Source organism: Pontibacter russatus (genome assembly GCF_009931655.1).
GTDB lineage: Bacteria > Bacteroidota > Bacteroidia > Cytophagales > Hymenobacteraceae > Pontibacter > Pontibacter russatus.
Genome location: NZ_CP047984.1, coordinates 403701 through 461371 on the forward strand (window position 1 = coordinate 403701; position 57671 = coordinate 461371).

Annotated in this window: 39 protein-coding genes (2 of these 39 cut by a window edge); 25 read left to right on the forward strand and 14 right to left on the reverse strand. The window is 50.0% G+C overall.

The window, feature by feature from the left end:
• A protein-coding gene (locus GSQ62_RS01705) for a cation-translocating P-type ATPase (protein WP_161887903.1) crosses the window boundary here: on the reverse strand, positions 1–1000 show its 5' portion. It extends 1670 nt beyond the left edge of the window; 1000 of the gene's 2670 nt are visible here — the first part of the coding sequence; its start codon is at positions 998–1000; its stop codon lies beyond the left edge, outside the window.
• 207 nt (positions 1001–1207) lie between these two features.
• Between GSQ62_RS01705 and GSQ62_RS01710 the strand changes: the two genes are divergently transcribed.
• Positions 1208–2101, forward strand: a complete 894-nt coding sequence (locus GSQ62_RS01710; protein ID WP_161887904.1) for a magnesium transporter CorA family protein — start codon at positions 1208–1210, stop codon at positions 2099–2101.
• A gap of 206 nt (positions 2102–2307) precedes the next feature.
• Entirely contained in the window at positions 2308–3471 is a 1164-nt protein-coding gene (locus tag GSQ62_RS01715; protein ID WP_161887905.1) for an alpha/beta hydrolase family protein, read from the forward strand.
• A 414-nt stretch (positions 3472–3885) separates the two neighbouring features.
• On the opposite strand, the gene GSQ62_RS01720 is transcribed toward GSQ62_RS01715, so the two are convergent.
• Positions 3886–4914, reverse strand: coding sequence for a phosphotriesterase family protein (locus GSQ62_RS01720; RefSeq protein WP_161887906.1), 1029 nt, complete (start codon positions 4912–4914; stop codon positions 3886–3888).
• A gap of 422 nt (positions 4915–5336) precedes the next feature.
• Between GSQ62_RS01720 and GSQ62_RS01725 the strand changes: the two genes are divergently transcribed.
• The 20 genes from GSQ62_RS01725 to GSQ62_RS01815 all read left to right on the forward strand — a co-directional run bounded on the left by GSQ62_RS01725 (position 5337) and on the right by GSQ62_RS01815 (position 37378).
• On the forward strand, positions 5337–5801 hold the full coding sequence (locus tag GSQ62_RS01725) for a LexA family protein (protein ID WP_161887907.1): 465 nt from the start codon (positions 5337–5339) through the stop codon (positions 5799–5801).
• The gene (locus GSQ62_RS01730; protein WP_161887908.1) at positions 5771–7072 is read left to right on the forward strand and encodes a Y-family DNA polymerase; all 1302 of its coding nucleotides are present in this window, start codon (positions 5771–5773) and stop codon (positions 7070–7072) included. The genes GSQ62_RS01725 and GSQ62_RS01730 overlap by 31 nt, the downstream gene beginning before the upstream one ends.
• Before the next feature lie 274 nt (positions 7073–7346).
• Positions 7347–7928, forward strand: coding sequence for a DUF4255 domain-containing protein (locus tag GSQ62_RS01735; protein ID WP_161887909.1), 582 nt, complete (start codon positions 7347–7349; stop codon positions 7926–7928).
• Between the two features lie 11 nt (positions 7929–7939).
• Entirely contained in the window at positions 7940–9211 is a 1272-nt protein-coding gene (locus tag GSQ62_RS01740) for a hypothetical protein (RefSeq protein ID WP_161887910.1), read from the forward strand.
• A gap of 31 nt (positions 9212–9242) precedes the next feature.
• Positions 9243–10679, forward strand: a complete 1437-nt coding sequence (locus tag GSQ62_RS01745; RefSeq protein ID WP_161887911.1) for a phage tail sheath C-terminal domain-containing protein — start codon at positions 9243–9245, stop codon at positions 10677–10679.
• Positions 10680–10705: 26 nt separating this feature from the next.
• Positions 10706–11755: a hypothetical protein gene (locus GSQ62_RS01750; RefSeq protein ID WP_161887912.1), complete on the forward strand. Its 1050-nt coding sequence runs from the start codon at positions 10706–10708 to the stop codon at positions 11753–11755.
• A 43-nt stretch (positions 11756–11798) separates the two neighbouring features.
• The gene (locus tag GSQ62_RS01755; protein WP_161887913.1) at positions 11799–12788 is read left to right on the forward strand and encodes a hypothetical protein; all 990 of its coding nucleotides are present in this window, start codon (positions 11799–11801) and stop codon (positions 12786–12788) included.
• Positions 12789–12819: 31 nt separating this feature from the next.
• Positions 12820–13281, forward strand: a complete 462-nt coding sequence (locus tag GSQ62_RS01760; RefSeq protein ID WP_161887914.1) for a phage tail protein — start codon at positions 12820–12822, stop codon at positions 13279–13281.
• Between the two features lie 12 nt (positions 13282–13293).
• Complete coding sequence (locus GSQ62_RS01765; protein ID WP_161887915.1) at positions 13294–13758, forward strand: phage tail protein; 465 nt, start codon at positions 13294–13296, stop codon at positions 13756–13758.
• A 9-nt stretch (positions 13759–13767) separates the two neighbouring features.
• Positions 13768–13938: a DUF5908 family protein gene (locus tag GSQ62_RS20595; RefSeq protein ID WP_202621820.1), complete on the forward strand. Its 171-nt coding sequence runs from the start codon at positions 13768–13770 to the stop codon at positions 13936–13938.
• Positions 13928–14638 carry a CIS tube protein gene (locus GSQ62_RS01770; RefSeq protein WP_161887916.1) on the forward strand — a complete coding sequence of 237 codons (711 nt, stop codon included), beginning with the start codon at positions 13928–13930 and terminating at the stop codon, positions 14636–14638. The genes GSQ62_RS20595 and GSQ62_RS01770 overlap by 11 nt, the downstream gene beginning before the upstream one ends.
• Positions 14638–16413 (forward strand): type VI secretion system tip protein VgrG, encoded by a 1776-nt coding sequence (gene vgrG / locus GSQ62_RS01775; RefSeq protein WP_161887917.1) that lies wholly within the window; start codon positions 14638–14640, stop codon positions 16411–16413. The genes GSQ62_RS01770 and vgrG overlap by 1 nt, the downstream gene beginning before the upstream one ends.
• A gap of 17 nt (positions 16414–16430) precedes the next feature.
• Entirely contained in the window at positions 16431–16721 is a 291-nt protein-coding gene (locus tag GSQ62_RS01780) for a PAAR domain-containing protein (RefSeq protein WP_161887918.1), read from the forward strand.
• A gap of 22 nt (positions 16722–16743) precedes the next feature.
• Positions 16744–17169: a GPW/gp25 family protein gene (locus GSQ62_RS01785; RefSeq protein ID WP_161887919.1), complete on the forward strand. Its 426-nt coding sequence runs from the start codon at positions 16744–16746 to the stop codon at positions 17167–17169.
• Positions 17170–17216: 47 nt separating this feature from the next.
• Positions 17217–21788, forward strand: a complete 4572-nt coding sequence (locus GSQ62_RS01790; protein WP_161887920.1) for a baseplate J/gp47 family protein — start codon at positions 17217–17219, stop codon at positions 21786–21788.
• A 22-nt stretch (positions 21789–21810) separates the two neighbouring features.
• A complete protein-coding gene (locus GSQ62_RS01795; RefSeq protein ID WP_161887921.1) occupies positions 21811–28350 on the forward strand; it encodes a hypothetical protein in 6540 nt (2179 codons plus the stop codon).
• Between the two features lie 4 nt (positions 28351–28354).
• The gene (locus GSQ62_RS01800; RefSeq protein ID WP_161887922.1) at positions 28355–29845 is read left to right on the forward strand and encodes a contractile injection system tape measure protein; all 1491 of its coding nucleotides are present in this window, start codon (positions 28355–28357) and stop codon (positions 29843–29845) included.
• A 281-nt stretch (positions 29846–30126) separates the two neighbouring features.
• Positions 30127–30573: a hypothetical protein gene (locus tag GSQ62_RS01805; RefSeq protein WP_161887923.1), complete on the forward strand. Its 447-nt coding sequence runs from the start codon at positions 30127–30129 to the stop codon at positions 30571–30573.
• Positions 30574–30699: 126 nt separating this feature from the next.
• Positions 30700–34083 (forward strand): eCIS core domain-containing protein, encoded by a 3384-nt coding sequence (locus tag GSQ62_RS20600; RefSeq protein WP_237586897.1) that lies wholly within the window; start codon positions 30700–30702, stop codon positions 34081–34083.
• A gap of 133 nt (positions 34084–34216) precedes the next feature.
• A complete protein-coding gene (locus GSQ62_RS01815) occupies positions 34217–37378 on the forward strand; it encodes an eCIS core domain-containing protein (protein ID WP_161887924.1) in 3162 nt (1053 codons plus the stop codon).
• Between the two features lie 320 nt (positions 37379–37698).
• Here GSQ62_RS01815 and GSQ62_RS01820 read toward each other — a convergent pair whose 3' ends face one another.
• The 5 genes from GSQ62_RS01820 to GSQ62_RS01840 all read right to left on the reverse strand — a co-directional run bounded on the left by GSQ62_RS01820 (position 37699) and on the right by GSQ62_RS01840 (position 43792).
• Positions 37699–38802 (reverse strand): ATP-binding protein, encoded by a 1104-nt coding sequence (locus GSQ62_RS01820; protein WP_237586899.1) that lies wholly within the window; start codon positions 38800–38802, stop codon positions 37699–37701.
• Positions 38803–39440: 638 nt separating this feature from the next.
• Positions 39441–40805: a GntP family permease gene (locus GSQ62_RS01825; RefSeq protein WP_237586901.1), complete on the reverse strand. Its 1365-nt coding sequence runs from the start codon at positions 40803–40805 to the stop codon at positions 39441–39443.
• A 1-nt stretch (position 40806) separates the two neighbouring features.
• The gene (gene dgoD / locus GSQ62_RS01830; protein WP_161887926.1) at positions 40807–41955 is read right to left on the reverse strand and encodes a galactonate dehydratase; all 1149 of its coding nucleotides are present in this window, start codon (positions 41953–41955) and stop codon (positions 40807–40809) included.
• A gap of 221 nt (positions 41956–42176) precedes the next feature.
• Positions 42177–42830, reverse strand: coding sequence for a bifunctional 4-hydroxy-2-oxoglutarate aldolase/2-dehydro-3-deoxy-phosphogluconate aldolase (locus GSQ62_RS01835; protein WP_161887927.1), 654 nt, complete (start codon positions 42828–42830; stop codon positions 42177–42179).
• Positions 42827–43792: a 2-dehydro-3-deoxygalactonokinase gene (locus GSQ62_RS01840; protein ID WP_161887928.1), complete on the reverse strand. Its 966-nt coding sequence runs from the start codon at positions 43790–43792 to the stop codon at positions 42827–42829. The genes GSQ62_RS01835 and GSQ62_RS01840 overlap by 4 nt, the downstream gene beginning before the upstream one ends.
• Before the next feature lie 445 nt (positions 43793–44237).
• Here GSQ62_RS01840 and GSQ62_RS01845 point away from each other — a divergent pair, with 445 nt between their 5' ends.
• Entirely contained in the window at positions 44238–44996 is a 759-nt protein-coding gene (locus GSQ62_RS01845) for an SDR family NAD(P)-dependent oxidoreductase (protein ID WP_161887929.1), read from the forward strand.
• Between the two features lie 388 nt (positions 44997–45384).
• On the opposite strand, the gene GSQ62_RS01850 is transcribed toward GSQ62_RS01845, so the two are convergent.
• The 6 genes from GSQ62_RS01850 to GSQ62_RS01870 form a co-directional block, all read right to left on the reverse strand.
• Positions 45385–45765 carry a rhodanese-like domain-containing protein gene (locus GSQ62_RS01850; protein WP_202621821.1) on the reverse strand — a complete coding sequence of 127 codons (381 nt, stop codon included), beginning with the start codon at positions 45763–45765 and terminating at the stop codon, positions 45385–45387.
• Between the two features lie 801 nt (positions 45766–46566).
• A complete protein-coding gene (locus tag GSQ62_RS01855) occupies positions 46567–47391 on the reverse strand; it encodes a hypothetical protein (protein ID WP_161887930.1) in 825 nt (274 codons plus the stop codon).
• Positions 47391–47567 (reverse strand): hypothetical protein, encoded by a 177-nt coding sequence (locus GSQ62_RS20605; RefSeq protein WP_202621822.1) that lies wholly within the window; start codon positions 47565–47567, stop codon positions 47391–47393. Before GSQ62_RS20605 ends, GSQ62_RS01855 begins: the two co-directional genes overlap by 1 nt.
• Positions 47567–48652 carry a toxic anion resistance protein gene (locus GSQ62_RS01860; RefSeq protein WP_161887931.1) on the reverse strand — a complete coding sequence of 362 codons (1086 nt, stop codon included), beginning with the start codon at positions 48650–48652 and terminating at the stop codon, positions 47567–47569. The genes GSQ62_RS20605 and GSQ62_RS01860 overlap by 1 nt, the downstream gene beginning before the upstream one ends.
• A gap of 5 nt (positions 48653–48657) precedes the next feature.
• On the reverse strand, positions 48658–49107 hold the full coding sequence (locus tag GSQ62_RS01865; RefSeq protein WP_161887932.1) for a hypothetical protein: 450 nt from the start codon (positions 49105–49107) through the stop codon (positions 48658–48660).
• 661 nt (positions 49108–49768) lie between these two features.
• Positions 49769–50155, reverse strand: coding sequence for a DUF4625 domain-containing protein (locus GSQ62_RS01870; protein ID WP_161887933.1), 387 nt, complete (start codon positions 50153–50155; stop codon positions 49769–49771).
• 698 nt (positions 50156–50853) lie between these two features.
• Between GSQ62_RS01870 and GSQ62_RS01875 the strand changes: the two genes are divergently transcribed.
• Positions 50854–55827, forward strand: a complete 4974-nt coding sequence (locus GSQ62_RS01875) for an ATP-binding protein (protein WP_161887934.1) — start codon at positions 50854–50856, stop codon at positions 55825–55827.
• Between the two features lie 185 nt (positions 55828–56012).
• Positions 56013–56909, forward strand: a complete 897-nt coding sequence (locus tag GSQ62_RS01880; protein WP_161887935.1) for a phosphorothioated DNA-binding restriction endonuclease — start codon at positions 56013–56015, stop codon at positions 56907–56909.
• Positions 56910–57021: 112 nt separating this feature from the next.
• Here GSQ62_RS01880 and GSQ62_RS01885 read toward each other — a convergent pair whose 3' ends face one another.
• A protein-coding gene (locus GSQ62_RS01885) for a serine hydrolase domain-containing protein (protein ID WP_161887936.1) crosses the window boundary here: on the reverse strand, positions 57022–57671 show its 3' portion. 646 nt of this gene lie beyond the right edge of the window; 650 of the gene's 1296 nt are visible here — the last part of the coding sequence; its start codon lies beyond the right edge, outside the window; the stop codon is at positions 57022–57024.

The window sequence follows — 57671 nt, forward strand, 5'->3', positions numbered from 1 at the left end:
TCTGCGTGAGGGTGCCCGTTTTATCGGAGCAGATAACGGTAACGGAGCCGAGTGTCTCCACGGCGGGCAGCTTCCGGATCAGGGCGTTCCGCTTCAGCATCCGTTGCCCGCCCAGCGCCAGCGTAATGGTGACCACTGCCGGAAGCCCCTCCGGAATAACCGCCACGGCCACGCTCACAGCCGTCAGAAACATGTCTGCGAGCTCCTCCCCCAGTAAAACGCCGACGCCCAGAATCAGGAGGGCGGCGGCCACGCCAAACATTGCCAGCGTCTTGCCCAGTTTGTCCAGTCTCTCCTGCAGGGGCGTTCTGCTGGTTTCCACGGTTCCCAGCATGTCCGCAATTTTCCCCAGTTCCGTTTCCATGCCGGTTGCCACCGTTACCCCCTCCGCCCGGCCGTAGGTGACCACCGTGCCCATATAGGCCATGTTTTTCCGGTCTCCGAGCGGAACGTCCTCCTGCCCAATGGGGTCAGTGCTTTTTTCCACTGGTTCGGACTCGCCCGTCAGGGCAGCCTCCTGCACCTTCAGGTTAAAGGACTTCAGTATCCGGATATCAGCAGGCACCACATTGCCCGCCTCCAGTTGCACAATGTCGCCGGGAACCAGCTTTTTCGCCGCTGTTTCTATGACAGTCCCTCCCCTGCGCACCCGCACAAGCGGAACCACCATGCGGTTTAGGGCCGCCATCGCCTTCTCTGCCCGGTACTCCTGAAAGAAACCGAGGAACCCGAACAGCAACACAATGGCCAGTATCGCCACCGCCTCGGTAGTCTTGCCGAGAAAAAAGGAAAGGACAGCCGCCGCAATCAGAATGAGCACCATGGTCTCGGTGAACTGCCGCAGCAGCATCTTCAGGGGGCTCTTACGCCTTTTCTCACGCAGCGCGTTGGGCCCGTATTGCTGTAGCCGTGCCTCGGCTTCGGCATCCGGAATGCCTTTGGCTGATGTCTTCAGTTCGGATAAGACTTCCTCCTTGGGTTTAGTGTGCCAGTTTTTCATCCTGTTGCTTTTCTGTTAGCTGTCCTGTTCTTTTTAATACGCAAATAAAAGCGGTCCCGTAACCTCGGGCGCAAATCATTAAAGCAACAACGGACAGCAAGCTGTGTTTTAACCATATAATTTTCCGGCTTAATATTTATCCCATATACCCAAATAGCGTTATATTGCCCATAGCCGTATAATGAAATTTATTACGTGAAATCGACTTTGGTAGCTTCAGAAACCGCAGGTTGGGAGTGGATTGACCTGGAACACCCCACTGTGGAGGATTTGCAGGAACTGGCTGCACAATATGGCCTGCACAGTACCTCTGTCACCGACTCTCTGCAGCCGGAGCACCTGCCCAAGTACGAGCACATCGGGGATACGGCCTTCATGATTGCCCGCGTATATGACACCAGCGCCCACCGCGACGCTGACACGATACAGGAGCTCACTAACAAGATCGCCATCTTCTTCTCCGGGAAATACATTATCACCATTCACCGCAATTCCGCCAGCCTCATCCAGGTGGTGAAAGAAAAATACATCGACACAAATCTCATCCGGACACCGGCTGACCTGCTCGTCAAGCTGATAAAGGCTGTTTTCAAAACGTATGAGGCGCCGGCGCGCACGCTGGCAGAAGACCTGGACTATTATGAGGCCAAAACCTTTCTGAACCGGCGCATGCCGCCGCTCACCAAAGGTCTTTACCACCTGAAGCGGAAAGCCTCCGTGTGCCGGCGCGTGCTCCGTCTGTCGGAAGTGATACTGAGCAACATGCACCAGTATGGGTTTCAATCGACGGAGGTGCAGGACCTGCAGGACCTGCATGTGCATGTGGAGACGCAGTTCGACGAAATCAACGACGGTACCAACAACCTGATCAATATCTATATATCGCTCTCCTCGCAGAAAACAAATGACGTGATGCGTGTGCTCACCGTCTTTTCCGCCTTTTTCCTGCCGCTTACTTTTATTGTGGGCGTCTATGGAATGAACTTTAACCATATGCCCGAGCTGGAGAAGACATATGGATACCCCGCCGTGCTCGTGCTGATGGTGCTGGTGACGCTCAGCATCTACCTGTGGTTCCGCAGGAAAGGATGGCTTCCCTGAGTCTGGTATGCAGGAAGCGGCAATCTGGCCGGGCCTTCATTGCTTCTGTTCGCTGGTTCCTATAGGATTCATCGCTGAAAGATTGCTGCAGGAGAAATAAAAAGCTAACTTAAACGAGCTGACGGTAGCGCTACATATATGGCGTCCCGCTTCGTTCATGCAACAGAAAAACATAAGGAATGCTTAGAGGGATAATGACAGCGTGCTTGGCAGCCTTCATTGGCTTTACGGGAGCGCATGCGCAGAACTACGATGAGGCCAAGGTGCCCGCCTACACCCTGCCGGAGATACTAAAGACAGCCGACGGTAAAGTTATAGATGATGTACGCTCCTGGGAGCAGAAGAGAAGGCCGGAAATTCTGACGCTTTTCGAGAACAACGTCTACGGGCAAATGCCCAAAGCCTACGACAGCCTGCGCTATATAGTAACGAATGAGGTGAAGAACGCAATGGGCGGAAAGGCGCATCTGAAGGAAGTAACCATCACGGCCTGGAAAGCAGACAAGTCTGTCGACATCCACCTGGTGCTCTTTGTACCGAACAATATAGGAAAGCCCGCACCCGCGTTCCTGCTGATCAACAACCGCGACAAGAGCAATACCGACCCGACAAGGGCAGTGAAGAGTGATTTCTGGCCGGCAGAGCTGGCGATTGAGAACGGTTATGCCATCGCGGCTTTCCAGGTAGACGATGCGGCCCCGGACAACAAAGACACGTACCAGGAGGGCGTGCTGCAGCTGTACCCCGGGCAACTGAAAGCAGGTAACGGCATGAAAGCCATCGGCGCCTGGGCCTGGGCAGCCGGCAGGGTGATGGACTACTTCCAGCAAGACAAGGACATTGATGCTGGCAAGGTGGCCATTGTTGGCCATTCGCGCGGCGGAAAGGCGGCTTTGTGGGCGGGGGCGCAGGACCAGCGCTTTGCGCTTGTGTTTTCAAACAACTCTGGCAATTCTGGGGCTGCCCTGTCCAGGAGAAGGTTCGGGGAGACGGTTAAGAAAATCAATGACTCCTTCCCTCATTGGTTTGCTGACAACTACAGGGAGTACAACGGAAACGAGGCAGCCCTGCCCGTCGACCAGCATATGCTGCTTGCCCTTATTGCCCCAAGGCCAGTGTATGTGACCAGCGCCTCCGAAGACCTCTGGGCCGACCCGAAAGGCTCCTATCTGTCGTTGCTGCATGGCCAGGAAGTCTATGACCTGTATAAAAAGCCCTCGGGCCTTACACCAGAGCCTCCGGCAATCAACAGCCCCATCATTAAGTCCTATTTAGGCTACCACAACCGCGAGGGCAAGCACAACCTGACAGCCTACGACTGGAAAAACTTCATGCGTTTCGCTGATTATCATTTCGAAAGCAAGCCATAATAGCTGCGGTTTGCAATGGTATATAGCTTCAAAAGCTGTTGGTGGCTTCAAGCCCTTTTGTAAATTGGGGATAAATGTGTGTTCCCTTATATCCGCAAGTTGTGCGTTAACAATAAAAAGCAGGATATGGCAACAGTAATTAAGACCTGGCAAATCATCGGGGGTAAACTCACATATGTAGCAATAAGCTTAGATCGTGTTTAAATTTTAGGCAGTATCTAATAAACTGTGTAAATGGAGGCTCGGGCGCAAGGTCGAACCTTTTTTCTTACCTTAAACAACCATTCACACAGCCATGTTCAATCAAGACGACATTCTCAACGGTGAGCTTTTAAAGCAGTTCAAGAACTCCAAGGACTTCTCTTGTTTTATGGAAGAACTTTATGTGCGCGGCTCCGAAGAGATAGATAACTCTCAGTCATTGGCTTTCCTGATATTCACAGCATAGGCCCTCTGGGGGTTTTTGACAAGCAGCAAATCGATGTCCTCCTGGCTGAACCCATTTTTCTTCAAAGCAGGGATCAGATACTCGAAGATGTCGGTATACCCGCGGAAGTTTCCCCCGTTTTCCTGCCCCGGGTTATACCACCCCGCGTCATGGGCTATCAACACCTTGTGAAGCACATTCTCTTTTTTCAGTTTTGTCAAAAGCGCTACACACCAATCAATCCCGCCGGGCTTGTCGTGATTGTTTCTGTTCACATTATCCAGCGAAACCCATGCGCCCTGTTTGGCGGCTTTTATATATCCTTCAAAGGTGCCGTCCTGGGCATGCGTCCACACGAAGGCTTCAGGGGAAACCCCTTCGCTTTTCAGAATTTCCAATTGCGCAAATGCCGGGCCATCGGAACCCGTGTGCGAGACAATGGTCAAGCCTGTTGCTTTGTGCGTGATTGCTGCTGCTTTCACAATTTTTGCGTGCATGGGCGATAAGGCGCCTTTCCAGTCAACTGAGATTTTTATAAAACCAGGGAATACACCAGACCCTTCGATTCCATGGTTGAATTCATCGATCCAGACTTTGGCGATTTCCCCGGGAGTTTCGCCGAAAGCGCGTTCAGGAACATACTTATTGTCTCCTGCACCATAATAGCCTGTATTTGTAACAATATGAAGCCCGGTATTTTCGGAAAGCTCTCTTAACAACAGCGGATCGCGGCCTAAATAAGCCGGAGTACATTCAAAAAACGTGTTTACACCTCTCCGTTTGGCTTCAAGCAAAAAAGGGAGCGCCCTGTCCATCACTTCCGGCTTTTCCCAGCGGTGGTAGCCGGTGCTGTCGGCTCCAATAAAATCGACCAGTATATGCTCGTGGATTAAGCTGGTTCCCATCTCTTCAACAGGAATTTCGCCTCTTACGGTTACAAGTCTCCCCTGCTGCAGCTTATGGGAGCAACCCGCCGCAAAAAAGATTGTAACCAGATAAATGATTGATTTGCTCATAATTCTGAATCCGGCACTGCGATGCATGAAAGTCAATAAATATACAACCAAATGAATGGCATGGAGAGTGTGTATGGCAACCGCTCAATGCCTTGCCTTACAACGAACTATTCCACCCTGGGTAAGACCGGGGCCCCTTCTTTATAAATCATAGCATCCCCTCAACTATACTTGAATAAATATAAGCATAGAGAAAATCAAAAATGAGATTTGTTTCTGCTGCTTACTCCATTCATTTATAATCCGTCTGTACCTCCGAGTATATCTTTCTGAGGCAAGCGCATATATACCAGCGTTTTACCCCCTCTTTGTTGCGTAGTCTGGGTGCGGAATGTGCGAAAACAACCAAATAAATTAGCTTTTTCTATATTTATTTTCGTATTTGCTAATATTATTAGCATAACAAAGCCAATGATAGCCCTATGCGCAACGCAAACCTCCTCCCTATATTACCGCAACAGCTGGAGCCGCTTTTCTTCGAGTACATAGAAACTATAGAGATTCCGCTGCTGGCCTCCTGTATCTCCGCAGGCTTCCCCTCCCCCGCTGACGACTACTTGGAAGAAAATATAAACATCGGCAGGTACCTCATCCAGAATCCCGCCTCTACCTACATGATGCGGGTGAAGGGCAATTCCATGGTAGAAGCCAACATCCATGAGGGGGATATCCTTATCATAGACAGGGCACAGGATGCGGCCGACGGCTTGCCCGTCATATGTATCCTGGAGGGAGAGTTCACGGTGAAGACTTTCAAGCGGATAAAGGACAAAGCTTTTCTGGTGCCCGCCAACCCTGCCTATAAATCCATTGAGGTAACAGAGGAGATGGACATGCGGGTGTGGGGCGTGGTGGTATGGATTCTGCACAAGCCGGTGAAGCTGTGACCAGCCTGTTCGCCCTGGCAGACTGCAACTCATTTTACTGTTCCTGCGAGCGGGTGTTCCGGCCCGAGCTTAATGAGAAACCCGTGGTGGTGCTCTCGAACAACGACGGCTGCGTAATTGCCCGGAGCAACGAGGCCAAGGAACTAGGCATACAAATGGGGGTGCCTTTCTTCGAGATCCGCCACCTGGTGGAGAATGGACACGTGCAGGCCTTCTCCTCTAACTACGCCCTATATGGTGACTTGTCAGACAAGGTGATGCAGACGCTATCGCGCTTCACACCGCATGTGGAAGTAAGCTCCATAGACGAGTGCTTCCTGGACCTGGGAGGCTTCTACAAAGTGGACCTGCATCAGTACGCCTGGGAGATAAAGCAAACGGTTCTCCAGTGGACAGGCATCCCCGTCAGCCTGGGGATAGCCCCGACAAAGGCGCTGGCAAAAGTGGCAAACAAACTGGCCAAAAAGTCGCGGAAGGCGAACGGGGTGCTGGTGCTCACGGAGCCGTATCATATACAGAAAGCCCTGGAGGCAACAAAAGTAGAAGATGTGTGGGGCATCGGCAGGCAGCATGCCCGGTTCCTGAAGAAGCGGAACATCCTGACCGCCCGTGATTTTGCGCAGCTGTCGGAGAACTGGGTGAGGCAGCACATGACGGTGGTGGGCGTGCGGCTGCTGAAGGAGCTGCGGGGAGAGTCGTGCCTGGAGTTGGAGGAGGTGGCCCCGCCGAAAAAAGGCATCTGCACTTCCCGAAGCTTCGGCAAGAGGGTGAGCAGCTTCGATGAGGTACAGGAAGCGACCGCCACCTACGCCGCCAGGTGCGCCAAAAAGCTGCGTCAGCAGGGGAGCAGCGCCAACCTCGTCACCGTATTCCTGCACACCAACCCCTTCTCCGCACAAGACAGGCAATACGCAGCCAGCAAGACCGTCTGCCTGCCCGTAGCCACCAACTCGGATATGGAGCTCATCCGCTACGCCAACATCGCGCTGAAAACTATTTTGCGTGAAGGCTACTGGTACAAGAAGTCCGGCGTGATCGTGACTGGCATCGTGCCGGAGGGCCATGTCCAGCTCGGCCTGCTGGACCCGGTAAACAGGGGAAAGCACGCCCGGCTAATGGAGGCAATGGACGGACTCACCGATAGGTTCGGCAGAGGCAAGGTGCGGGTGGCCACGCAGGGGTTTGACAACTCCTGGCAACTGCGGAGCGACTATAAATCTCCCGGCTACACAACAAATATAAACGAGCTGCCAACGGCATATGTGAGGTAGGCAAGCAGGAGTTTTCCTCAAGCTTATATAGCAGCAACAGACTGCGCCTTCTGTTTGTGTCAATTATTTAGAATAATAATCACATCCCGCAACTTTGCATTAAGAATTCAGTAATTATATATAAAGAAAAAAGATATACACCTAGCTACCTGAACTGCTCTCTCATCCCATAGAGCGTTACACCACGTTTAGTATCTTCAAAGTACTATAGAAAGAAAGAAGGTTTGCCCTTCTTTTCCTGCACATGCATGCGCTGTTCTTTCATGGCTTCTTTATGATTGATAAGGCACTGAGTTTACTCGTTACGCAGCTGAACCTGTATATTCCGGAGGACCCGCCGGAGGTCATTCTGGGCAATATTGCCTTACACGATGCCGCTGACCAGGACGCCTTGCATGAAAGAACAGTGCTCAGCCTGGTAAATGTAGAGGAAGAAGCCACCCTGAAGAACAACCGTTTCTACCACACCCTGCCCCATGCCACACAATACACCCACGCACCCGTATTCCTGAACCTCTACCTGTTGTTCGCTGCCAACTACCTGAAGTCTTACGACAAGGCTTTAACGCGCATATCGGCCGTTATCCGGTTTTTCCAGAGCAGGAAAACCTTTGACATGGGCAGTGGCAATTCACTTCCGCCCAACCCCGACCCTGATGAGCTGGCGCTCTCGCTGACGATGGAGCTTTACACGATGTCGTTTGAGCAGGTAAACCACTTATGGGGCACCCTGGGAGGCAAGCAGATGCCGTTTGTCATGTATAAAGCTCGCCTGGTAATGCTGCAGGATAGAAAAATTCTCCGTGAGGCACCCTTGATCGAGGAGATCAAAACAGATTTGCAAAGTACGCTTTAGCTCTTTTGGCGATGGAGAGTATCTACTACAAAAAATTGTTTGAGGTGCGGGTGCTACATGAATACTACCTCTCCCAGGACAGTACCTCTCCGTTTTTCGGCTTGCCTGATGCAGCACGGGAAAGCATCCTGCAGAGCAAGCTCTTCCATAACCAGTACGACATCCACCAGGACCTCGCCATTGCCCCCACAGCGGCCTGCGCAAAACTCCTGAGGCATTACCATATCCGGTTCGTGCCGCAGAAAACAGGCTTTTTCGCAGGTATCCGCGTCAATCCGGACGGTGCAGCCTATCGCCCCCATATCCCCCTGGAGCAGGAAATTGCCTTTGAATTCTCCCTCCGTATCCGGAACCCTTACTTCCGCAACTTTACGAACGGGCGGCTTCGCGCCAGTGTGCCGGCGCTGTACCTTTTCACCAACTCCGACCCCGGCGGCGCCAAAACCTTTCCGTCCCTGTCGGAGCCTGTAGCGCCTTTCAGGGCGGGTGCTTTCTATGAAATGGGCGAGCTCTCCACATCAGGCGCTGATGTAAGGGAAGCTGTCGTCAGCACGAACAACAACCAGAACGCGAACTGGCGGAAAATAGCTTCCGGAAACGTTGCCAGCGAAAGCGACCGGCTGCTGCTCCCGATGCAGTTCCGCTATGCCTTCGGCACAGCCGCCAACGTGCAACAAGCCTCGTTTACCCTGAAAAAGAACGGCAGCCTCATCAAAACCATCGAAAAATCTGGTACCGAAAACCTGGAAAGTGTACTGCTCGACTTCCGCACCGATGGCGCTGATCCGCCCCTTGAAACCGCTGCAGGCCCATATGTGCTGGAGGTGAGCGGCGACAATGGCTATTCAGACAGCCGGAACATATACCTCAGCCACGCGCTTTACGACAGCTGCACCTTCGGCGCCATCATTATATATAACAGCAGCACCGCCCCAGCCTTCAGCGTCCTCACTCCTACCGGCAACCTGAAAGTACCGCACCCTGTCTTTGAAATTCGCCTGAAAAGCAGAATCACTTATTGGCGATATAAATCAGAGACAGGAAAGACACTTGCCGCCACCCCGAAAACCAGCCCCTACCTTTCTGCGGAAAACGGCGCGCTCCGCAGCACCAGCCCCCTTCCCATGCTCTCCAACCCAATCGAGTTCAGGGACGCGAACCCTGCCACTCCGAGAGTCTTCCTGCCTAACCCACCCGACAACTCCCTCCGAATTGAAAACAACGGCCTTTTCTATTCTGATATATACCTCTCCAAAATCAAAGACCTGATAACTGAAGCGTGATGAGATACACTGATATATAAAAAGTAAAACTATGGCTGAATACAAAACCCCGGGTGTTTACATAGAGGAGATACCAAAGCTCCCTCCCTCCATCGCCTCGGTGGAAACGGCGATACCGGCATTTATTGGCTATACCCAAAAAGCCAAGCGGAAGGAGGAGAACGATCTGCGGAACAAGCCCTGGCGCATCGAGTCGATGCTGGACTACGAGCGGTATTTTGGCTTTGCCCAGCCGGAAACAGGTATCGAGGTGGTGGTGGACGCCACCCAGTCTGCCCGCACGGATGTGCGCGGAAGAGTGAATCCCGACCTGCGGTCGAACTTCCTGATGTATTACTCGCTGCAGCTGTTTTTCATAAACGGAGGCGGCCCCTGCTACATCGTTTCGGTGGGGGATTACGAAAGCTCGGGCGGGGTGATCCTGGAGGCAGACCTGAAGCCGGGGCTGGAGGAGGTGGAGAAGGTAAACGAAGTGACGCTGCTGCTCTTCCCGGATGCCATCAACATGGCGGACGGCGGCACCTACTATGCCCTCTACAAAGAAGCCATCGACCAATGCGTGAAGCTGAAGGACCGGTTTGTAGTGCTGGATGTCTACCGGAGTCCCGACAATGCCGACAACTGGCAGGCAGACATCGCCTTTCTGCGGGATACGCTGGCAGGCACAACGGAAGAACTGAAGTATGCCGCTGTTTACTTTCCCCGGATTTACTCCCGCGTGGACTTCTATTACAACGACCCGGAGACCGGAAAGCCCCTCGATGAGAACGTGAAGATCATCAGCCAGGGAGCCGGGGAGTTGGGCGCTACCCTCGCCGAGCTCAAGACAATCAACAATGCCTATTATAACCTGGCAAAAGGGGCGATCAACGACATGGAAATGCTGCAGCCTGCCTCACCGGCAGTGGTAGGCGTTTATGCGCAGGTCGATAACTCGAGGGGCGTCTGGAAAGCGCCGGCCAATGTGAACATAGATTATGTGGTGCGCCCTGAGGTGCTCATTACGCCCGCACAGCAGGAAGGGCTGAATGTTGACTCCCTTGCCGGCAAATCGGTCAATGTCATCCGCTCCTTCCCGGGCAGGGGGCCGGCCATTATCTGGGGGGCCCGCACGCTGGCTGGCAACGACAACGAGTGGCGCTACGTTTCTGTGCGGCGGTTTTTCAATATGGTGGAAGAGTCCACGAAAAATGCGACGGAGCTGTTCGTGTTCGAGCCCAACGACCGGGGCACGTGGATCAGGGTAAAATCTATGATTGAGAATTACCTGACGCAGCAGTGGAAAGCCGGCGCTTTGATGGGAACGACCACCCGCGAGGCATTTTTTGTGAAAGTGGGTCTTGGCGAAACCATGACCGAACTGGATATATGGGAAGGCCGCATGATCGTGGAAATCGGGCTGGCAGTGGTTCGACCTGCTGAGTTCATCATTCTGCGCTTCATGCATAAGATGCTGCAGGAGTCTTAGCCTTCATAGTACCTAAAACAATATATATGGCTATGAATGAATTCAGGGACAACCCGCAGCAACAGCAGCGGAACCCAGGCCCGGGAGATTGTAAAGAGAACAACTCCCCCACCCAGAAAACGATTAGCGCCGAGCGCCGGAAATATTGCGACAGGCTCTACGGGACCGCAGGAGAGGTGAGCAAATGGGAAAAATGCAAGGATGGGAAACTGAAGCTGGAAGACCTGAAAAGGTGCCTGTTCGTGTGGACAGAAGAAAACTACCGGCGCTACCGGAACACGGAGGTAAAAGTAGGAAGCCAGCTGCTGGTGTCCAATGACCTGGTGAGGGAGAACGTGGCCAGCTATATAAAGTGGGGCACCGAACTGTCCACCACGCTTAAAAACATTCAGAAAGCAGTGACGGACGCCAAATCAAAAATGAACGACCTGCGGGAGGCCGCGTGCAAACTGGAGAACTGCAAAAACGACAGCTGCAACTGCAACCAGCTGGTGCTGCTAACGGGGAAGAGCCGGGAAGACTGCCAGGATGTGCCATGTCCGCCGCCCGGGAAAAACAACACCCCTCCCCCACCCAACAGGGACAGGCCGCGCGAGTGCGACAACGCGGATGAGGTGCTTTGTGACCTGATATGCATGCCCAAGTCTCTTGGCTTCGACATCGACTCCATTTCACAGGCCTCTTCCGAGGTAATCGGCATCCAGGTTTTCTCCAACCTCGGCACCCTCGATCCGCTTCAGAAAACACTTTCGGATCGCTCCAAGGCCTTTGAGGGCCACCTGCAACTGACCATGCAAACAAGAGGGAACGACCTGAAGAAGGCGCAGGAGGAACTGGTGAAAGCCATCCAGGAAAGCACGAAAGCCACGATGGGCATGTACAGCAAGCGCAGTGATTTTGAGAGCGCCCTCAGCACAGTGGAGTATCTCTGCTGCCCCGACTGCGGCTGTGTAATAACAGACAAACACTGCGAACCAAGGCTAAAGGATTGCAAGTGCAAGATCTGCGACATCTGCGATGAGGTGAAAGAAACCTTCTGCTCTGATGATTCTAACGAACCTAGGTCAGCTTACTAAGTAAGGCTTCCAGGTTCTTCCAAGTACTTAAAACCGCCTACGCATGATTACTGACTTAAAATGCAGAAATATTAAGGAAACCTCCTGGAGAGACAAGGTGAAAGACTGTTGCGAGCAGGAAAACCCGGATGAGCCCAAAGGCTGCGACTGCTGCTACGACACCTGGAAGGAAGAGCTCCGGGAGGTGAACACGAAATACAGCGAAGCAGCGGAAGAAGCAAGAAACATATCCGAAGCACTGGCTTTCCTCACCGAGCGCCGGGACAGGCTCAAAACCTGGTACGACGAACTGACCAGAGCCAACGACCTTTCGCGGAGCATCTGTGAACAACTGGAGGTAATGCTCCACCAGATCGAAAAAATATCCCGAAACACAAAATATGCGGTGAAGGCCATTAAAATAGTTTACTGCATGGTCCGGGATTTCTATATGCAGGTGGATCTGATCAAACTGAAGTATGACCAGCTCATGAGCTGCATCAGGTGCCTGAACGAACCCGCCCTGGCGCCGGGACAGGGTATCATGAAGTGCCTGGAGGACTACGGTAAAAAGCTGGACACGCTGCTCGCAACGCGCGACGAACTGCTCAAGATGATCATGACTGCCATCTACATGGCCTACCGTATCAACAAGAACATCGCCCTCGACCACGGCCTGTACCTGATCATCAGGGAGTGGGAGAACACGTTGAACTGTGCAGAGGCTTGCCATGAGAACTCCGGTAGTTCGGAGTCTGCCAGCTATGGAGAGCAGTACAGCCGAAGGAAGGAGGAAGACAGCGGCTATGAAGCAGAACAACGCCCCCAGGAGGACAAGAAAATGTGCGAGCTTACGCCTGTGCTGGAGTTCCCCATCTGCAACGACCCGTACTACGACCGCCTGAGGAAAAAATATGAAGACGACAAAGCCGAGGCAGCCAGTCTTTCAAAAGAGCTCATCGACCTGAACAAGAAAAAAGAAACGCTGCTGGCCTGTAAGCAAAGCCTGGAGGCTGCTATTCAGGAGACAAATCCTAAGATAAGATGTCAATAAGTTGATCAACAGATACTAAACAAGAACTGATATGGCAGCAAAAGGAGATTACCCGATCCCCAAGTTTCACTTCCGGGTGCAGTGGGGAAAAGACTTCAGGATAGGCTTTACGGAGGTAAGCGGCCTTGACTTTGAAACAGAGGTGATTGAGTACCGCGAAGGCAGCAGCAAGACCTATAACAGTTCCAAGCAGCCCGGCCGGACCAAGTACAGCAATGTTACCCTGAAGCGCGGCACCTTTGAGGGCGACTACGACTTCTATATGGAGTGGCGCAAAACCTTCTACTTCCAGGAAGGCAATCAAACGGGCTCCCGGTTCCGCCGTAACGTCGAAATCATGCTGCTCAACGAAAACCACGAGCCCATTATCACCTGGACCCTGCTGAACGCTTGGCCATCAAAGGTACAGTCCACCGACCTGAAGGCTGATGCCAACGAGGTAGCCATCGAAACCATGGAACTGGTGCATGAAGGACTGACGATACTGACCTAAGAGTGCGTGGCAATGGCAAAGCGAAACCCTGAAAACCTGTACCAAACAGTCAACTTCCACTTTCGGGTAGGCTTCCGCTTAGGTACCGAAACATTCGACATGCGGTTTCAGTCGGTCACCGGCTTAGATGCTACCCTGGAAACCGAAAGTATAAGAGAGGGAGGCGAAAACAGATATGAGCACGTCGTGCCCGTCCGCCGGAAATATGGCCCGCTGGTGTTAAAGCGCGGCCTGCTCTCCCCTACCGAGTCAGGCCTCACGGCATGGTTCAAGGAGGCTTTCGATGACGAGAAAGTCACTCCCATACCGGATGTTGACATCATGCTCCTGAACGAGGAAAGCCAGCCGCTGATGTACTGGACTGTTAACAATGTCTGGCCACGGAGCTGGAAAATCGGGGAACTGAACGCCGAGCGGGGCGAGGTGCTGATTGAGACCCTCGAGCTGAACTATAACCGGTTATTGTTTCACGAATAATGATATATAATGCCTGTTGAGATAAGAGAATTAGTCATTAAAGCAACCATAACCCAGGAAGAAGGTGCAGGTTCGACATCGGCAAGAGGAGTTGCCGGCAGCGACTCCCCTGCCGAGGAAATCATCAACACCTGTGTGGAGAAAGTGCTGGAGATACTAAAGGAAAGAAATGGCAGATAAGAACAAACTCGAAAAACTGCTCATCCGGTCTTTTGCCAACAGGGACTTTAATGGCGAAGACCCGGCACGGAAGTTTTTAACGCCCATCAACCCGGAATCCTTCACTAAAAACCTGAAGGTAAACGCGGACACCCGCTCGGGGCATGGCAATGAGGGCGCGGAGGTGCGTTACAAATCCACGGCGCCAGAGGAACTGCGCCTCGAGTTTATCCTGGACGGCACCAAAACCATGGAGAGCTACGGGGGCGAGAACAGCACCTACATCCAGAAACCGGTGAAGGAGCAGTTACAGGAATTCCTGCGTTGCGTCTACGACATGGATAAGAACATACACCGCCCCCGCTTCCTGATAGTTTTCTGGGGTTCGGAGATAGACTTCCGCTGTGTGCTGTCTAACCTCGATATCAACTACACCCTTTTCGAGCCGGATGGCAATCCGCTGCGCGTCAAGATCAACGCCACCTTCCTGAAGCACAAGTCACGGGAAGAGCAACTGGCAGAAGCTAAACTCAGCTCTCCTGACCTGACGCATTACCGCAAGGTAAGCCAGGGCGACCGGCTTGACCTGATGGCATACCGCATCTACAACGACTCCAACTACTTTTTACAAGTGGCCAAAGCCAATGCGCTCAGCCATATCCGGAACATCGTCCCCGGAACAGAACTCTACTTTCCCCCTTTCGATAAAAATGAAGCCTGATGGAAGAACTGTTGATCCCCAACCCCTCCCGGCATGATGTCGTCTCGTTTACCATTCTTGTCAACGGAACGGTTATAAACCCTGCCTATGAGGTGCTGGCGCTTTCTGTCACCAAAGAAATCAACCGGGTGCCATTTGCCTCCCTTGTCATCCGGGATGGCACCGCCGCGGAACAAGACTTCGAAATCAGCAATGCGGACACTTTTGTACCGGGGAACAAACTGAAGATAAAACTTGGGCTGGACGGGGACAACACCCAGGTTTTTCAGGGCATCATCCTGAGGCACGCCGTGAAGGTGCGCGCAAACGGCAACACTGAACTCCGGATTGAGTGCCGGGACGAGGCCGTGAAAATGACGATCGGGCGACGAAACCACTACTATGAGAACCTGACTGACAGTGAGCTGTTCGATGAGTTGATCGGCCGTTACAAAGGGCTGAAGAGCGCTCCTGCTGCAACCTCCCCCACATATAAGGAAATAGTGCAGCACCACGTGACCGACTGGGATTTTATGCTGCTGCGTGCGGAAGCCAACGGCATGCTGGTGCAAGTGGAAGACGGCACCGTCAAGATAGCAAAACCCGACACCACTGTCAGCCCGGTGCTGCAGGTAACCTATGGTTCCTCCATTTTAGAATTCGAGGCAGAGATAAACGCCCAAACGCAGTTAAAATCCGTGAAGGCATCCTCCTGGGATCACAGCAATCAGCAGCTCTTCGATGCGGACACTTCAGAGGCGGCAACTTTTCAGGAGAGCGGCAACATAGAAGGAAGCGAACTGGCAAATGCCGTAAGCCCCGACTTCTTTGAACTCCACCATAGCGGTTTTCTGCAGGAGCAGGAACTCCAGAACTGGGTGGATGGCATGATGCTTCGGAGCCGCCTCTCTAAAATAAGGGGCCGGGCAAAGGTCACTGGTTTCGCAGGCATCAGACCAGGAGACATGGTAAAACTGGCCGGCGTGGGCGACCGCTTTAACGGAAAGGCTTTTGTAACAGCCGTGCGGCATGACGTAGGCAACGGCACCTGGGATACCCATATACAATTCGGGCTGGATCCGGAACGCTATGGCCGCCTGCACCCCGACACAAACGACCTGCTGAGCGCCGGACTGATGGGCGCTGTTCATGGCCTCCAGATCGGGAAAGTGGTGCAGCTGGAAAATGACCCTGCCGGAGAGGACAGAATTCTGGTGAGAGTCCCGGTGATAGATAGAAATGGCCCCGGCATCTGGACGAGAGTCGCCAGCCTGGATGCGGGGGCCAACAGAGGGGCCTTCTTCCGGCCGGAAATAAACGATGAAGTTGTGGTGGGCTTTCTCGACGATGATCCACGGCATGCAGTGGTGTTGGGCATGCTCCACAGCAGCAACAGCCCCGCACCTATCGCGGCACAGGATGTGAACCATGAGAAAGGATTTACCACCCGCAGCGGCATGCACCTCCAGTTTAACGACGATACAAAGACCATTGCCATCGATACGCCCGCCGGAAACAGTGTGAGGCTGGATGAACAGGGACGCAAGATTGAAATAGCAGATCAGAACGGGAACAAGGTAACGCTGGATACCACTGGTATCAAACTGGAAAGCCCCCTGAATATAGAACTGAAGGCTGGCGTAAACCTAACCTTATCGGCCGGAGCTTCCCTTACTATCGGGGGCACCAGCCTGTCTGTAAAGGCAGATGGGAATGTGGGAATAGAAGGCGCTTTTACAAAGCTCTCAGCCCAGGGAATAACAGAGATCAGCGGGTCTTTGGTAAAAATAAATTGAGAATCATATATAACCTTATGCCCGCAGCAGCCCGACTCAGCGATATGCATACCTGCCCTCTTTTCAGCGGACCGGTGCCACATGTGGGGGGGCCTGTAACAGGTCCATGCGTGCCTACGGTGCTGATAGGAGGTATGCCTGCGGCTGTAGTGGGAGACCTGCTGGTATGCACAGGGCCGCCGGACACCATCGTGAAAGGGTCTGCCACTGTCTTGATTGGTGGGCGCCCCGCAGCCCGGCAGGGTGACCTTACTGCACACGGTGGAGTGTTGGTGGCAGGCTTTCCCACCGTGCAGATTGGCGGCTGATAACTATATAAACAGGAAAACCATGAATCAGCAATTCAAATCATTTCTGGGTACCGGATGGGCCTTTCCACCCACCTTCAACCGGAGCACGGGCGCTGTGGAACTTGTGCGCGACGTAGAGGACATAGAACAAAGCCTCAACATTCTGCTTTCCACGAGCCTGGGCGAGCGGGTGATGCAACCGGAATATGGCTGCAACCTCGCGGACTATCTATTTGAGTCGCTGAGCAGCGGCGTGATCGGGTATATCAAAGACCGTGTTAAAAACGCCATCCTGTATTATGAGCCGCGCATCGTGGCTGAAAAGATAGACGTCACCTCAGACGCCTCTACAGACCTGCTGGAAGGCCACTTCACCATCACCATCGAATACACGATTCCCGGCACCAATTCAAGGTTCAATTATGTATATGACTACTACAAAAATGAAGCGCTCAAGCCGATATAGACAGGATATATTTCCGCTGTGATGTGATATAGTTTAATACCAGAGCCATGATAGAGGATTGCAAAGAACTGACACATCCTTTTCAGAACGACCCCGGAGTAAGCCAGCGCCAACGGATGATGGACGATCTGTTGTCGGGACCTGCACAGGTAGATGGCCGAACCCTGGCCGACCTGCTGGATTACTTCGCGCAGCTTTCCCGTCATGTCAACTTCTACGATTCCGATTTGTCGGTCAGCGACTGGCAACCGTTCTTTCAGAAGAGCATTCCTTTCTCGCTGGCAGCCATAAGTAAGTACAAGCAGGACACAGTAACCGAAAAGCTGGCGGCTTACCGAAGACTCTTCCAAAAGGCCCCTGCCCCTGCGGGCCTGCAGCTACTGGTACACTACGTTTTCCACCGCCTCCTGAACAGCATCAATACCTGGCACCAACAGGTACAGGGAAGCGGGTTGCCGGTAACCTTTGCGCTTGAGAACCTGATCAAGGACAAACTGCGCTATCCCGCCAAGGCATTCATCACCTATGCCAACGCAGCCGTCAAGTGGTACTGCATCAAACCCCTGAACTGGCAACCCTTAGCCGCGAACGAAGTGTGGGGGCTTGATGTGGCGGATTTGTATACGTCAGATGCAAGTTTCAGAAGCAGGGGAAACACCAGCAGGGAAAAGATAACGGCGCTCTATCAGTTGGTATATGAGCTTGTGCCTGCCTTCCTGGATGTCATCCGCGTGGTTGCCGGTGCCGCCGCCCTGAGTATCGAGCAAAGCCTGCTGCCCCTCAAAGAAGAGCTCCGCCAGAACCACCCGCCGCACCTGGCACTTCTATTCTCTTTCCTGAAGCTGTTCCGGTATCTGCAGGACGACCTGAACACCTTCACCAAAAAGCACCTCGACTTCTTTTACAAGCAGGTGCTGCAGCTGAAGCCGCAGGAGGCCACCCCCGATAAAGCGTTCCTGATCTTCGATATACAAAAACAACTGAATAACTACCTGCTGCAAAAAGGCTTGTTGGTAAAAGACGGGAAAGACAATAACAAGGCAGAGCTCTTCTTTGCGCTGGATGATGAGATAGTAGTGAACAAAACGCAGGTCGCTGAGAAGCTGACGCTTTTTCTCCACAACCAAACAGCCTACAAAACCACTTATTTGGAGGGGGTATATATGGCCCCCGACGCTGGCAAGGCCGACGGATTGGAAAAAGACTTTGATGACGCCGGCACCAGCAGCTTCGCTACACTGGGAGCCAAAGACAGCAAATACGTCGATCCAGAAAGCAAATACATCAAACCACATCCGAATGCCCGCCTGGGTTTCATACTGGCCTCGCCGGTTTTACTTCTGAACGAGGGGAAAAGAACCATCACCATAACACTGGCATGTGAGCTAAACCAAAACATATGCGCAGATTTAAGCATGAGCGAAGACGCCTCTTCTTCCTGCTGCGAAGATGAGCTTGTTATATCCGCTGCACCGGCGGAAGCGGAGAACAATTACCCGGCATTTGCTCCTGCACAGGACTTTTATGAGAAAGTTGCCACAACTTTTAATACCCGCTATTACTACATCAGCCAGGAACTGATTAGCAAAGCGAAGAAAAAGGGCATTGGCGCGGCCCTTACGGATAGGCTGCTTCAATTAATTTCCTTCAAAAGGAAATTATGCTACTGCGAGACGGAGGAGCTAGGATATGAACGCATTATCCCGGCCACCGGCACCACGGAAGATCCCGGCTTTGAAGATATCTTCAGCGAAGCAGAGAGAGTTATGCTTGCTGATTTTTTTAAGCCCCGGAGGGCGCTGCATGTCCTGTTCAGCGGAGAAAAAGAATGGCTGGAACCGAGCAGCCTAAGCAAGATCACCCTTTCGCCAGCAGCCCTGCCCCTCAGCCATCAATTTAAAATTACCATTGAGGCGGTGCTGGAGCCGGATAAACCTGCTGTCACGTTCTATGACAAGGACAAACTGAAAGAGGATTTTAACACCGCTTTGCCGCTCGTAAAAATCGAGCTCGACGATAAAATCAAACTGTGGCAGGAGATCTCCTCCCAACCCGCCACTTGCTGCCTTGAGAAGGAACTCCAGGAAGAAAACCTGCCGGTATCGCTTTACCACTTTTTCAGGAATGTCACCGTCAAAGACAGCGATCTGCATCAGACAAGCATTGCGGTACAGGTCTGTGAGTTCAAAAATATTGTAGTGCAGAACGACGAGAGCCTGCAGGATGTGAATGCTCCTATATACCCGTTTGGCACACGGCCTTCCATCCCCGATTTTGATGTGGTCAACCCCGTTGACCCACCCCTTGCAAACCCAAACCTTATTGGCCCCAGTTTTTATATCGGTTCAAATGAAGTGTTTTGTAAAAAATGGGGTGCCATCAGGATAAACATCAACTGGAAGGACAAGCCTTCTGACTTCCGGGACTACTACAAGGCATATGTCATTGAAGATGTAGCAGCACAGGTCTTTGGGTTAGATCAGAATGAGTTCAAGATAAGGCTCTCGGTCCTTCAAAACAAAAACTGGTCAGCAGAAGCCGCTGACCGGAAGCTTTTCGATATGACTCCCCCTGCGCCGCTGCCTCCCCTTTTTCCCGGCGGACCCGTGCTCTGTGAGTATGGCGACAAGTATGAGCAAAGTATAGTACTGGACGCAACGGCTTTTCCAGCCCAGGACTTTTGCATTAGCCCAAACCAGGGCAATGCCCTGGATGTGCAAACCCGCAATGGGTTCCTGAAGATGAACCTGCGGAACCAGGACTTTCTGCACAAGGATTATGCTTTTGTGCTGGCCAGGCAGATGATGGCCTTGGGGAGATACCCGGATGCGATACTGGAAGGTGCCGTTTACAAGAAAGAAGGTGACACGGTATTGGTCTTCAGAAGCCTGGGAAAAACAATTGTAGAGCTGAAAGACGATATTTTCAGCACAAAAGATTCAGCAGACCTGTTAAAAAGCAAAATAGATGATCTGAACACCACCTTCGATGCCGCCATCGACTTTCCCCCACCCTTGTCCACCATCAATAATGCAGAAAGGGATTCCCTTATACCCTTAGTCCATGACAGCAAGTCGCTCTCGGACGACACGCGCCAGCAAGCGGCTGACACCAAAGACAAGCTGTCGGACCTGCAGTCTGTGCTCGATATATTCGACATTTTTACTGGTGAGATTGTAAAGCCGCTAACCGTATTAATCCCTAACGAACCCTGGACGCCCGTGATCAGGGAAATATCGATCGACTATACCGCGACCGCTACGATCACTGACATCGAGCTCATCCATTTATATCCCTTTGCAGGAACCTTTATGCCTGAAGAGTTGGAGTTGCAGCCCACGCTCTTACCCACTTTCTGCGACGAGGGGACACTGTTGCTGGGCCTGCGGCACCTGGTGCCGGGCAGCAACGTGAACATTCTTTTCCAGATGGCCGAAGCCACGGCAGACTCCGAGTCGGGAAGAGAGGAAGTGGGCTGGGCCTATCTCGACAACAACCAGTGGAAGGCGCTGCGCCCCGGCTTTGAGGTGCTGGAAGACGGCACCAACGACCTCACGACCTCGGGTATCGTAAAGCTTGCGCTGCCCGCCAACATCACCAGCGACAACACCATCCTCCCCAAAGGCCTGCATTGGATAAAAGCGGCTGCTCCAAAAAACAGCCGCTCTGTCAGCGAAACTATAGGTATACACACGCAGGCCATACAAGTCACTTTCGCAAAGGAAGCGGCCAATGATCCTCTCAGGTTGGAGCAGGCGCTGCCCGCTGGATCCATTGCAAAACTGAAAGAGGCTGACGTGGCCATTAAAAAAGTGGAGCAGCCCTACAACTCCTTCGGTGGCCGCGTGCCAGAGGCAGAAGGGCACTTTTATGTCAGGGTAAGCGAGCTGCTGCGGCATAAAGGGAGGGCCATTCAGAAATTCGACTATGAACGCCTTGCACTGGAAGCGTTCCCGCAACTGTACAAGGTGAAGTGCATCAACCACAGCTTTGCCTTAGATGCCCATATATACTTCAATGATTTCCCGGTGGCGCCAGGCTACGTGTTGCTGGCGGTAATCCCGGACCTCAACCGGATCAAGGCTGCGCAAAGTTTTGAACCCCGGGTGCCCGTGAGCCTGCTGGAAAGTATCGAAGCGTACCTGCGTCAGCGCACCTCACCTTTTGTGCGCCTGCGGGTCATGAACCCGCGGTATGAGCGGGTTCATTTTTGCCTGAAGGTAAAGCTGTACCAGGGCAGAGATCAGAACTTCTACAAGGAAAAGCTGAAGCAGGATGTGCGGGAGTTTCTGGCTCCCTGGGCAATCGGACAGTATGACAAGCTCACCTTCGGACAATGCCTGTACAACTCCGACATCATCCGCTTCCTGGAAACCCGTGATTACCTGGATTATGTGCTGGAACTTCTCTACTGGCATGAATCGGAGCCGCAACCAGGTAAAAGTGCTGCGGAGTGCGTGGCCCCGCTGCTGCAGCCGGTTTGCCCCAGAACGCCGCGCTCCATCCTGATTGCCGGCGATATAGATGTTTGCATCCAACAGAAGGACTGTGATGAGTGGCAGCAGCGTGAGCCCTGTGACCATACCAAAGTGCTGCTCGCAGATTATTGCAAAAAGTAAGGCTTAATCAGAAGCAATACAAATGGCTGATGACCTGAAAAACAGTAAAGTGATCCGCAAGGATGACCCGGATTTTCCTGCCTATCTCCACTTCGACAAACTCCGAAGCGAGGGGATTGAGCACCTGGGAAATCTGGCTGGCCATATATGGACGGACCACAATGTACACGATCCGGGCATCACCATCCTGGAAGTACTTTGCTACGCCCTGCTCGACCTCGGTTACCGCACCAACTTACCCGAAACGGACCTGCTTACCCGAAACCCGGAGGACAAGGCCAAAGACAGCAATTTCTTTACCCCGGCGCAGATACTGGCGTGCAACCCGCTGACAATACTGGATTACCGCAAGCTGCTCATCGACCTGGAAGGGGTTCGCAATGCCTGGCTCGTCCCCGCAACCGACCTTGAGGATTTCTGTCGCCCCCCGCGCCACACGCCAAACGAAGACTTTATACCCGACGAGCGGTGTGCGTGCGGGGAGTTCCTGAACGGGCTCTACCATGTGTACCTCGACCTGGAGAACACGCCGGCAGGGGAAAAAGCACAGGCGTTTGAGGAAGCCACCTTAGCACGCGTTAAGAAGGCCCTGATGGCACACCGCAACCTCTGCGAGGACTTCGTGGACATCTACGTCCTTTGCAAGCTCCCGATGGGGGTATGTGCGGACATCGAGCTGGAAGAAAAGGCAGAAGCAGTCAGCGTATATATAGCCGTTGCCGAAGCGCTGCGAAATTACTTTACCCCCTCTCCCCGCTTCTATACCCTGCAGCAACTGCTGGACAAACAAAAACCCATTGAAGAAATTTTTGCTGGCCGCCCCTACAATCTCCTCCAAAGCCACGGGTTCGTGGACACAGAAGAACTCGGGCAAATACAACTGAAAAGAGAAATACACCTGTCAGATGTATATGACATCATTTTGAGTGTACCGGGCGTCAAATCAGTCCGGAACCTCGCCTTGCGCCTGTGCGAAGACGGCAGCAAACTCTCCTGCTGGAAATTCAAAATCAGGGAAAATCATATACCGGAGTTTTCTGCGGCGTGCTCGGGGTTTCGGTTTACCAGAAACGGCATGCCGCTGTCTTTTGACTCCAGGAAGCACGAGGGGGTGCTCCAGCTTACCTTCAGCCACAGCGGCAAAGTTTTATATCAATCTCCATCCCCCTACCTGGACGGGGAGATACCCAAGGGACTTTACCGTAATGACCTAGCCCACTACTATTCCATCCAGAATGATTTTCCGAGGGTATATGGGATTGAGGAAGGCGGTTTGTCCGACGATGCACCCAATCTACGCAAAGCGCAGGCCCTGCAGTTGAAAGGCTATCTGCTGTTTTTCGACCAGCTGCTGGCCAACTACCTCACCCAGCTCAGCAGCATCCGGTCACTCTTCGCGCTTTCCTCTCCGGAGGCAGAAGGCGAACAGCACACTTACTTTATGAACCAGTTGTCCACGGTGCCTGAGTTGCAGAAGCTGCTGCGCTTCCAGGCAGGGACAACGGGCAGTGCCGGTACGCTGGGAACCGAAGGAAGCACACTGGCCTTTCCGGTAGACAAACAAGCACTGCTGAAGCTCCGTGAAAAGGGCGAGCTGAATTGCCTGGATATAGCCAACATCGGCTACTGCGAAAAACCTGATGAAACCGGCAGCAGCCTGGCCATATATACCTACTCCTCCCTGTCGGAGCAGGCCACGGCAGTACACCAGTTGCAAATGGACATTTACAACGAGGCCGTTACTTGTGCATATATAGCCAAAAACGAGAACTGCTTCTTCTATTATATGACCAGCTCGTCAAGCGATATCGCGCTGCTCAGCAGGAAACACTTCAAGACCCTGGCCGAGGCAAAGCTGCAGGCCATTTCCCTAAAGTACATCGGCACCTTTGACGAAAACTACCGCTCCTTCCCGGACGGCTCCGGCAACTTCTCTTTCGACATAGAACTCAATCTCGACTCCTTCCCAAAATACCTGCAACTGCTGACTGAGGACAGGGATTTGTACCTGCAACGCCGGCAGGATTTTCTGCATCATCTGCTGGCCCGTTTTGCCGAGCAGTTCTCCGATTACGCCCTGCTGTCTTTCGGGGCATTCAGCAGCCAGCAGTCTATAAATGAGTCAAAGATCAAAGCCACCGAAAATTTTCTGACACACTACGATGACCTGAGCAGTAACCGCGGCAAAGCCTATGACTACTTCAGAGACGAGTGGAACAATGACAACATCTCCGGCTTCGAGAAAAAGGTAAAAGCGCTTTCCGGCATCGAAAACTGGAAGAGACACAGCCTCTGCAACTTCGATGTCTATCAATATGAAGAGCAGTATGAGGTGATTCTGCGAATTGCTGGTCAGGAATTCTTCACCCTGGAGGAGAAATTTGAAACACCCGCAGCGGCACAGGAAGCAGCACAGGCCCTTTTTCTGCGGTTATCCAATAAAGAAAACTACCAGGTAAAGCAACTGCCGTACGGGCGGGCGTATGGAATTTCGCTCGTGCAAGATGACCGGACGATTGCCACCTTCCGGGAAAGTTACCCATCCGGTGAGAAGGCACAAGACGTGTTGAAACGCCTGCAGCAGTTGTTTTCTGCAGGCCCGGCAACAGTACAGGACGTATATATAAGCCACTACATCTACTACCTGCAGTTACTGGACTACAAGGGAAATGTGGTGCGAAACTCGGCCGCAAATTACAACAGCCTCGAGAAAGCACGGCAGGCAGCGGAGCAATTACGTGAGCAGATAAATGACCTTGCACGCTGGCAGAATGAAAACGTGCCCGCGAAGGCCATCGGCACGCTGTACCGCGACCCGCATAAAACTGTTCCGGCACAGTTCATAGACGTTGATGCCTTTAAGCTGGATATCAACAACACCATCGTCGGAAAGCCGGATAAATTCACCTATGACCTGCTTGATGCCGGCAACCGGTTCAAATTCAACCCGGTGCCGGAGTTTGACACGGAGGAGCAGGCGAAAGCGCATGCACTGCACCTGCTGGCCTGGATGTCGAGTGCGGGGCACTATCAGATCAGGTATGAGGTCATCACCCAGCAATTCAGGCTCTACCTCACTGTGGAGGAGCAAGACCAGGGCGTTTGCGCCTCCGGCTTTGGCAGCGAAGACCAAGCCCGGCATCTGCAGAACGAAATCCTTTATATTATATATGAGCATTTATATATCCTGGCTCTTCAGGAACTGCCCAGCAAGTGGAAGTACCGGTATGAAACTGGCTTATCGGACGCGACACGCCATGTTTTTGAGAGCATAAAGGGATATAACACGCCAGAGGAAGCCGCAGATGCCGCAGTCGCTTTTAGGCTGGCCGCGCCGGGTTTAGCTTTGAACGAATACAAGGACGAGCTCCGGTTAGAGGCGGGAGCCAAAAGCAGGGAGTTCTCTTCTGTGAAGCTTGCACTTGCCGGGAAAGCAGGCGCCTCAACTGTCAAAAGCGACATCGAAGCCTGGCAACAGGTGCAGGCAGCGGTTCAGCGCCTGCAAGCGCATACTGCCCCCGAAGCCTTTGAGAGCAGTGTCACGACCGACCGGCGTAGCAAAGAGGGCCTGTATGTTTATCGGGTGATCGATAAAGACAACGTGCTGGCTTTCTACAGCGAGTCTTTTGGCAACAAGGCTTTCGCTGCCGACCACCGGAAAGAACTGGCGAAAATTAAATGCGATGATTATCACTACCTCGATATATGTCTGGGTGGCGACATGATCAGGGAGCGGAGAGACGAAAAGAATTGCCTCTGGTACCACTACCAGATCAGGAGCCGCAACCGCTTTTCGCAAGCAGGGGAAGAACTGATATTGTTTGAGAGCACGGCAGGCTACAGAAGCAGAGCAGATGCCGGGAAAGCATTCACAGAGAACTACCTCCTGATTCTGCACCAGGCTTCTGACCCCGTGAACTACGGCAAGTACATCAGCATGGAAGAGAAAAGGCTATATAGCTCCGATGCCTGCTCCCGTACCGAAAGTGTTGTTTTCATACCACAGGAAACGCTGCGCCTGGAAGAGCTGGGAGGCTATGACGAGGCTGTGGTCCGGGCTATGGTTGCCTTTGCCAACTCCTACCCCATCAGGCTGGTTGACAAGCAGTCGGATAATTTTCAAACCCTGTTTCCCTGTGAAGGGAAACAGCCTAGGAAGAATTGCCGTGAGAATGAAAAAAACTACGTTTACTACTTCCGGCTGAACGGGGTTGCCTCAGAAACTAAGGAGACTGCGCCCTCCTACTGGCAAAGCACGCGATATTACGCTACGCCAGAGGAAGCGCGGCGGCAGTTCCATTTTTTCCGGATGCTGCTTTGTTACCCCGGCAACTTCTTTGTGGACTGCGACCCTTGTGCCGATGGGACGGAGGCTTCCTACAGGATTTATCTGCGGGAAGTGCTGGCAGAAAGCACCCGCAGGTTCAGCACGGAAGCGCAAGCCTGGGGAAAAGAGGGTGTACAGCAACTGGTATGCGTTGCTCAGTCGCAGGAGGCTTTTCAGCTGTATCAGCGGAAACAGGACTGCTGCTTTACCTTTTACATCGCCTGCCCCGACACCCCCTTTTACCACCCCTGCCAGTACGATACGCCGCAGAAGCGCGACGAAGCGCTTCGCCGGCTATACCAGTACAAAGAAAACGCATGGAAGAGGGTTCAGGATGAAGAAAGTGGAGGCTATATCTTAATGGATGAACAGGGAACACCGTTTGCCCGCGTCATCAACAGAAACCAGTCGGCTGCGTGCGGGCCCTTCGTCGAGCTGCTTCAAAAAGTGGCACGGCGGCAGGTGGCCTATATACGGGAGGAGAATGGAAGCACCTATGTGCAGGACGATGATCTCGGAATAGTTGTACAGGCCCAGGAAGGATATACGCCTGAACAATGGCAAGAACAGTTAGAGGCTTTTGCCTGCTATTTCCCCGTTGTGAAAACAGCGGGGATGAAAGACGGTGCGGCTGCATATTGCATAGAAATCAAACTACCCGGCCTGAACCTTTGTGCGGAAGCAGCAGATGAGGAAATGCCCTGTGGTTGCCAGGAAAAGGATGAAAGGGAAAATCTACCCTGCTCCGTGGCCTGGAGAAGCCGCTGCTGTTTTGCTACCTGCGAGGAAGCGCTGACGGCACTGCAGGAGTTGGAACCGTTGCTCCTGCCCTACGAAAATTACCGCCCTGTATTAAGCTGCACCTGCCACGCGTTTGGGGTAAATCTGCATTATGGTTTTACAAATAGTTACCTGAAGCTGGCAAACAGGAGTTCGAGCGTGAACTTTGGCAACAGTGAGATGGTGGCTGTCAACCCACAGTGCTATGCCTGTCCGGAGCAGGCCTGTGAGGCAACGGAGCGCGCCTGGAGGCTGATACACAGCGAGGGTCTGCATGTCGTCGAGCATATCCTGTTGCGGCCCCGCTGCGAAGAAGATTGCCGATGTGATCAGTACCGCGCTTCCTGCAAGGACAAAACCCACTGTTGTTTCCCCTGGAAAGAACCGGAGACGGATCCATGTGCAGCGCAGCCGGATATTTGCCTCATCCCTGGGGCAGATCCATACTCTTTCATCGCCACCGTGGTACTGCCCGCCTGGCCAGTTCGTTTCCGGAAACCCGAAAGCCGCCAGCTAGTGGAAAGCGTACTTTACCGTGAGGCTCCTGCCCACGTACTGCTTCGGATACTTTGGCTGGCGCCGCACGATTTCTGTTGTTTCGAAAGCAAGTTCAAAAGTTGGGGCAGGTGGCTCTCCGAAAAAGAAACCTGCCTGGAGGAGTTCGCTACCTGTGACTTAATGCGGTTCCTGTTCAGCAGAAACTTTGAGTGCCTTGAGGATTGCCATATATGCCTGCCTTGTCCGGAGGAGGAGCAGCAACCCATGCCTTGCTTTGGAGAGGAGACAGCCATGCCAGACGACCCGCTAAAGTTCCAGAACCAGGTAAACGAACTCTACTGCTGGCGAAAACAATGCGAAGAAGGATATGAGTATAGCCCCTGCAACGAGACACTGCTGTATCGTGAAACGGATCATGATGCCATATCCCTTTCAGAAGAAGTAACGGCAACCCCACCCAGTGCAACAGCCCCGGTGGTGAACTTCATCCCGCCAGCACCGCGTGAACCGGCAGAACCTGGGGAAGCCAGCAATCCTGCCCCCCAGCTGCTGAAGCACCGCTATGCCACCTACCGGAAAGCTTTAAATCAATTGCCGGAAAAGCTGAGAGACCACTCTGCGGTGGCACAAGCAAAAGCTTTCCTGAAGATGGCGAAGCCGTCTCCTCACCGGGTGTCGTCTGTGTTGACGGATATCATATATGGCAAAGCGGGAAAAACGATCCCCGAAAAGCAGCGACTGGTGCTGACACAAAACGTGCTGGGCTATTACCTTGACAAGGCTTATTTCGGAAAACATGAAACGGACAACATAACCGCTATCAGCAATACACTGGAAGAAATCAGAAATGCAAAGACAGACATGATGGCTGTGTATGACTATTGGAACACAGCGGACATAAAGAGCTATATACCGGAGGCAGACCAGGAAGCAATCAAAGAAATGCTGACAGGATGAGACAATGAGAGCCAGGCAACATATAATCCGGAAGCAGACGATAGCGCTGCAGCTGAGCAAAAAGGCTGACGCTTTTGAGATGCAGCAGCTGATGCACAGCCATTACTGGCGCAGCATCGTGCCCACCCTCGAAAGGCTTTTCGATGAAGTGTGCCCGGAGGGAGAAACCTTGTGCATCGACAGCCTGGAAATTAACCTGGGTAACCTCCCGGCAAAGGAAATGCACAGCCAACAGTGGGGCGAGGCGTTGCTTTCCGGTATAGCCGCGCAGGTATATAAAAAGTTAAGCGCTGGCGCAGCCGGGCCAAAGGCTACAGTACGGCTGCAGACAAACGCCGCGAGCGCCGTCCAGCAGTGGCTATCCTATATGCGAAACGGCTACCTGCCCTGGAATGCCCTATATATAAACGATGCCTCAAAACAGCAGGTGCTGCAGGCACTTGAAAAGGATGCCGCAGGTGTAAGTCAGCTAAGAACGATGCTGCTGAAAAATGATAGGGCCGCGGACAGAGTGGCCGCGCAGCACGGGGAGGGCTTCCTGCAGCATCTCGTAGAAACCCTGACCTCAGCCCGTCACCCCAGGCTGGGCTCGCTGCTATATGAGTTGGAACTGATATGGAAGCAGTTGCGCAAATCCCATGACAGAAAATTTTTAATAAACCCGGGAAGTGGAACATCGCTTTGGAAACAGACCCTTCAGGCAGCTGCAGCCTTGCCGAATGCCGACACGAACGTGCTGAGCCAACACGTCCTGGATCGCTGTACTACTCTTTCTTCGCTAAAGACTGTGTTGCCCTCTTTAGAAGGCCTGTTACCGCACCTTTCCCCTCTGTTGGAAAAATGGGCAGCAGCCAACACTTCCTTCAAAGACGATATAACACGCCCCATCCAATTTAAACCAAAGCCAGCTGATTTTCCTGCAAACCTTCGGGAAGTACCGGACGAAGTTCTGGCAGATGAAGCGGCGGACAGCGAACGGAAACTTTTAAAAGAAGAAGGCATTTTTGTACAGCATGCCGGTCTTGTTTTGCTTCACCCCTTTCTGAGCACCTTCTTTAACCGGCTGCAACTGACGCATCAGGGCTCTTTTACAGACAGTAAAACGCAGCAAAAAGCGCTTTATCTGTTACATTACCTGGCCACCGGAGAAAAGACAGCAGAGGAATATGAGTTGGTTGTCCCCAAGGTGCTGTGCGCTTACCAACTGCAGCAGCCGGTATCAAAAAAGATAAGTTTATTGGAACATGAAACAGAGGAAGCCGATCAGCTGCTGCAGGAGGCGATACGGCAGTGGCAGGTTCTGAAAAATACTTCCCCAGCTGGCTTGCAGGAAACATTTCTGCAGCGCAGGGGCAAGCTGCTCAGCAAAAACGAAACCCTCTGCCTGCAGCTGGAGGCGGGTGCCATGGATGTGCTGCTCGATTACCTGCCCTGGAACCTGAGCATCCTGAAGCTGCCCTGGATGAAAAGTCTGCTGCATGTGGAGTGGAGATAAGCATATATAAGAATACAGAAAAGCATAGCAGAGGCCAGAGCACTGGCAGACGTAGCAGCAAAAAGTGGTACACCAGAGAAATCAGGCCGCAACATCGGAGGAAACTACTTTTCTCATTCCGCTTGCTTTTCGGAAGGACATACTACAGGCAGCTACGCATGAATTTAACACCGAAGCTTGCTGCCACCCTCGGTTATACGCTGAAAATAATGGTTAGCCAATCGGCATACGAGTAGGATGAAAGCTGATGAACAACGATTGATATCTAAAATGCAGATGCTATGGCAAAACAAGAAAATAAGGTGGAAAAAGACTTTCCCTTTCAATATGCTGCGAAATTCTTTTGTACCTCCAACATTCCGGGTACCTCTCAAACGACCGGAGCCTTCCTTCCCGGAACATATTTAACAGTGGTGAATATCCATAATCCAAACGATTATGAGGTAAAAACCCGTAAAAAGCTGGCTTCACCTGTTCAAATATCGGATTATCTATATAGCTCATTAAAAGCTGATGGAGTGGAAAGAGTTACCTGTGACCAGATAAAGGATTTTACAATCCACAGCATTCACGGGTTTGAAGGCTTCCTAATTATTGAAAGCACGCATAGCCTGGATGTGGTTGCCGTTTACACGGCCGGTCAAACAGGGGGGAATGTCGTGAGCCTGGATGTGGAAGCGATTAATGAAAGGCGGATCCTTTCTCCTCCGGATGAAACACCTTATTAATATAAAGTAACGGCAAGTCAACCACCACCGGGATATACAGACAAGTTGCAGCGGAGCCGGGATAATTTGGAAGTACTTGGATGATTAGGGGGATATATAAATGGCGTTGATTGAGTGAGCTAGGGTATGAAAACAGCCGCTGCGAAAACCGAATCAGCTACTACCGGCAGGTCAGCAGCTCCTTTCTTCCGGAAAGGAGGCAGGGACGGCCTACATGCTGCCTCCGATACGCCATTCTTCCACCACCAGCCCATACAACCCAAACTCACCATCGGCCAACCAAACGACAAGTATGAAAAAGAAGCCGATGCGATGGCCGACCAGGTGGTACGGCGGCTTACGGAAAATAATTATACTACTGAGCAAACGGTACTGAAAACTCCCCCTGCAGTACACCGCAAACCTATACTTGAGGCCATATCCTACCCGGCTATCCAGCCTATAGCAAGCCACACCGCCGTTCAGCAGAAGTGCGCTGCCTGCGAACAGGAAGATAAACTACAAAAAAAAGAAGAACCCGGGGAAGAGGAGCATTTTCAACTGAAGGCCATCGTAGGAAGCGGAATGCCTCCTAATGATGATACGGTACAGCGCGCCTGTGCCAAGTGCGGGGCCGAAGAACAGAAGCTCCACACCAAACCCGACACAAGTTCTACTCTTGGCTCCCCTGACTTGGAATCCCGCCTCCATGCGTCGAAAGGTAGCGGCTCTCCCTTGCCAGAGAGTACCCGTGCGCAAATGGAAAGTTCATTTGGAACAGACTTCTCAGGGGTCCGGGTGCATACCGACAGCGCGGCAGTACAGATGAATAAGGAGTTAAGGGCACAGGCATTTACACATGGCTCAGACATTTACTTCAATGCCGGAAAGTTTAACCCCGACCACACGAACGGTCAAAAACTCCTGGCGCATGAGTTGACACATACCGTGCAGCAAAATGGAGGAACAGGACCATCCCGACGCAAAATTCAGCTATGGCCTGATTGGGTCAGTGATGCTGCCGATTGGGTAAGCGATACGGCTTCAGATGCTGCAGGCAGCGTGGTGGAAGGTGCACAATGGGTAGGCGGTCAGGTTGAAGATGGCGCACGTTGGGTGGGCGGTAAGGTGGCAGCCGGTGCAGAATGGGCGGAGGAACAAATCAGTGCTGCCGCACGATGGATTGTTGGCCAAATCCGGCGGGCAATTGACGCTGGGAAGAACTACCTGGATGAAAAATGGGAAAGCGTTAAGGAATTTGGGCGCACTTGCTTTGATGATATAAAAAACGGATTTGGCAATTTGATCCATTTCGTCACTACCCCATTATCCAGCGTTATGTCAGCATTATCAGCGATGAATGCTGACCTCTTTGGAAGTGTGTGGGAGATGGTAAAAACAGGTGCGAATGCCTTATGGACAGGCATCAACTCTGTGATAGACGGCATAATGCAGTTCGGGAAAGGAATCTGGAATACCGTTTCGGGATTCATGAACAGCATTTTTGAGACCATAGCAGGACTTTTTGACAATGCCGCATTTGACCTGTTGCCAGATGGGATAAAAGAAGAAGTTCGTTCGGTCTTTAACACGCTGCGGTCTTTATGGAATCAGGTCTCTTCCTTCTGGACGGATCTATGGCAGCGTCTGACGAGCACTGTTACAAATATTCTGGCTGCTGTACAATCTTTTGCAGACAGGATCATCAACTTTGGTATAGGCTCCGTCATTTCGATGGTACGGAATCTAAAGGAGGTATATGACTATGTAACCAAATTCTTTGCAGACCCGCGCGCAACTATTCAGCCTTTTCTTGACACGATTGCGGAAAAACTCAACACAGAGGTTCCTCCCGGTGCAAAAGACCTCGGTGCTCGATATGCACAGGAAAATTTCACTGGTGGCTCCAACCAAACAGCTGACAATGGCAGCATCCAAAGGGCTCCCATCGATAGTGAAGATAGAACTACAGCAACCCTAACCGAAGTGGCGGAGGGAATATTGTATTACGTTGCCAGGGCATGGGCTGACCTGGATATAAAGCAGTTGCTGTGGCAAACGGTGGTCAATATGTTCTGGCCACCGGCTACAATCCGGGCTATATATGACCAGTTCAGCCAACTATGGAATGACCACTGGGCAACCACGGTTGACAGCCTTTACGCCCCACGAAATTTCTTCGATGATCCCTTAGGTTGCCTTCATGATATGTGGTCCAACTTTCTAATCTTACTGGATTTCCCCTTGGCATTATGGAGAACCTTGAACAATGTTGTGGGCCTTCTAATGGGCTATATAACCATTATCATTATACTGATAGAGGCCTTAGGTGGGGCAGCGGTTGGTGCTGCTGCAGGGGGTGTAGGAGCAATTCCGGGGTTCTTCGCAGGGGTGGCGGCAGGGCTGGCGACAGTAGCCCCTTTGGGAGAAGCGTTAATGGCTTCTTACCTCCTTGCGGAAAGTACCTCCGTTGTCGTGATCCTGGGCCGGTTGTATACAACAAGGCAAACCTGTGAGAAACGCCAGGTGGATATCTTAACTTCAGTGGCCAGCTTCATAGCAATGGCTGTTGCGTTAGCTCTTCAGCTACTAATGGCTCTTTTGGCTGAACTAGTAAGTTTGATTTCCAATTTACTAAAAGGCACACCCAAACCTGCTCCAGTTCCACAACCTCGGCCAAGTCCCCAGCCACAGCCCTTACCGCCACCGCAACCTCGGCCTGTGCCGCCACCACGGCCTGTACCACAACCTGTGCCGGTACGACCTGCACAACCTGTGCAACCCGCGCCACCCGGAGGAGGACAAGTCATACCGTTCCCACGTCGGCCAGCCACTCCTGCGAATCCGGGACGGATAGCAGCGAAATTTGAAGGGGGCCTAAATCAGACACCTCATGGGGATATAGCATCTGATGGCGAGTCAACTGCACTACCCACAATTAAACCAGATGTTAATCAAGAGCCTGCTGAAGGCATACAAACCATGCCTCTGTCTGGGGTTCATGTTTCTGAAAATGGAATTCTACAAACACAGCAAAGCTCCCGTAGGGAAAAGATTAATCCTGATGCGTGTGAACCAAAGAAAAATATATGTTATGAAAGATCAGTAACTTTTAACATTAACAGGGTCTCGATGAGCTTTATTGGCATAAACCCAACGCCTGATGATCTTCGGATTGCTGCCTGCCTCTTGAGAACAGCCACGGGCACTACGAGTCGTGCTTTTAGCTCCTTAAACGTTGCCATAGGAAAATTTTGGGTAAACAACAGCTTTGAATATATCCCTGGCGTTAATATACCAAGAGGGGATATACATTCTGAAGATATGATATTGATTGAGGCCAGAAGACGATTCGGGGAAGGCAATTACAAGCTGGCAGCACTTTTCTCAGAAAGAGTTCCCTGCCCTCGGTGTGCAGGAAATCTCAAAGGTACTCCTCTCACACCCGACTGCAAAATCTACTGTATTATTAACAATGACTATGACTGGCGGTCACTCAGAAGGAGTTATAATAAAGGCGTTTTGTTTTAATCCAATAGGCGTAACAGAGAACATATAGATAATCAGCCGCGCAGAACATCATGACACCCAATTTTATTGAAATGAATGACATAACAGCAGTCTTTTAATTTCTCACAAAACCAGAGGCATACTGTCTTGACGAATGAAACCTGTCTTTGCTAATAAGGAAGCTGCCTCCTCCACCAGGTCGTTTTCTCCTTTCTTCCGGAAAGGCAGCATGGAAAGCGTGTATGATGGTACTAACCCGCATTTTTTTAAACATCATCCGGTACAAGCCAAGTTCACTATTGGACGGCCCGGCGATAGGTATGAACAGGAGGCTGATGCCATGGCTGATAGAGTTGTGCAGAGGCTGAGTAATCCGCATACAGCACCGCCATATAGCCTTTCGGGTTCCGTACCCGGTAGCACTTCTTATGCTCAAACGAAATGTGCCGCTTGTGAAAAAGAGGAAAAACTACAGAAAAAAGAAGGGGAAGAAGATTTCCGGCGAGACAAAGGGTTGCAGCAAAAACCTTTCTTAGAAAGGATTGCTGCAGTTCCCGATGATGAAAAAAACCTCCGACGAAAGTGTGCCGCGTGCGCGCAAGCGGAGCACTTGCAAAGAAAGACGGGGCCTTCTTCCCCAGAAATCGCCTCCTCTTCTGTCGAAAGCACATTAGCAACGGCAAAAGGCGCAGGACGTCCATTGTCTGATAGCACCCGGCAGCAGATGGAGTCCTCTTTTGGCACCGGTTTCAGTGCAGTACGCATCCACACCGGCAGCACTGCTGTACAGATGAACAAGGCTCTGGGGGCACAGGCTTTTACTAATGGGAATGATATATACTTCGGTGCGGGAAAGTATGATCCCACCAGTGCTTCGGGTAAACATCTGCTGGCCCATGAACTGACCCACACCATTCAGCAGGGTAAAAATATCATACCCGCTGTTCAAAAGCAGGGTGAACCTCCCGGAAGTGCGGATCAGTCAGTGGAACAAGAGCCTGCCTGGGATCCGGAAGAGGTAATCATGAATTACCTGCAGGAATGGGAAGATGAAAAAAACGCTAAAAATGAAGAAGACAACTGGGGGCCGGTTGAGCTCTCTGATGAAGGCCCCAGTGCCTGGATAGGTTCTGGCCCGCGCGGACAAAGAAAGTACCTGTTGCTATATAGCGAATGGCAGAAATTAAGTGGTGATGAAACCTACAAAAATGGAATCGCAGCATCGTTTCTGAGAGAAGCGGAACCCGGAGAAGCATATTTAACTTCGCTAAAAGCGTCTTTGAACCAGGTTTCCACTGATGAACAAGCCACGCTGGCATATATCAATCAGCAGTTGGCATTAAGCGCTACCGCCGAAAATTTCATCGACCTGGAGCCATTCCGCTCTTTGGATGCTGCAAATGCTTTCCCAAACTTCTCCTGGCAAATAGTCATAAAGCTGATTGCCCCACCGGAAGCCCTGGATAGCCAGGTAAGCCAGGACTACACGCTGAGCAAAAAGTACTACGAATCCTATTGGGCGCAACTGGCGAATGACCTGTACACGAATGGGCTGCCGGTTTCATATATAAAATCCCTGAACCTATACAATTACAGGTTGATAAGGCCATTGTTAGTGAAGCGACTTCCTAATCTGCCCGATCAACCCTATATGCTCGAAAATTTTATAGCGCCCGGAGAAACAGGGCTATACTCCGCCATCATGAAGCATTGTGTATCCTCGTTTGCTTATTATGGCGCTTCTGCAGTAAAACTTGAGGTCCTGAATAAATGGAAAGAAGCCTCGGCTTTTCGATGGTTATCCTATGACACCAGGGCCATCAGCGATTTCCGGCAGGAGTATCCGACAGGCTTCAGTTACCTCGATCAATTTTATCGTTTTGAGCACAAAGGAGTCGCCTACTCCCTGGCGGAAATTGCCATTGCCATTCTCCTGCAGTTGGTGGGGGCTGGCGGCCAGAGTCCATATAAATTACTCGGATTTAAGAGCGCCGCGGCCCGGGATCTGGCCCCGGAATTCCTGAATCTTTTTGTTCAGCAGGCCTATCGCAATTTCGACGCCAACTTCCAACTGGCAGATGGCATGATCGCCTCGCTCTCCCCCAACGATAAGTTGCTTAAAGCGGTAAACTGGTCGCTGGAGAAAGGATTAGCCGGGCAAAGCATTAACATGCTGCTTGATAAACTCGACGAAATTCTGCTCGACATTTTAAAGGAATGGGCTAAACAAAAGGCCATTAAAAAAGGGGTTACTACCGTGCTTAATATTGTGGGGGCCTTTAACCCGCTGGGGCGGCTGGTGTCATTTGTTTATACGGCTTACGATACCTACGACGACATAGAAGACCTGACAGAAATTATCGGGCTGGTTAACTCCTTGGTGAGCATCATGGATGAGGCCAGGAATTCTAAAACAGTTATTCAGTCCCAGCGATCTGCTGCCAAACTGGCTGAAGCAACGGTCACCATCATTCCGGCAATCCTACAGATACTCGGTTCAAAGGTTCTGGACAAGATTTCTAAAGGAATAGTTAAAGACGTCGGCGGCACCTATTCCGAAGCTAAAAGGAATAAATTGTTAGATGATACCTCTCATAAAAACGACGCGACTACCCTTAAACCCGAAGAAGTGGATGCAGAAGTATTGACAGCCCTTAAATCCAAGGTTTATAAATCCAAAAACAAAGAGTATGATGCCATTATCATTCTCCCGAACGGACATCAATGGCGCCGCAACAAACAGGGAATATGGTGCCGCGCCAGTAACCGGTGTCTATTGCCTTCTACCAATTCCGAATTTATTAATGATTTAAACGGCAAAGTAGACCAATCTATCCATGAAGCAGACATCTTCGATCCGGATCAGGCTATACCGCCAGGTGTAAAACCCCGGAATGTTATGGCCGCAGACATTGGAGTAACGCTCGGTCGGGAATTTGCCATAGAAAACTTAAAATTAGAACCGATGGATTTGCCTAACCCTCTAACCAAATCAGATTTTAGTGATACCGGCTTTGATGATATTATGGCGGATGCAAATGGAAACTGGTATATTATTGAATTTAAAGGCGGCAAAAGCGAAATGGATCCCGGCACCGCCACCAGGCCGCCCCAGATGAGTTCAGGCTGGGTCCGGCATGTCATTCAAAGAATTAGAGATAAAGGGCCACAATGGAATTTTATTGCTGATCAGATCGAGGCGAAATTAAACAATGGGCAACTTTTTGGTTATGGCATATCAACCCCGCTTGATGACGCAGGCAATGTATTGCCTACAGTCATAATGCCGGACTACAACAGAATACAATTCAGATGAAACGATGACGGAGAGGCGGTAAGGCAATCTGACACAGAGACGGTTCTGCCACTTATGTCTCAAAAGGTAAGTAGTTAATAAATTTAGTCCGAAAGGCTTGCTATATTTTTCTGATCTCAGCCTTGAGATCTGCGAGTATTATATATAGCTTTGGAACATAAAAGTTGTAAGGTTGGAGGGGTATATAGCGGCGCTGAGTTAAAGCAAATATTCTCGCATCCTCGTCCTTGGAGGGCAAATAGCGCATGACATCCCTTGTTGCAATCAGAGGACTAATAAAGCGGAATAAATCAATTCTTAATATACTCTACTAACCCATATTACTTCAACACCTTTCCTTCCTTCGCATATTCATTACGGATTCCCTCCAGCAAATCAGTTTCAGTGATGGTGGACTCGCCGCGCGATATTGCCTGCAGGCAGGCATACTGCACAATGTTGGTGATATGAGCTCCAGTGAGTTCGTACTGGCTGGCAATATGGTGGAGATCCACCTGGGTGCCAGGCTTTACTTTTTCGGGGATGATGCTATGCCAAAGCCGCAGACGCTCTTCATACCTTGGTAGCGGAAAGTATATATGGGACTGGAATCGTCGGGCAAAGGAATCGTCGATGTTGCTTTTGAAATTGGTGGCCAGTATCACTAACCCTGCGTAGTTCTCTGTCCGCTGCAGTAAAAATGACACCTCCTGGTTGGCGTATTTGTCATGAGCATCGCGCACGCTGGTGCGTTTCCCGAAGAGCGCATCCGCTTCATCAAAAAACAGAATCCAGTCTTTATTCTCAGCTGTGTTGAAGAGGTGCGCGAGGTTTTTTTCTGTTTCACCTATATATTTGGAAACCACTAAAGATAAATCGATCCGGTAAACGGGCCTGCCTGTAAACTTGCCCAAAAGGGAGGCTGTGAGTGTTTTGCCGGTGCCGGGGGGGCCGTGGAAAAGTACGCGGAAGCCGGGTTTAATCTTTTTGGCCAGGCCCCAGTCCTGCAGCAGCACATCGCCATACTGCAGCCAGGTTTCCAGGTCGCGTACCTGCTGCATTGTCATTTCATTCAGCACTAAATCTTCCCAATCCTGCAGCGTCTCTAACTGTTGCGCCGGGAAGTTGATGCCAAAGCGTGGTTTAGGGCGCTGGCCTGTCAGGCACAAATCCACAAATTCCTTCGAAAGAATAATTCTCCCGCTCATGGCAGGCTCGCCCTGCGGCAGGTCTTCCAGCCACAGGACTGCTTTTCTACCGAATAAATGCTCTACACCGAAAAGCTTTTGTAATTGCACCCGCTTCTCCAGGTTACCGGCGGCGAGCAGAAAAAGGGCTGTCTCGCCGGTTGGTAAAATCCCCCTGAAGTTTTTGCCGCGCACCCCCCCTATCCTCGGAAAATCACCGGATGCGCTGAGCACCTGCTCAACGGACTGATCGATCAAATCAGGCAGTATATGAGGTGCAAGCGCTATCAATAATAAAGTAACCTCGTCCTGATTTAAGTTGTTTTCCTTTATAAAAGATGCGAGATAGGGAGAGGACTGTATCTGCTTCGGGAAGGCAGGTTCAGGCTCCGCATTATCAACTTTAAAATACCGGCCAAGCTGATACCTGATCAGTTTTTGCAAATACTGATATTCTGATGGAATATTTTTTTCCATAGGGCAAATCGACTCGCTCGGTATTTAAGACAGGTAAAATTAACCCTTATATATAGGAATCCGTTAGAAGCTGTTCTGATTGCTCCGCACGAAAGAAAATCTCAAAGGCAACAAAGGATATGTTATGACTGTGCCTTTTTGAACGGGTAGTGCTTTTAGTATTTAACGTAAAAGGAGCTACATCATCTGCATTTTTCTTCTTTCGTTTTGACTTTTATACATACTTCATCAGATAAAAATTGTTTAAGCTCGCTTGATAATCAGCGGATTGGCTCGTTCCTTATTTTATTTTCAAGCTTCATCCCGCTCATCCATATATAGTTGAGATTACTCTGGGCAGCAAGGCGAGAGAATTAACGTGCCCTCCCAAAATTATTATAGCCATTTGAGTTGGAGATTGACGTACTACAGCCCCTCTCCTATATAAATACCAGAGAAACAAGCAGTATAAAGACAAATGCCGACACCGAGATGATGGTTTCCATCACCGTCCAGGACTGCAGGGTTTCTTTCTCCGTCAGGCCCAGGTATTTTTTCACCAGCCAGAAGCCACTGTCATTTACGTGCGAGAGGATCGTGGCCCCAGCCGCGATAGCCAGGCAGATAAGGGCTTTCATGGGGTCTGATATATCCAGTTCCACAATAATGGGAGCCATCATACCGGCGGACGTAATCATCGCCACCGTGGCTGAGCCCTGTATGATCCGGATGATCACGGCCAGTATATAGGCCATGAAAAGCGGCGCTACGTTATAGGTGATGAACAGCTGCGCCAGCGCCTCCCCTGCCCCGCTGTCCACCAGTATCTGCTTGTACATGCCGCCGGCTCCCGTTATCAGGATAATAAGGCCGGCAGGCGTCAGGGCTTTATCCGAGAACTCCAGGAGCTGTTTGGCATTGTGTCCTTTCCTGATGCCCAGGAAGTAGGCGGCCACCAGCGTGGCGATGGTGAGCGCCGCAAAAGGGTGCCCTAAAAACTGAAACAGGCTGACCCAGTAATTTTCAGCAGACAACTCTCCCATGCCCACTACCATGTCGAGGGTGGTGGCAACCAGGATCAGGAAAAGCGGCAGAATGATGATGAACAGAATCATCAGGAAATCGCTCCGGCTCGACAAGACTTTCTCTTCGTTGAACTCCACGAAATCCGGCGGCCCCACCTTAATCTTTCTGCTGATGTACCTTCCGAAAACAGGTCCTGCCAAAGCTGCTGCGGGCAATCCCACCACTATTCCCAGGCCGATCATCCAGCCCAGCGGGGCATTCAGGATCTCAGCCACAGCCACGGGGCCGGGTGTCGGGGGAATGAAGGAATGCGTCACGGCCATCCCGGCCAGCAGCGGCATGGCAAAGTGCAGGAGCGAGCGGCCCGACCTCTTAGCCAGCGCATACACAATCGGGACGAGGATGATAAACCCCACATCCAGGAACACCGGTATCGAAACAATAAAGCCTGTGAGCATCAGGGCCCAGTCGGTTCTCCGTTCGCCAAAGGCGCTGATAATGTGCTGCGCCAGAATTTCGGCGCCCCCGGAAACTTCCAGCAGTTTCCCCAGAATGGCCCCCAGCCCCACCACAATCGCGATGAATCCCAGTATGTTGCCCATCCCTTCCTGTAGGCTCTCGATCAACTCCATGAAAGGCATGCCTGCCGCCAGGCCCACAAATGTACTGGCCAGCAGCAGCGCCACAAAAGCGTGTATCTTCAGGCGCATGACCAGCACCAGCAGCAGCACGATGGATGAAACGGTGATCAGTAAGAGGTAAGTGGTCTCGCTCATCATGTTACCATTCCGCTATGCTGCCGTCGGGGTGCCGCCACACCGGATTTCTCCAGTTGTGGCCGACTTTCGCCATTTCCCTGACATGCGCCTCGTTTACTTCGATGCCAAGCCCCGGGCCTTCCGGTATCTGCACGTAGCCTTCCCGGTAGGCAAAAACGTTGGGGTCTACGATATAGTCAAGCAGGTCGCTGCCCTGGTTGTAATGGATGCCCAGGCTCTGCTCCTGGATAAAGGCATTGTGGCAGGTGGCGTCTACCTGCAGGCAGGCGGCCAGGGCGATGGGCCCCAACGGACAGTGCGGCGCCACCGCCACATCAAAGGCCTCTGCCATCGAAAAGATTTTCTTGCACTCGGTGATGCCGCCGGCATGCGACAGATCGGGTTGGATGATGTCGACGTAACCCTCCTTCAGCAAGGTTTTGAACTGCCACTTCGAGAACATCCGTTCGCCGGTGGCAATCGGAATGGCCACATGGTTGGCTATCTCCCGAAGCGCCTCGTTGTTCTCCGGCAATACCGCTTCCTCAATAAACATGGGGCGGAAAGGCTCCAGCGCCTTCGCCAGTATTTTGGCCATCGGCTTGTGTACGCGGCCATGGAAATCAATGCCAATCCCGACTCCCGGCCCCACCGCCTCCCGTACGGCAGCGATGCGAGCCACGGCATGGTCAATCTTGTCATAAGAGTCCACGTACTGCAGTTCCTCAGTGGCATTCATTTTAAGGGCAGTGAAGCCTTTGGCAACCATGTCTTTCGCCGCAACGCCCACGTCTGCCGGGCGATCCCCCCCTATCCAGGAGTAGACTTTCATCGTGTCCCGGGCTTTGCCCCCGAGCAGTTGGTATATAGGCGCACCAAAGAATTTTCCTTTTATATCCCACAACGCCTGGTCTATCCCGGCAATCGCACTCATCAGAATAGGGCCGCCCCGGTAAAAGCCTGCCCTGTACATCACGTTCCAATGGTCCTCAATGTGCATGGGGTCCTTCCCCACCAGGTATTCCATCAGCTCATCCACGGCCGCTTTTACAGTAGCTGCTTTTCCCTCAATCACAGGCTCGCCCCAGCCGGTTATCCCCTCATCCGTCTCAATCTTCAAAAACAACCAGCGCGGCGGCACCTGAAACAATTCGTAGTTTACAATTCTCATCCGATAGTTTTATCTCATTAAAATATAGGCGAAATAAGCTTTGTCATGTGTTTTCACCAACAACTTACCGGTGAAAACACATGACAAAGCTTATTCATTTACTATGCTTTTTTTAAGTAAATCATATTCATATATAGAAGCACGATTTAACAGGTAATCTAAAGCTGCTCCGGATTACCGGGAAAGACGGAGTTAATTTGTGGCCTCCTATATATCCCCTGTCAATTCATCTGCTGCTTGAAGTGGCGGTATTTTTCCGCAAAGCCGGAAAGGTGGCTTTCCAGTTGCTCCCACTGCTCGTTTTCCACCAGCGCTTTCGGTATCAGGTGACTTCCCATGCCGAGCCCCTTCGCGCCAGCTTCCAGAAAATCTGTGAAGTTTTCCTGACTGATGCCGCCGGTTGGCAACAGTTTGATAGGATTGAGGGGAGCCAGCACCTCTTTTATATAGGCGGGGCCGAACTGGCCCGCCGGAAACACTTTCACCATGCTTGCCCCCAGCTCCCAAGCCCGGTAAATCTCTGTCGGGGTGAAAGCCCCCGCAAACACCGGCACCCCTCTTTCGGCGCATGCCTTGATAACCGCCTCCGCTACCACAGGCGTCACGATGAACTGTGCCCCGGCTGAAAGCGCGTCGTCTAAATCCTGCATCGTGCAGACCGTACCCGCCCCGATGTTCAGCCGACCGCCAAACATTTTCCCCAGCGTGGAGATGGTTTCTGCGGCGCCCGCCGAATTCATGGTCACTTCGATGGTAGTGAAGCCAGCATCATAGTAAACGGTAAATAGCTTTTGCATATGGCGTGGCGGCACGTTTCTTAAAATGCCCACCACCGGCATCCTGTCAAAGGCCTCCCACGAAAAAGATGAATTCATATAATATGGTTAAAATGGCTGTATATTTTTAGCTGCCCTCGCACAACGGCCTCCTCCGCCCGGACATGCGCCGCATGCTTTATCCCCAGGACCTCCAGGGCTGTCCCATAGCTGAAACTCAGGCCGGGTTCGCTGCAGACATAGACAGGCCCTTCAACTACGGACGACAGACTTTCCAATTCAGCCCCCAGCAGCAGTCCGCTCAGGTAGTGAAAATTTTCTTTTTTGGAGAGCTTCCCGAACAGTGCGTTTGTCCTGACCCGGAAAGCCGTGTGCAGTAAGTTCGCGCCCTTTGCATCCCGAACGCCTTCTATGAAGCGATCCAGGCAGCCGGGGTGGTGCAGATCCTCGTTTCTTTCTATTCCACCTTTCAGGATACTTTCCCTGCACAGCAGATCAAATATTTCGCCGGTCATATAGGTTTGGAAGTCCGTCACCTGCCGGTCCTTTACCCATATATGCTTGGAGTGCGTTCCCGGAAATATATATAGCCCAGCCGCCTCTTTGTCTAAAACAGCGCCTACAAGTTGCGTCTCCTCGCCCCGCATCACGTCATCTTCGCTCCTGACCCCTGAAATCAGCAGCACCGGGTGCGCAAAAGCGGTTCTTGCCTCAAAAAAAGCTGCTCCTATGCCCTTCCCGTCTACGCTGAAGGGAAGAGATTTATAGGGAAGCTCGGCCATGCCGATGGAGGAAGAAGCCATACCCGAAATGACAAGCGGAACACCCGCCAGGGATAGGGCATGCTCCTGCTCTATCTCATATATGGCCTCCCGGATAAGCCGCAGGTAGAAAAGCAACCGCTCCTCCGGGTCATTTTTTTCCCTTTCACTCAGGCTGTTAAAGGTGGCGGAAATTCCTTTGGAAGATTTCTTCGCGGCTATAATTTCCGCGTTTTCGGTCCGCACCAGCCGTAGCCGAAAAGACGAAGTACCCCAGTCGCAACTCAGGAAGTGAACCATAGAGAAAACTATATGCGCCTAAAATAAGAAGAATACGAACGAAATCACAACCCATTCGGTAGATACGGGACAGCCAGAGGCGCTGTGCAAAGCGCAGGTGGTAGGGTTTGGCGCGACCTGCAGATGAAACGGAAGCGGCGGGCGCAGAAAAGGGTGTTTATCTGTAAACCCTGATTCTGACAGAGGGGGCGACGAGAAAGGCCGCGGCCTGTGCTAACAAGTTTATTCTGGCCCGCCGCTTATACTTATCAAGGCAGGCTATATGAGTTACAGGAAAAAATTAACCTGCACGCTCAGCAGCAGCATTGCACGAGTTAAACCATTGACGGCTATATAGATGCGTTCAAGAAAGTCCTCTGTCTTGCTACCTTACACGGGAGACTCTTTACTTACCGTTACCTCCTGATGGAAAATTTCTTTATTTTGATTCTCAAACAGAGCATATATGAAGTTTAAAGATAAAGTAGCTATCGTAACGGGCGCCGGTCAGGGAATCGGGCTGCAGATATGCCGGCAGCTGGCGGGTGCCGGGGCAAGCGTGGTCCTGAACGACCTGGATGCGGATCTGGCGGAAAGCGCCGCAAGGCAGATAGAAACAGAAGGCGGCACCTGCATCGCCCTCCCGGGCGACTCCAGCGACGTGGCGTTCATTCAGCGCCTCGTGGACACGGCGGTCTCCCGTTTCGGGCGGCTCGACCTCATCATTGCCAACGCGGGCATCACGCTTTTTGGGGATTTCTTCGCCTATACGCCGGAGGCGTTTAACCGGGTGATGCAGGTAAACCTGGGGGGCACGTTCTTTCTGGCCCAGGCGGCGGCCAGGCAGATGAAACAGCAGGGATCGGGCGGCTCGCTGCTCTTTACCTCCTCCGTCACCGGCCACCAGGCGCACAAGCAGCTGGCCGCCTATGGCATGAGCAAGGCCGCCCTCGAAATGCTGGCCAGGAACCTGGTGATCGAACTTTCCGAATTCGGGATAAACGTCAACACCATCGCGCCGGGGGCCACCCTTACCGAGCGAACGCTGCAGGACCCGGATTACGAACGCACCTGGTCCAGGATAACGCCGATGGGGCGCCCGGCCACCGTGGCCGATATCGCCCATGCCGCACTTTTTCTGGTGTCGGAGGAGGCCCGGCATATAACGGGCCAGAGCCTGGTCATCGACGGCGGTTGGACCTGCACCAGCCCTTCCCCGTTTTAAGGAATGCTGCTGCGCGCTCCCGGTTCAGCTACCCATAGAAGCACCTCGTATCTTATATGAAGGACGAGTAGGCAGGAGTATAAACGTTCCTGTATTCTGATGCCTGACACGCGTGCCCTGGTTCCTATATCGCAGCTTCCGGCGCCTGCCAGGAAGCAGAAAAACTTCGAAGTCAAACCTAAACCTCCCTTTCTAAGCTGCCGTATATATCGGTATATGACATATGGGTTTTTGTAAAGACAGGCGACGAGCCTGAGTAAAGCTTGAAGAAGCTGATTGGAGGTAACTCCAACGTATGATCATGACAGAAGAAGCCTGCTTTGGGAATGCCCACAACAGGCTTCTTTTTTTGCTGTACATCTACCTCAGAAGTTGTCTCTGGGCTGGTTCATGCTTCCACAGGGCCGCCCTTCTCTTTCCAGGCGTTGAAGCCGCCCGCTACGTGGGCTACGTTTTTAACGCCCATTTCCTGTGCTCTTTGCGCGGCCATGGCAGAGCGCCCGCCGCTCTTGCAGTAAAATATCTTCTCATCCTCCGACGAAAAAATATCCTTGTGGTATGGGCTCTGCGGATCAATATAGAACTCCAGCATTCCCCTGGAGGCGTGCGTGGCGCCGGGTATCTTACCGTCGTTTAGCAGTTCGGGCTCGTCGCGCACATCGATGAACCGGCCGCGCTTCTGGTTGAACCGTTCGATGGCTTCAGCCACTTCGTAGGTCTTCACATGCTGATTGGCCTCCGCCACCAGGTCTTTTAAAGTTTTTTCCATGATTTTTGTGATTAAGTGGATATATAAATTCAATAAGTATTAAGAAAGAGCAGCCTTTGGGTGTATAAAGTTAGTTACCCGGACATACTTAACTTGTCTTATCCACAAAAGCATTACACACATCTACCATCTGTATAGCAAGCAGATAAAGATTGTTTCTTATACTGTATCTATAGATTTTACAGGTATGTGGACCTGCTGAACTCAAAGGGTGAAGTTGGCATCAGTGCTGCCCCTGTGAAGTTTTTGTGGTGGTGGAGAGACACGAGTAAAGTAAACGGTGTTTTTAGCTTCACTTTCACAAACCCTTATACGCGCTTTGCCCGCTTAGCGAGAACTGTAAAAAGAAAAATACCCTTAACTGTAGTATATAAACTCTTATAGCGAGAAAAGCCCCCCTTCAAAGGGGGACTTGCTTCATTAACGTGAACTCGGGAATTATTGTGCCTAAGCTTATAGCCGCTGTTCATCCCTCTGGCTTAACTTACTTTAAGTTCTATAGCTGGTTTTGGTGCTCTCAGGCCGAGAGGCCTCGTTTTCTCCTTCAGCACTGTGTAGCTGAAGCTGCCTTCGCTCTGCTCAGGCTGCCTTACTGCGTGCGGCACCGCAACATCTACAAGGTGCCTCAGGTGAAAACTGGAAACGGTTTCGCTCTGAGTCAGTGAGTGTTTTATTATAATCACTTCAATATCATACTATTACATTCAATTGATTCCCGAGTTCACGTTTCATTACCCATTGACTATAACTCCCCGCCGATGCTTTTGCCTCTTTGCCAGCGTTGCCTATATATAAATTTCCTCACCTGCCTTTCCGGAAGGTGCTGACGGCGAAGAGGCGGCATTCTTCGAGGTGAAGGACGTAGGGGCAGCCGTTCCAGTGGATGACGGGGGCCATTTCTGCGGGCTGGGAGCTGTGGGTGCTGGGTATATACGCCATCGTATTGCCCATATAGGCAATGCTCTCAATGCCGAACCGGTCGCAAACGTAATCCACAAAAGCTGATTTTTCCTCCGGGGAGGAGGTGAAGCCAATCTCGTTGGGAATCAGCCTGCCCGACGGTTCCTCCTGCAGGTACACAATTTTAGCGTAGGTGTTAATAGAAATCTGTGGTGCGGCCAGGATGGGCACCTCGGCTTTGGCGTTGGTAATGTCTTCAAAAGCCCGCTGACTGACCTCGCGGTTTTGCTGGTGCGCCGCCTTCACCTCTTTCCTGTCTTTCCGGAAGGCGGCGGGCGTCACCTTGCGGATCACAGACTCCGCCCGCGCCGCCGCCCGCCGGAGGGTGGCCGCCTGGGCATGGTGCTGCTGATGGGCATCCACAATCACGGTAAAGGTGTTCAGGAAATGGTCGGTGTGCTGCAGGTGGAACAGCTCCAGTTCGTGGCCGCGCTTCCGGGCCAGCAGGTAGGTGTGTATCTCCTTCGTCTTCTCCTGAACCTCCCGGATCTTCTGCGCGTGCGCCGTGTCCTTGTAGCGGTGGTGCAGCTCCTGCAAATCCCGCAGCCGCCTGAGCGAGTCTTTCAGATAGGGTAAATCTTTCTCCTCTACTGCCTCCGGGCTGCCGACAACCGTTCTGCTGCCAGCCTCCCTATTATCTCCGAAAACGGAACGCCAGAAGCCCATCAGGAACTAAGAATCTTTTTAAGGTGCTGCGTTTCAATCTCTACCTGTATCGCGTCCGACGCCTTCAGCTCCGCCATATAGCCGTCCAGGTTCTGGATATATAAAGCAAGGAGAGCCTCCTGCTCCGGGGTCAGGAGGCGTGGGAGAGCGTTATGTTGCGCTATTTCGTCCGCCATTACTGTGCCTCAATCTTTTTGGACTTTCCGAACGTGCCGATGATCTTGTTGTTGAGCTCTTCCTGCACCTCGGCCAGCTCCTTCACGGCCTCTGCCCGCTTGCGGCTTCCTTCTTCCGATATCTTCAGCACGGCGTCCAGCGTCTCCACCATGTCCCGGTTCACTTTTTTCAGCGTGTCCACGTCCACGATGCCGCGCTCGTTTTCCTGGGCGGCGGTCACCACGTTGGTTTTCAGCAGCTGCGAGTTTTTCAGGAGCATCTCGTTGGTGGTGTCGGTCACTTTTTTCTGGATCTCCAGGGCCTTGCGCTGCTTCTCCAGCCCAAGGGCGATGGCCACCTGCTGGCGCCACACCGGTATCACCGTCACGATGGAGTTCTGGATTTTCTGGGCCAGCACATCGTTCGTGGTCTGTATCATCCGGATCTGGGGCATCGACTGCGTGGCGATGGTGTGGGAGAGCGTGAGGTCGTGTACCTTCTTTTCGAGGCGGTCTTTGAAGGCCACCATATCGCTGAGGCGCTGCACCACCAGCTCGTCCTGCCCGCTGGCCTCCGCCTCCGACTGCAGCCTCGGGATCTCCACGTTCTCCAGCTCCTCGATCTTCATTTTGCCAGCGGCAATCACGGTGCGCACCTCGTGTATATACTCCACCGCCTGGTTGAACATCACCTCCAGGCTGGTGGAATCCTTCATGATGCTCTGCCGCGTTTTCTCCAGCTTTATCACCACATCGTCCACGTTCTCGGCGATGGTGTTGTACTGGATGGCGAGGCGCTGCGACCGGTCCTTTATCTTTTTGGCGAAAGGCAGGCGCGACAGCAGTCCCCGCTTCTCCTGCTCGTCAATCTTGATCATGTTGATCTGGGTGAGCAGCTCGTTGATGGCGGCCCCGGCGTCGCCGGAATCCTTTGCCTTCACCTTCGTGAGCAGCTCGTTGGAGTAATAGCCCAGCTTGCGCTGCGTCTCCACCCCGAAATTGGTGAGCGAATCGGGCTTGGACGGGTCGATGGTCTTCGATATCTCAGCTGCTCTTTGCTGTAGCTGCTCCTTGTTTTCGACAATTGGGGTGTTGGTGCTTTCCATAGTGTTTATTCTCCGCGTTGGTGCTTGTGCTGGTTTTCAATCGTATCCAGGTCGCGCAGGCGCTCTCTTACATGCGCGTGGCGCTCCGTGGTTTCATACCACTCAATATCGCTGAAAGGCAGGTAATCTCCTAATAAACTCTGCACCTCTTTCAGCAGGGCCTCTCCTTTCCGCGTCCTGAAAGCGGGATTTTTATACTGGGCGCTGAGGTAGGCCACTTTTACCTGCCCGCCCTGCGTCACGGCCAGCTCCTTCACCTCCACCACCAGCTCCGAAGACTTGTTGTTTTCCGTAACGATGGTCTTATAAACACCCTTGTGCTCCTCCTCCAGCAGGGCCTGGCCTGTTTGCCTGGCGGCTTCCAGGGCTTTGCGCAGGCGGTGGTTCGGCTTTAGATAGTGCCCGAACATATAGCCCAGTATTGCCCCAATAACGAATGTCCAGAAGATTATCATATATAGGTTTAGCTGTTTGCGACATAAAAAGTCTTCTATATACACTATACGCGGAACGGGGCTGTGGAGTCGGACTGCACGAGGCCATCTGGTCCAGGGCAAATTCGGTGCAGTCAAACGATTTTATCTTGCTGACGAAACGGGAAATTTCCAAAGCTGATTTGCCCGCTGGTTTATATATTGCTTAAGCTGTGGTTTAAATATAGGCAGCGTCGGTTAAGTCTTAAAACGGTTCTCTGCAAGCTTCTTCCTGTACACCAAGCTGCTACACTCTCCTCTGACAGAGACATGGGGACGAATGGATCGTTCCCGATCCAATCGCCTCTCTATCACTTTTCCGCCGTTATTTAAGTTACCACCAACACGGAAATGAAGTCGCCAGACCTCGCGTTAATCCGGTAAATCAGTTTTGATCTATGGGTCGTGGCCGTAACCTTGATTGTTGAAAAAGCAGGATGGCGCGTGTTGAGGATGTTGTTAAACGCTTCTGGAATGGTGAACGGCTGAACGCGTGGCACGGCAGATGTTTAGGTCGGCTAAGGCAGAAAAAAGGGCCTGTACGTGTACAAGCCCTCTCATAATTCTCGGAATGATTCTTACAGCTCCTTCGACAACAGCCGCTGCTCCCGCTGTATCATTTGTAGCTGAGCTGGCAGCTTGCTTACTCTGCCACAGATACCGTTACAGACTGCGATGCACTATTCTCCGCTTCGTCTATAGCCTCCACCACTATGATATAGTCACCTACAGGTGCGTTCTCGTCCAGAGTGATATCTAGTTCCAGGTCTTTTTCCCTGTTGTCGTTCAGGAAGTCGTTGATAGTATTGTCATCCACCTCTCTGGTGGTGCCACTCGGATCTGTCACGTTAACCCTTACCTCCTCCAGGCCCATGTTATCCATTATATCCGCGCGTAGCTCCACTACATCCCCAGGCATAAAGGTGGCTCCGGTCGCTGGCGAAGTGATGGTGATGGTAGGATCGGTAGTGTCCAGATCAGCCTCGTCATCGTCATCATCGCAGGCAAAAAATGAGAGAGAGAACAGCACCAGGAAAAACCCTTAACTTTTTTCATAGCTTTGGTAATTAGTAAAAAGTAAATAATGTAATATTAAAATATTGATAACCAGATAATTATAAAAGTAGCGGCTTCGATAGGAGTTTAACGGCAGGCGGCAAGCAAGGTTGCCGAATTGCCCGCGTTTCTGCCTTTGTATATATCTCCCAGCCCCCAGCCTAGTAAAGGGGCTGGTTTTGTTAATTTGTATTTTATCAAGTGCAAAAGGGGTTGTACAGATGACTTGGGGCCTTTCCGCCGTTGTTGATGATAGTAGCAATAGCCACCTCCAGCTATCAATATATTTTTGAGCGGCACTTAACCTTTGCCTTTGCGATAGCTACTTGTACTGGAATCTAATTTGTATTTAGATTTAATCTAAATACAATAGGATATACGGTTCATAAATATTCTATTGATAATTTTCAATGAAATATTTTATAAAACCAATATTAATTTTACTATATTAAGCATCTGTTTGAACAATGAAGTCTCTTATATAGGTGGCTACAAATAAAATTTAATTTTCATTATTAAGGTGGAAGTAGTTTAGACAAAGTGTTTATAATGCAGTCAACCAACTTCGAAATTTACAGCTTAAAAAGTTATGTCACCAACACATTGGCCGTCAGTCAAAGCAAAAACTGTCTTTTAAAATAATAATCTAAAACATTGCAAAATCGTTTTACTATGGAAACAAAATTACTAACTCTACGAGATTACTCTTTATCATTTAATCAAATTTTTTCAGAATCAGGAATTACAAGAGATTATCTTATAGATGAAATAGAGGAACTGGCTACAAATGATTCTAAGTTAGTAGTAGTCGAAGGAGTTGAAGCAATCGGAAAGACAAATCTACTACTTCAGTTTGCTATGAGGCATAAAAATGACTGCCTTTCTTACTTTATTAATCCAGCTTTTAGGTTTACTTATAAACTAGATTATTTAATGGAGGATATAGGTAAGCAAATTTTCTTTCTAAACACTTCAGAGATTCCTGAGGATGACTTCTCTATAACTGAAGGTGTTTTTAATAGGCTTATTTTTGATTTAATTAAAGCACCGAACAGAAAAAAGAATCCCATATTTTTTGTAATTGATGGATTAGATCAAATCGAAAAAGCCGATGTTGAACTTTTAAAGTCAACTTTACAGAACTTACCTTGGGCTACTAATTACTTTTATTTTATTGTTTCGGGTGACAGAGAAAAACTTAAGGGTATTCTTCCAGATAATGCTCTAAATCGAGCTAAATCTTTTAGAGTACCTCGATTTAGCCCAGAAGAGACTGCCAAATTTTTTGGCTTTACGGAAAATATTAATAATGATTATGTTAATGAGATACATGCTACATGGAAAGGTCATCCAGAGCGCTTAAGCCAAATTAAACGCATTTTAGACAGTGGAATAGATATAAAAGATTTTTTACAAAAAGATGATATTAGAGAAAAGAATGATTTACTAGAGGTGGAGTGGAATCAATCTTCAATAAAAGATTTAGATTTTGATAATGATATCATAAAATTAATAAGCATTATATCGCTTGATGATAACACAAGGAGTATTACAAAGATTTCAGATATAATACACTCAAATGAAGATATCTTAAAAGAGCAAATTGCAGATATTTCTTTCCTAACAATTAAAAATATTGAAGTTTCTTTTGTTTCAGCATCATATAGAAACTTTGTTGCCAAAAAATTCTCAAAGTATGAAAGCAGAATTTTTTCTATACTTATAGAATATTATACAGAGCAAGAGGGTATAGACTCTGTTATGAATTTACCTACTCTATTTGAAAAGAATAGAGAGTGGTCCAGTATAGTTGATTTACTTACAATAGACAACTTAGGTTTAATTATATCAAGCAGCAAATCATTCGCTGATATAAAGAAGCAAATAAATTATGGTTTCAAAGCATCCAATAACCTTAAGAAATCATATAATGATGTTTTAAAGTTCTCATTGTATAGAAGTTCGATAAGAGGCCTACAGAAAAGCGATACAAGGGAAGCACAAATTGAAGCCTATATAGCTCTGGATAAGCAAGAAGAAGCATTTACTCTTATATCTAATGCCGTCTTAAAAGAAGATAGGCTCAAGATGTTAATAAGCTATGTAAAAGAGTCAAAGCAAAGGAAAAAGGATGTAGATAGCCTTATTGTTGATGAAATCCAAGACCTTCTAATAGATATAGATCCTGATTATCTAAAAGATAATATTGTTGATATAGTAGTGGGGCTTGCTTATTTCCTTCCTGAAAAGGCTGTTCAACTTATTGAGAAAGTGTCTGGAATAAAATCCGATAAAGGATCACTAGAATGGCTATTAACCTATGTAGCTATGATTATCAATAAAGGAAAAACCGAAGATAGTATAAAAGCTACCTCAGATAGTGAAGATAATCCTGTAAATGATTTTATAAACAATTTTTCCAAATCAATTGGCTTTGGAATTAATGAAATTAAGGAAGATGAGATTATTAATGTAGTTTCGAAAATTGATAATTCATCTGATAGGCTATATATTATTAGAGAGTGGATAAAGAGAAATAAGAAGACTAGTAATATCTATAGCATAATGGACTTTGCAATTAGTCTTATGTTGCAAAATTCTTCAATAGTAAAGCCTACTACAACTATGTTGTTAGACATAGTATCTCCCGTTCAATATTTACTTAATAAAGAGTTAGTTGAGACGACAATAAAAAGAATTGATGAACTAATGGTCTCAATAAATAGCCCAACAGGCGACAAAATCAAATTACATATACTGATTATTAGGAGCCTTTTAAAACATGATATTGATAATTCAAATCAGCGAGCAGTAGATCTATATTCTTTTATAGAGAGTTTAACTGATTATTCTATAAAAGTTGAGGCAATAGCATATTGTTGGGCTCTTGTAAAAAAAATAGGGAGTGATATTACTATTAATCCTGATGAATTTATTCTTGATGAGGATTTTGTTAGTAAAGAGATTCTTAAATCCATAGATAAACTTTTACATTCAACATCAGATCACTATTCAGAAATTGAGAACACTATTGAAGTAATTGCTGAAATCGATATAGATTTTGCTCTTACTATTTCAAGAATGCTGAATACAATTGAAAGAAGATCACATGCCTTTTTAAAATGTATTGAAACTTATGTAGAGAGTAACATTTCAATCTGGGATGAAGCTAAACTCCTCAAAGCAGTATCATTAATTGAAATTGAAACCATCTATACTAAGGCTATCATATCTATTTTTGATTCGGCATATAATCAACGAGAAAATTCAAAAAATCACCGTAAAAAAATCAAAAACTTATTACCACTAATAGATAAAACTTTAGGTAATAGTATTAAATGTTATCTACTAACTAAATCTATTCTTCTTCTAAGCTTAGAACCTAGCAAAGATGAATTCTTAATTCCTAAGTACACCAGATTAATTGAAAAGCTTACAAGATTTCAGCTCGAATTTTGGAATAAGATAGATTCCCCCTGGGAGAAAGTTATTGTGGGGTATAAAATGAGCTCACAACTAGCTGAATATGATAAAGCTTTAGCATTTGAATATTTTTCTAAAGCAAGATTACATTCTCAAGAATATATTATTGATAATAGAACACATGCTGCTGCTTATATAAATTCTATCAGACTAATGATACGAGTATTTTGTGGTATGCTTTTGAAAGACAAAAGTTACTCTTATGACAAAATTTCCGGTTTAATAAGTCATGTTCCTTCAAATATTGATCAAGCTGAACTTTGGTCTGAGTTAGCTGTTAGAGCAAGTTTATCAGGAGCAAATGATATAACTGATGAGGTTGTTTCCAGAAGAATACTACCTATTATAGATTTATATAGTAAAGGAAAAGATAAATTTTATTTTAATTATATATTAAAAGTAAGTGCAACGGCTATACATCTAGCTCAACCAGCTACTTTAAAATTATACTTAGAATCGGTACCTAATGATGAAAAAGAGGAAATTGTTTCTTCAGTTTGTTTTGTGATACTTACAAAAGGGCATGATTCTGATCCTTATGATGACACAATAGGATCTCCTAAGTTCAACTTCCAAGATGCTATTGAATACTTAGAACTTATCAATCAAGTAAATAGCGATGATGCTTTATATCTCCACATTCGCCATTTATGTTATATAGGTAAAAATTACAGCTCGAATTTTGTTAGAGAACAAAAGATAGAAATTAAACAAAGGTTGAGCACCTTAATTGCTTCCAAGCTGCCAAATCCAAGAACTGGAGTAAATCATATGGGATATGCTATAATCGCAGAGGCTTGCTCTCAACATTTTAGTTTAGATCATCCTAATACAGAAGTTCAACAAAGAGTTTTCAAAGAATTAGGAAATAGAGTGAATTCTATTCCGAATGTTGCGGATAGATCTTATGTATTTAGCGTTTTAGCTGCTGAATGTGGGCACAAGAAACAAAAAATAGAATTTTTACATAGAGCTTTTGAGGAAGCAAACAATATAGTATCAGTTCGGGAAAAAGTGCACAGATATGAAATAGCTCTTGAAACTGCTCTAAAATTTGCACCTGACATTTTCAATGAAAGAATCAAAGAAATCCATGAGGAGATTTTCAAATTAGACGAATCTGAAATGTTTCCTACATTTCGTAAATTAATAGATATTGCTTTCAAACATGATAAACAACTTGCTCAAAGATTAATATCATCATTAGATACAGACCCAGGAAGAAAAAAATTAACAGAGCCAGCGACTGACCATTTCGATAAACTAGAGTTAGAGAAGTCAGTTTTAAATGATTACTCCCTATTTAGCAAAATAAGAGATAGAAGGCACATGGGGAATATTGCTTGGAAAATGTTAGGCCAATTAAATGCTGATAAACGAAATACACGCGATATTGAACAAACAATAGCAATTATTAGAACTGCTTCTAAAGCACCCTTCATGTATTCAGCTCCACTTTTTGAATTTTTCTTACAAAATGCTATTAAGCATGATAATTCATCTAACAATTTATTGCTCTCCCTGTACGATTCAACTTATTGTAATGCAGAACTCTGCTATAATCTTATATGCAGCATTTCAAACAAGAACTCCCACACGCATGCATACGCCGGAGTAGAATCGGATAATACATATATTATTAAGCCTGGCTTCAGAAAAGAGGCTTTTGAGTTTATAGGCAAATCAATGAAATTATCTGGCTCCTCGGATATTTATCTTATTGACCCTTATTTTTCTGAGGAGGATATTCATTTATTGAAAAATATTATGGATTGGTGCTATGGGTCGAATATAACGGTACTTACAAGCTGCGAAGCTGGGGGAGATTTTAATAGATATTCATTTAGGAACGCATGGAATCGTGTTTCATCAGAGGAACCCCCTCAAACATTTTTTGTGAGGGTTACGAATCAGTCAACCAAATCATCTGCCAATGCTAAATCTCCTTTTCATGATCGTTGGATCTTGATGTATGATAAGTTACAAGGTCTAAATATAGGCACTTCTATTAATAGCTTAGGGTTAAACAAAGCTTCTAGAATTTCTACCATTGATGCTGTTGAAGTACAGTCTGTTTATGATCAAATAGTTGTTCCTCTTACTAAACAACGAACTCGTATGTACGGAGGGAATACTGTTTTATTTGAAACATTCGATTTTTAAATAATTTATTATAGCTTATTTAAATTTAAAAGTCTGCAATTTTGAGAATGCTATGGCGAAGTAGGTTTTGCTCCTATTTCAAATAAATATAAAAGATTCTTAGCCAAGGCTAACACCTATATAAAAGTTAACTTTGTCCGCAACTTTACCTCCCATAGGCATTCTAAATCTTTGTATCTGAATTAATGCCCCACAACGACCTCCTCTCCCAGTTCCAGAACATCAACACCTGGAAAAGCAAAGGCATTCGTGCGCCGCACAAGCCGCTGCTGATGCTGCTGGCGTTGGGAGAAATCCAAAGGGGGAACACCGGCTTTATACCCTACGCAAGCATTGAGCCGAAGCTTAAAGAGCTGCTACTTGATTTTGGTCCGCAACGGAAAACACTTTATCCCAATTTCCCTTTCACGAAACTGGCCAATGACAACCTCTGGCAGTTTAACAGGCCGGAACTGCTGGATACGAAGCAGGATTACTCTTCTAATTTTCTCCTGAAGAACGACCTGCAGGGTAAGTTTCCCGACGAGATAACGCAGCAGTTGAAGCAAGACCCGGAGTTGTTAAGGAGTGTGGTGGAAACGATACTGGAACAGAACTTCCCGGAAACGCTGCACCAGGATATATTGGATGCGGTAGGCATTGACCTGACGATTGACCCATTGAACAGCAGCAACATGAGGCAGGCCAGGAAAAGAGACCCGCTCTTCCGGGAAAGCATCCTCAAAGCCTACGAATACCGCTGCGCTGTCTGTGGCTTCGGCGTCCGGCTGAAGCATAAGATTCTGGCTCTGGAAGCAGCCCATATCATGTGGCACCAAGCAGGCGGCCCGGACGTAGAAGTGAACGGCCTTGCCTTATGCGCCACCCATCACAAGCTGTTCGACCTTGGAGCCTTTACCGTGAATGCGGACTTGAAAATGCTGGTATCGGATGAGATAAATGGCCTGGGTGCCACGGAGTGGCTGCTACAGCACCACGGCAAATCCATCCAGCCGCCTCAGAAGAAAGCCTTCTACCCCAACCCCGAATATACCGCCTGGCACGTACACGAAGTCTTCAAGGGCGGCTACCGGGATATATAGCCGTTATTACATTTTGTATTCCGCTCCTCCTCCTGAACCCCTCACCTACTCAAAAAAGAAAAGCAGGAGCCACTGCCCCTGCTTTTGGGTGTTTTATATATAAGCCACGCCCTCAGTCATCTACCGACTGGCCCACCAGGAGGCGGAACTTCCAGCCGGTGTCGTCTGAGGTGGTGCCCTGCGTCTGCTTCATCAGGATGCCAATGATGTTTTCCTTCGGGTCCGCAAAATACTGCGTGTTGAAATAGCCGCCCCAGTCGAAGGTGCCCGCGCTGCCGCTGCCGCCCCTGTCCTGCCCCTCCTGTGTCTGCACGCCAAAGGCCAGTCCGTAATGCCGCCCCGACCCTTCCCAGAGGTCGCCAATCTGGTTGCCCATCATGGACTGGATGGTGGTCCGGCTAAGAAAGCGTTTCCCGTTCAGTTCGCCGCCGTTGAGGTACATCTGCAGAAAGGTGGCGTAGTCTTTCGCGGTGCTGGAAAGACCGGCCCCTCCCGAAAAGAACTTCTTCGCGCCTTTCACGGGGTAGTCCGGGTCGTAAAACGTGACAGGGTAGCGGTGCCACTCCCCCTCCTCCGGCCGCTGCACCGACACCAGGCGTTTCGCCTTGTCCTGCGGCAGATAGAACCAGGTGTCGTGCATGCCGAGCGGCTCGAACAGGCGCTTCCGCAGGAAAACATCAAAGGGCATCCCCGACACTACCTCTACAAAATAGCCCAGCACATCCAATCCTTCGCTGTAAGAATACTTCTCGCCGGGATTAA

Coding starts and splice junctions, on each gene's coding strand:
- GSQ62_RS01740 (WP_161887910.1), top strand. CDS start 7,940: ATGGAGAGTATCTACTACAAAAAATTGTTTGAGGTGCGGGTGCTACAT.
- GSQ62_RS20605 (WP_202621822.1), bottom strand. CDS start 47,567: ATGGCGGACGAAATAGCGCAACATAACGCTCTCCCACGCCTCCTGACC.
- vgrG (WP_161887917.1), top strand. CDS start 14,638: ATGGAAGAACTGTTGATCCCCAACCCCTCCCGGCATGATGTCGTCTCG.
- GSQ62_RS01840 (WP_161887928.1), bottom strand. CDS start 43,792: ATGGTTCACTTCCTGAGTTGCGACTGGGGTACTTCGTCTTTTCGGCTA.
- GSQ62_RS01760 (WP_161887914.1), top strand. CDS start 12,820: ATGGCAGCAAAAGGAGATTACCCGATCCCCAAGTTTCACTTCCGGGTG.
- GSQ62_RS01835 (WP_161887927.1), bottom strand. CDS start 42,830: ATGAATTCATCTTTTTCGTGGGAGGCCTTTGACAGGATGCCGGTGGTG.
- GSQ62_RS01765 (WP_161887915.1), top strand. CDS start 13,294: ATGGCAAAGCGAAACCCTGAAAACCTGTACCAAACAGTCAACTTCCAC.
- GSQ62_RS01800 (WP_161887922.1), top strand. CDS start 28,355: ATGAGAGCCAGGCAACATATAATCCGGAAGCAGACGATAGCGCTGCAG.
- dgoD (WP_161887926.1), bottom strand. CDS start 41,955: ATGAGAATTGTAAACTACGAATTGTTTCAGGTGCCGCCGCGCTGGTTG.
- GSQ62_RS01860 (WP_161887931.1), bottom strand. CDS start 48,652: ATGGAAAGCACCAACACCCCAATTGTCGAAAACAAGGAGCAGCTACAG.
- GSQ62_RS01880 (WP_161887935.1), top strand. CDS start 56,013: ATGCCCCACAACGACCTCCTCTCCCAGTTCCAGAACATCAACACCTGG.
- GSQ62_RS01785 (WP_161887919.1), top strand. CDS start 16,744: ATGAATCAGCAATTCAAATCATTTCTGGGTACCGGATGGGCCTTTCCA.
- GSQ62_RS01750 (WP_161887912.1), top strand. CDS start 10,706: ATGGCTATGAATGAATTCAGGGACAACCCGCAGCAACAGCAGCGGAAC.
- GSQ62_RS01795 (WP_161887921.1), top strand. CDS start 21,811: ATGGCTGATGACCTGAAAAACAGTAAAGTGATCCGCAAGGATGACCCG.
- GSQ62_RS01755 (WP_161887913.1), top strand. CDS start 11,799: ATGATTACTGACTTAAAATGCAGAAATATTAAGGAAACCTCCTGGAGA.
- GSQ62_RS01850 (WP_202621821.1), bottom strand. CDS start 45,765: ATGGAAAAAACTTTAAAAGACCTGGTGGCGGAGGCCAATCAGCATGTG.
- GSQ62_RS01825 (WP_237586901.1), bottom strand. CDS start 40,805: ATGATGAGCGAGACCACTTACCTCTTACTGATCACCGTTTCATCCATC.
- GSQ62_RS01730 (WP_161887908.1), top strand. CDS start 5,771: ATGGATTCTGCACAAGCCGGTGAAGCTGTGACCAGCCTGTTCGCCCTG.
- GSQ62_RS20600 (WP_237586897.1), top strand. CDS start 30,700: ATGAAAACAGCCGCTGCGAAAACCGAATCAGCTACTACCGGCAGGTCA.
- GSQ62_RS01815 (WP_161887924.1), top strand. CDS start 34,217: ATGAAACCTGTCTTTGCTAATAAGGAAGCTGCCTCCTCCACCAGGTCG.
- GSQ62_RS20595 (WP_202621820.1), top strand. CDS start 13,768: ATGCCTGTTGAGATAAGAGAATTAGTCATTAAAGCAACCATAACCCAG.
- GSQ62_RS01855 (WP_161887930.1), bottom strand. CDS start 47,391: ATGGGCTTCTGGCGTTCCGTTTTCGGAGATAATAGGGAGGCTGGCAGC.
- GSQ62_RS01725 (WP_161887907.1), top strand. CDS start 5,337: ATGCGCAACGCAAACCTCCTCCCTATATTACCGCAACAGCTGGAGCCG.
- GSQ62_RS01790 (WP_161887920.1), top strand. CDS start 17,217: ATGATAGAGGATTGCAAAGAACTGACACATCCTTTTCAGAACGACCCC.
- GSQ62_RS01780 (WP_161887918.1), top strand. CDS start 16,431: ATGCCCGCAGCAGCCCGACTCAGCGATATGCATACCTGCCCTCTTTTC.
- GSQ62_RS01770 (WP_161887916.1), top strand. CDS start 13,928: ATGGCAGATAAGAACAAACTCGAAAAACTGCTCATCCGGTCTTTTGCC.
- GSQ62_RS01805 (WP_161887923.1), top strand. CDS start 30,127: ATGGCAAAACAAGAAAATAAGGTGGAAAAAGACTTTCCCTTTCAATAT.
- GSQ62_RS01745 (WP_161887911.1), top strand. CDS start 9,243: ATGGCTGAATACAAAACCCCGGGTGTTTACATAGAGGAGATACCAAAG.
- GSQ62_RS01735 (WP_161887909.1), top strand. CDS start 7,347: ATGATTGATAAGGCACTGAGTTTACTCGTTACGCAGCTGAACCTGTAT.
- GSQ62_RS01720 (WP_161887906.1), bottom strand. CDS start 4,914: ATGAGCAAATCAATCATTTATCTGGTTACAATCTTTTTTGCGGCGGGT.
- GSQ62_RS01865 (WP_161887932.1), bottom strand. CDS start 49,107: ATGATAATCTTCTGGACATTCGTTATTGGGGCAATACTGGGCTATATG.
- GSQ62_RS01845 (WP_161887929.1), top strand. CDS start 44,238: ATGAAGTTTAAAGATAAAGTAGCTATCGTAACGGGCGCCGGTCAGGGA.
- GSQ62_RS01875 (WP_161887934.1), top strand. CDS start 50,854: ATGGAAACAAAATTACTAACTCTACGAGATTACTCTTTATCATTTAAT.